General features: G+C 72.4%; 52 protein-coding genes, 2 pseudogenes and 1 riboswitch (1 of these 55 running past the window's edge). Of the genes and pseudogenes, 16 read left to right on the top strand and 38 right to left on the bottom strand.

Translation table 11 applies throughout. The features are described 5' to 3' along the window. From ACIRFH_RS19390 to ACIRFH_RS19370, 5 genes are all read right to left on the bottom strand, one after another. Nucleotides 1-420, bottom strand: the start of a protein-coding gene (locus ACIRFH_RS19390) for an ATP-binding protein (protein WP_403522117.1). Its footprint begins 2,130 nt before the window's first position; only the first 420 of its 2,550 coding nucleotides appear in the window; the start codon lies at nt 418-420; the stop codon falls past the left edge of the window. Between the two features lie 123 nt (nt 421-543). Continuing rightward, on the bottom strand, nt 544-1,266 hold the full coding sequence (locus ACIRFH_RS19385) for an ABC transporter ATP-binding protein (RefSeq protein ID WP_403522115.1): 723 nt from the start codon (nt 1,264-1,266) through the stop codon (nt 544-546). Between the two features lie 367 nt (nt 1,267-1,633). Then, the gene (locus ACIRFH_RS19380) at nt 1,634-2,386 is read right to left on the bottom strand and encodes a DUF3710 domain-containing protein (RefSeq protein WP_403522113.1); all 753 of its coding nucleotides are present in this window, start codon (nt 2,384-2,386) and stop codon (nt 1,634-1,636) included. A 1-nt stretch (nt 2,387) separates the two neighbouring features. Next, entirely contained in the window at nt 2,388-2,939 is a 552-nt protein-coding gene (gene dut, locus ACIRFH_RS19375; RefSeq protein ID WP_403522111.1) for a dUTP diphosphatase, read from the bottom strand. Next, the gene (locus ACIRFH_RS19370) at nt 2,936-3,520 is read right to left on the bottom strand and encodes a PaaI family thioesterase (RefSeq protein ID WP_403522110.1); all 585 of its coding nucleotides are present in this window, start codon (nt 3,518-3,520) and stop codon (nt 2,936-2,938) included. Before ACIRFH_RS19370 ends, dut begins: the two co-directional genes overlap by 4 nt. A gap of 57 nt (nt 3,521-3,577) precedes the next feature. Between ACIRFH_RS19370 and ACIRFH_RS19365 the strand changes: the two genes are divergently transcribed. Then, nucleotides 3,578-4,039 carry a DUF3093 domain-containing protein gene (locus ACIRFH_RS19365; RefSeq protein ID WP_403522108.1) on the top strand — a complete coding sequence of 154 codons (462 nt, stop codon included), beginning with the start codon at nt 3,578-3,580 and terminating at the stop codon, nt 4,037-4,039. A 13-nt stretch (nt 4,040-4,052) separates the two neighbouring features. Here ACIRFH_RS19365 and ACIRFH_RS19360 read toward each other — a convergent pair whose 3' ends face one another. The 4 genes from ACIRFH_RS19360 to ACIRFH_RS19345 all read right to left on the bottom strand — a co-directional run bounded on the left by ACIRFH_RS19360 (nt 4,053) and on the right by ACIRFH_RS19345 (nt 7,621). Continuing rightward, on the bottom strand, nt 4,053-4,997 hold the full coding sequence (locus tag ACIRFH_RS19360; protein WP_403522106.1) for a hypothetical protein: 945 nt from the start codon (nt 4,995-4,997) through the stop codon (nt 4,053-4,055). 13 nt (nt 4,998-5,010) lie between these two features. Beyond that, on the bottom strand, nt 5,011-5,307 hold the full coding sequence (locus ACIRFH_RS19355; protein WP_003993510.1) for a DUF4193 domain-containing protein: 297 nt from the start codon (nt 5,305-5,307) through the stop codon (nt 5,011-5,013). 406 nt (nt 5,308-5,713) lie between these two features. After that, entirely contained in the window at nt 5,714-6,961 is a 1,248-nt protein-coding gene (locus tag ACIRFH_RS19350; protein WP_403522104.1) for a sensor histidine kinase, read from the bottom strand. 6 nt (nt 6,962-6,967) lie between these two features. Next, entirely contained in the window at nt 6,968-7,621 is a 654-nt protein-coding gene (locus ACIRFH_RS19345; protein WP_007387794.1) for a response regulator transcription factor, read from the bottom strand. A 489-nt stretch (nt 7,622-8,110) separates the two neighbouring features. Between ACIRFH_RS19345 and ACIRFH_RS19340 the strand changes: the two genes are divergently transcribed. Further along, nucleotides 8,111-8,284, top strand: a complete 174-nt coding sequence (locus ACIRFH_RS19340; RefSeq protein ID WP_403522102.1) for a hypothetical protein — start codon at nt 8,111-8,113, stop codon at nt 8,282-8,284. Nucleotides 8,285-8,375: 91 nt separating this feature from the next. Here ACIRFH_RS19340 and ACIRFH_RS19335 read toward each other — a convergent pair whose 3' ends face one another. Continuing rightward, nucleotides 8,376-9,194, bottom strand: coding sequence for an inositol monophosphatase family protein (locus ACIRFH_RS19335; protein WP_403522100.1), 819 nt, complete (start codon nt 9,192-9,194; stop codon nt 8,376-8,378). 8 nt (nt 9,195-9,202) lie between these two features. Next, nucleotides 9,203-10,330, bottom strand: coding sequence for a ferrochelatase (locus ACIRFH_RS19330; protein ID WP_403522098.1), 1,128 nt, complete (start codon nt 10,328-10,330; stop codon nt 9,203-9,205). Between the two features lie 141 nt (nt 10,331-10,471). Here ACIRFH_RS19330 and ACIRFH_RS19325 point away from each other — a divergent pair, with 141 nt between their 5' ends. Then, on the top strand, nt 10,472-11,728 hold the full coding sequence (locus ACIRFH_RS19325; RefSeq protein ID WP_403522096.1) for an MFS transporter: 1,257 nt from the start codon (nt 10,472-10,474) through the stop codon (nt 11,726-11,728). Then, nucleotides 11,670-13,007: a D-arabinono-1,4-lactone oxidase gene (locus ACIRFH_RS19320; protein ID WP_403522094.1), complete on the top strand. Its 1,338-nt coding sequence runs from the start codon at nt 11,670-11,672 to the stop codon at nt 13,005-13,007. Before ACIRFH_RS19325 ends, ACIRFH_RS19320 begins: the two co-directional genes overlap by 59 nt. On the opposite strand, the gene ACIRFH_RS19315 is transcribed toward ACIRFH_RS19320, so the two are convergent. Next, complete coding sequence (locus ACIRFH_RS19315) at nt 12,931-13,788, bottom strand: hypothetical protein (RefSeq protein ID WP_403522092.1); 858 nt, start codon at nt 13,786-13,788, stop codon at nt 12,931-12,933. The genes ACIRFH_RS19320 and ACIRFH_RS19315 overlap by 77 nt on opposite strands. A 472-nt stretch (nt 13,789-14,260) precedes the next feature. On the opposite strand from ACIRFH_RS19315, the gene sepH reads away from it, so the two are divergent. Then, nucleotides 14,261-15,319, top strand: a complete 1,059-nt coding sequence (gene sepH, locus ACIRFH_RS19310) for a septation protein SepH (RefSeq protein WP_403522090.1) — start codon at nt 14,261-14,263, stop codon at nt 15,317-15,319. Between the two features lie 72 nt (nt 15,320-15,391). Here the strand turns inward: sepH and ACIRFH_RS19305 are convergent, their stop codons facing one another. After that, nucleotides 15,392-16,243, bottom strand: a complete 852-nt coding sequence (locus tag ACIRFH_RS19305; protein ID WP_403522088.1) for a sulfurtransferase — start codon at nt 16,241-16,243, stop codon at nt 15,392-15,394. 260 nt (nt 16,244-16,503) lie between these two features. Between ACIRFH_RS19305 and ACIRFH_RS19300 the strand changes: the two genes are divergently transcribed. Beyond that, nucleotides 16,504-17,307 carry a VOC family protein gene (locus ACIRFH_RS19300; RefSeq protein WP_403522086.1) on the top strand — a complete coding sequence of 268 codons (804 nt, stop codon included), beginning with the start codon at nt 16,504-16,506 and terminating at the stop codon, nt 17,305-17,307. 28 nt (nt 17,308-17,335) lie between these two features. Here the strand turns inward: ACIRFH_RS19300 and ACIRFH_RS19295 are convergent, their stop codons facing one another. The 6 genes from ACIRFH_RS19295 to ACIRFH_RS19270 all read right to left on the bottom strand — a co-directional run bounded on the left by ACIRFH_RS19295 (nt 17,336) and on the right by ACIRFH_RS19270 (nt 21,551). Continuing rightward, nucleotides 17,336-18,409: a hypothetical protein gene (locus tag ACIRFH_RS19295; RefSeq protein ID WP_403522084.1), complete on the bottom strand. Its 1,074-nt coding sequence runs from the start codon at nt 18,407-18,409 to the stop codon at nt 17,336-17,338. A 390-nt stretch (nt 18,410-18,799) separates the two neighbouring features. Continuing rightward, nucleotides 18,800-19,183 carry a hypothetical protein gene (locus ACIRFH_RS19290; protein ID WP_403522082.1) on the bottom strand — a complete coding sequence of 128 codons (384 nt, stop codon included), beginning with the start codon at nt 19,181-19,183 and terminating at the stop codon, nt 18,800-18,802. Next, nucleotides 19,180-19,437: a hypothetical protein gene (locus tag ACIRFH_RS19285; protein ID WP_403522080.1), complete on the bottom strand. Its 258-nt coding sequence runs from the start codon at nt 19,435-19,437 to the stop codon at nt 19,180-19,182. Before ACIRFH_RS19285 ends, ACIRFH_RS19290 begins: the two co-directional genes overlap by 4 nt. Before the next feature lie 80 nt (nt 19,438-19,517). Next, nucleotides 19,518-19,871 carry an ATP-binding protein gene (locus tag ACIRFH_RS19280; protein WP_403522078.1) on the bottom strand — a complete coding sequence of 118 codons (354 nt, stop codon included), beginning with the start codon at nt 19,869-19,871 and terminating at the stop codon, nt 19,518-19,520. 287 nt (nt 19,872-20,158) lie between these two features. After that, nucleotides 20,159-20,965 carry an SDR family oxidoreductase gene (locus ACIRFH_RS19275; RefSeq protein WP_403522077.1) on the bottom strand — a complete coding sequence of 269 codons (807 nt, stop codon included), beginning with the start codon at nt 20,963-20,965 and terminating at the stop codon, nt 20,159-20,161. A gap of 490 nt (nt 20,966-21,455) precedes the next feature. Further along, a complete protein-coding gene (locus tag ACIRFH_RS19270; RefSeq protein WP_403522075.1) occupies nt 21,456-21,551 on the bottom strand; it encodes a hypothetical protein in 96 nt (31 codons plus the stop codon). A gap of 875 nt (nt 21,552-22,426) precedes the next feature. Here ACIRFH_RS19270 and ACIRFH_RS19265 point away from each other — a divergent pair. Next, nucleotides 22,427-23,363 (top strand): annotated as a pseudogene (locus ACIRFH_RS19265) (helix-turn-helix domain-containing protein). After that, nucleotides 23,360-23,566, top strand: coding sequence for a DUF397 domain-containing protein (locus ACIRFH_RS19260; RefSeq protein WP_403522074.1), 207 nt, complete (start codon nt 23,360-23,362; stop codon nt 23,564-23,566). Before ACIRFH_RS19265 ends, ACIRFH_RS19260 begins: the two are co-directional and overlap by 4 nt. 118 nt (nt 23,567-23,684) lie before the next feature. On the opposite strand, the gene ACIRFH_RS19255 is transcribed toward ACIRFH_RS19260, so the two are convergent. From ACIRFH_RS19255 to ACIRFH_RS19205, 11 genes and pseudogenes are all read right to left on the bottom strand, one after another. After that, nucleotides 23,685-24,524 carry a hypothetical protein gene (locus tag ACIRFH_RS19255; protein WP_403522072.1) on the bottom strand — a complete coding sequence of 280 codons (840 nt, stop codon included), beginning with the start codon at nt 24,522-24,524 and terminating at the stop codon, nt 23,685-23,687. A gap of 269 nt (nt 24,525-24,793) precedes the next feature. After that, complete coding sequence (locus tag ACIRFH_RS19250; protein WP_403522070.1) at nt 24,794-25,990, bottom strand: VWA-like domain-containing protein; 1,197 nt, start codon at nt 25,988-25,990, stop codon at nt 24,794-24,796. A gap of 10 nt (nt 25,991-26,000) precedes the next feature. Further along, a complete protein-coding gene (locus ACIRFH_RS19245; RefSeq protein ID WP_403522223.1) occupies nt 26,001-27,167 on the bottom strand; it encodes an AAA family ATPase in 1,167 nt (388 codons plus the stop codon). Between the two features lie 89 nt (nt 27,168-27,256). Then, nucleotides 27,257-29,032, bottom strand: coding sequence for an ankyrin repeat domain-containing protein (locus tag ACIRFH_RS19240; RefSeq protein WP_403522068.1), 1,776 nt, complete (start codon nt 29,030-29,032; stop codon nt 27,257-27,259). Continuing rightward, a complete protein-coding gene (locus ACIRFH_RS19235; RefSeq protein WP_403522066.1) occupies nt 29,029-30,162 on the bottom strand; it encodes a gala protein in 1,134 nt (377 codons plus the stop codon). The genes ACIRFH_RS19240 and ACIRFH_RS19235 overlap by 4 nt, the downstream gene beginning before the upstream one ends. Nucleotides 30,163-30,268: 106 nt before the next feature. Next, nucleotides 30,269-30,344, bottom strand: a pseudogene (locus ACIRFH_RS19230). Nucleotides 30,345-30,449: 105 nt separating this feature from the next. Beyond that, nucleotides 30,450-31,340 carry an endonuclease/exonuclease/phosphatase family protein gene (locus tag ACIRFH_RS19225; RefSeq protein WP_403522064.1) on the bottom strand — a complete coding sequence of 297 codons (891 nt, stop codon included), beginning with the start codon at nt 31,338-31,340 and terminating at the stop codon, nt 30,450-30,452. A 93-nt stretch (nt 31,341-31,433) separates the two neighbouring features. Further along, the gene (locus tag ACIRFH_RS19220) at nt 31,434-32,084 is read right to left on the bottom strand and encodes a thymidine kinase (RefSeq protein WP_403522062.1); all 651 of its coding nucleotides are present in this window, start codon (nt 32,082-32,084) and stop codon (nt 31,434-31,436) included. A gap of 45 nt (nt 32,085-32,129) precedes the next feature. Continuing rightward, a complete protein-coding gene (locus ACIRFH_RS19215; protein WP_403522060.1) occupies nt 32,130-33,323 on the bottom strand; it encodes an alkaline phosphatase family protein in 1,194 nt (397 codons plus the stop codon). Continuing rightward, complete coding sequence (locus ACIRFH_RS19210) at nt 33,323-33,910, bottom strand: DUF5998 family protein (RefSeq protein ID WP_239763714.1); 588 nt, start codon at nt 33,908-33,910, stop codon at nt 33,323-33,325. The genes ACIRFH_RS19215 and ACIRFH_RS19210 overlap by 1 nt, the downstream gene beginning before the upstream one ends. A gap of 202 nt (nt 33,911-34,112) precedes the next feature. Further along, nucleotides 34,113-36,977: a GNAT family N-acetyltransferase gene (locus ACIRFH_RS19205; protein WP_403522058.1), complete on the bottom strand. Its 2,865-nt coding sequence runs from the start codon at nt 36,975-36,977 to the stop codon at nt 34,113-34,115. 174 nt (nt 36,978-37,151) lie between these two features. On the opposite strand from ACIRFH_RS19205, the gene ACIRFH_RS19200 reads away from it, so the two are divergent. Continuing rightward, the gene (locus ACIRFH_RS19200) at nt 37,152-37,433 is read left to right on the top strand and encodes an HPr family phosphocarrier protein (RefSeq protein WP_403522056.1); all 282 of its coding nucleotides are present in this window, start codon (nt 37,152-37,154) and stop codon (nt 37,431-37,433) included. A 115-nt stretch (nt 37,434-37,548) separates the two neighbouring features. On the opposite strand, the gene ACIRFH_RS19195 is transcribed toward ACIRFH_RS19200, so the two are convergent. The 4 genes from ACIRFH_RS19195 to ACIRFH_RS19180 form a co-directional block, all read right to left on the bottom strand. Then, on the bottom strand, nt 37,549-38,241 hold the full coding sequence (locus tag ACIRFH_RS19195) for a GntR family transcriptional regulator (RefSeq protein WP_403522054.1): 693 nt from the start codon (nt 38,239-38,241) through the stop codon (nt 37,549-37,551). 238 nt (nt 38,242-38,479) lie between these two features. Next, on the bottom strand, nt 38,480-39,244 hold the full coding sequence (locus tag ACIRFH_RS19190) for a M23 family metallopeptidase (RefSeq protein WP_403522052.1): 765 nt from the start codon (nt 39,242-39,244) through the stop codon (nt 38,480-38,482). A 12-nt stretch (nt 39,245-39,256) separates the two neighbouring features. Beyond that, nucleotides 39,257-39,420, bottom strand: a riboswitch (cyclic di-AMP (ydaO/yuaA leader). A 191-nt stretch (nt 39,421-39,611) separates the two neighbouring features. Next, nucleotides 39,612-41,000, bottom strand: a complete 1,389-nt coding sequence (locus ACIRFH_RS19185; RefSeq protein ID WP_403522050.1) for a M16 family metallopeptidase — start codon at nt 40,998-41,000, stop codon at nt 39,612-39,614. Beyond that, nucleotides 40,997-42,349 (bottom strand): M16 family metallopeptidase, encoded by a 1,353-nt coding sequence (locus ACIRFH_RS19180; protein ID WP_403522048.1) that lies wholly within the window; start codon nt 42,347-42,349, stop codon nt 40,997-40,999. The genes ACIRFH_RS19185 and ACIRFH_RS19180 overlap by 4 nt, the downstream gene beginning before the upstream one ends. A gap of 298 nt (nt 42,350-42,647) precedes the next feature. On the opposite strand from ACIRFH_RS19180, the gene ACIRFH_RS19175 reads away from it, so the two are divergent. Beyond that, a complete protein-coding gene (locus ACIRFH_RS19175) occupies nt 42,648-45,104 on the top strand; it encodes a DNA topoisomerase (ATP-hydrolyzing) subunit A (protein ID WP_403522046.1) in 2,457 nt (818 codons plus the stop codon). A 7-nt stretch (nt 45,105-45,111) separates the two neighbouring features. On the opposite strand, the gene ACIRFH_RS19170 is transcribed toward ACIRFH_RS19175, so the two are convergent. Next, complete coding sequence (locus tag ACIRFH_RS19170; protein WP_403522044.1) at nt 45,112-46,200, bottom strand: CobW family GTP-binding protein; 1,089 nt, start codon at nt 46,198-46,200, stop codon at nt 45,112-45,114. 368 nt (nt 46,201-46,568) lie between these two features. Here ACIRFH_RS19170 and ACIRFH_RS19165 point away from each other — a divergent pair, with 368 nt between their 5' ends. The 5 genes from ACIRFH_RS19165 (at nt 46,569) to ACIRFH_RS19145 (ending at nt 51,117) form a co-directional block, all read left to right on the top strand. Then, entirely contained in the window at nt 46,569-47,069 is a 501-nt protein-coding gene (locus tag ACIRFH_RS19165) for a DUF6082 family protein (protein ID WP_403522042.1), read from the top strand. 139 nt (nt 47,070-47,208) lie between these two features. Then, nucleotides 47,209-47,445, top strand: coding sequence for a hypothetical protein (locus ACIRFH_RS19160; RefSeq protein ID WP_403522040.1), 237 nt, complete (start codon nt 47,209-47,211; stop codon nt 47,443-47,445). Nucleotides 47,446-47,671: 226 nt separating this feature from the next. Next, entirely contained in the window at nt 47,672-48,613 is a 942-nt protein-coding gene (locus ACIRFH_RS19155) for a sucrase ferredoxin (protein ID WP_403522038.1), read from the top strand. 126 nt (nt 48,614-48,739) lie between these two features. Further along, a complete protein-coding gene (locus tag ACIRFH_RS19150; RefSeq protein WP_403522036.1) occupies nt 48,740-50,440 on the top strand; it encodes an ATP-binding protein in 1,701 nt (566 codons plus the stop codon). Continuing rightward, entirely contained in the window at nt 50,437-51,117 is a 681-nt protein-coding gene (locus ACIRFH_RS19145) for a response regulator (protein WP_403522034.1), read from the top strand. Before ACIRFH_RS19150 ends, ACIRFH_RS19145 begins: the two co-directional genes overlap by 4 nt. A 27-nt stretch (nt 51,118-51,144) precedes the next feature. Here the strand turns inward: ACIRFH_RS19145 and ACIRFH_RS19140 are convergent, their stop codons facing one another. From ACIRFH_RS19140 to ACIRFH_RS19130, 3 genes are all read right to left on the bottom strand, one after another. Continuing rightward, on the bottom strand, nt 51,145-52,737 hold the full coding sequence (locus ACIRFH_RS19140) for a cation acetate symporter (RefSeq protein WP_403522032.1): 1,593 nt from the start codon (nt 52,735-52,737) through the stop codon (nt 51,145-51,147). Continuing rightward, a complete protein-coding gene (locus ACIRFH_RS19135) occupies nt 52,734-53,297 on the bottom strand; it encodes a DUF485 domain-containing protein (RefSeq protein ID WP_403522030.1) in 564 nt (187 codons plus the stop codon). The genes ACIRFH_RS19140 and ACIRFH_RS19135 overlap by 4 nt, the downstream gene beginning before the upstream one ends. 228 nt (nt 53,298-53,525) lie before the next feature. Beyond that, nucleotides 53,526-55,649 carry a type IIA DNA topoisomerase subunit B gene (locus ACIRFH_RS19130; protein ID WP_403522028.1) on the bottom strand — a complete coding sequence of 708 codons (2,124 nt, stop codon included), beginning with the start codon at nt 55,647-55,649 and terminating at the stop codon, nt 53,526-53,528. 444 nt (nt 55,650-56,093) lie between these two features. On the opposite strand from ACIRFH_RS19130, the gene ACIRFH_RS19125 reads away from it, so the two are divergent. After that, nucleotides 56,094-56,324: a hypothetical protein gene (locus ACIRFH_RS19125; protein ID WP_077798384.1), complete on the top strand. Its 231-nt coding sequence runs from the start codon at nt 56,094-56,096 to the stop codon at nt 56,322-56,324. The last annotated feature ends 210 nt before the right edge of the window (nt 56,325-56,534 follow it).

Genomic DNA, 56,534 nt, shown 5'->3' with positions numbered 1-56,534 from the left:
CCCGGTGATCGACTCGACGACGTCGCCCAGCGACTCCAGGTGCTGGACGTTCACGGTCGAGATCACGTCGATCCCGGCGGCCAGCAACTGCTCCACGTCCTGCCACCGCTTGGCGTTGCGCGAGCCGGGGACGTTGGTGTGGGCGAGTTCGTCCACCAGCGCCACGTGGGGCGCGCGGGCGAGGACCGCGTCCAGGTCCAGCTCCGTGAAGAGCGCGCCCCGGTGCTCCAGTTCCCTGCGCGGCACCTGCTCCAGCCCGTGCAGCAGCACTTCGGTGCGCGCTCTGCCGTGGTGCTCCACGAAGGCCACCACGCAGTCGGTGCCCCGCTCCACGCGCCGGTGGGCCTCGGACAGCATCGCGTACGTCTTGCCGACGCCCGGCGCCGCGCCGAGGTAGATCCGAAGCTTGCCGCGTCCCATGGCCTCATCGTCTTCCGTCACTGCTGACTGCGCAGCGTCGACCCTACGGCCAACGCATCGCGCCACGTCGCGGCAGGTGTGGGATGCGGGCCCTCTTTGACGGAACTCTGACGCCCCGCGCTGTCACTGCTCGACGATCTCCCCGTCCCGCAGCTCCAGCACCCGGTCGGCGAGATCGAGCAGCGTGGCGTCGTGGGTGGCGACCAGGGCGGTGACCCTCCCCCCATGGCCTGAACGGCCTGGGGGGGATCCCCTGCGCACGACGGCCCGCAGCAGCTCCATCACGGCGTGGCCGGTCTCGGCGTCCAGCTGGCCGGTGGGCTCGTCGGCGATCAGCAGCGCGGGGTCGTTGGCGAGGGCGCGGGCGATGGCCACCCGCTGCTGCTGGCCGCCGGACAGCTCGCCGGGCCGCTGGGCGGCGTGGTCGGCGAGACCGACCAGGGAGAGCAGCAGCCCGACGCGCTCGTCGCGCTCGCGCGGCGCGGTCCGGCGCAACCTCAGCGGCACGCCCACGTTCTCGGCCGCGGTGAGGATCGGGATGAGCCCGAAGGACTGGAAGACGAAGCCGACGCGGTCGCGGCGCAGCGCCAGCAGCCCGTCCTCGTCCAGCTCCGCGAGATCGCGGCCGTCGACCGCGACGCGCCCCGCGTCCGGCGTGTCGAGACCGCCGACGATGTTGAGCAGTGTGGTCTTGCCGGAGCCGGAGCGCCCCTTGAGGGCGACCAGCTCGCCGCGCGGCACCTCGAAGGAGACGCCGCGCAGGGCGTGGACCGCGGCGCTGCCGTGGCCGTACGACTTGTGCACGTCCTCGACGCGCACCATGGTCTCGGTGACCACCTGGTTCATGTGCCCTCCCCCGCCGGAACCGGGCGCCAGTATCGCCAGCGGACGCCCCGGCGTACAAGCGGTCCGGCCGGATCGCCGCCGTGTGCCGCGAGCCGCCGGACGCGGTGGGCCGTCAGGAGGTGCTCGTCCGCGGATCCACCCGACGCCGTCAGGCATCTCCCCGGCCCCTCGAGGGGAGCGAATGTCCCGGCGGAGCAACGCGCGGGCGGCGTGTCATCGGGACATCCGCTCCGATCGCCACGGCTGCGCCGGCGGCGTCCCGAGAGCCGCCCCGGCTCCGGGTTCCGAGGCCCCGGGCACGGCGGAGGGCCGCCTCCCGTGCGGGACGCGGCCCTCTCGTGCGGGTACGGAAAACCGTACGGAGTGCTTACCGGACCTCGGTGATCTCCGGTCCGCGCTGGAGCTGGCCCATGCCGCCGGAGAAGCGGGAGCCCTCCTCCTGCTGGACGCCCTCGGGGACCATCTGCGCGTCGTTCGGCAGCTTGAGGACGATCGGGTCGCGGGGGGCCATCGGGCCGTCGCCGCGGACCACGACCGTGTCCCGGAAGATCTGCTCCAGCAGGCCGGCGGCCTGCGGCTGCACCGCGCCCTGGCCGGAGATCACTCCGCGCAGGAACCAGCGGGGGCCGTCCACGCCGACGAACCGCACGACCTGGAAGCCGCTCGTGCCGTCCGGCAGCTGCACCGGCACCTGGGCCCGCAGCTCCCAGCCCAGCGGGCCCTCGACCTCGTCGACGATGCCACCCTGCTGGGTGATGCCGGAGCCGATCTCCTCGCGCACCTCGCCCCAGATACCCTCGCGCTTGGGCGCGGCGAAGGCCTGGAGCTGGATGGCGCTGTCGCGCAGCACGACCGTGGCGGCGACGATCGCGTCACCCGCGACCTCGACGCGCAGTTCCATGCCGTCGACGCCGGGTACGAACAGGCCGCCCAGGTCGACCCGGCCCTCGCCCGGATCGCTGACCTCGGTGCTGTCCCAGGGCCCGTCGGGCCGCGGTTCGGGCTCGAGCCGCACGCGCTCGCGCCCCTCGTCCGCCTCGGTGTCGACGCTGTCGACGACCTGCTCGGCCTCGCCGGCCGCGTCCTCGGCGGCATCCCTCTTCTTGCGACGTCCGAACACGTCACTGTCCTTCCCGGTCGGATACGACCGAAGCGTATCGATTCCCACCCGTCGGGCCGCCCTCGGCGACCTGACCGCTTGTGCCGCTTGCCCGGTCCGTGCCGGCATGGCCGCCGGTGGACCCGAAGCCCCCCTCGGCCCGTGCCGAGCCGGGAAGCTCCGCCACCGGACGGAAGCGGACCCTCTCGACCTGCTGGACGACCAGTTGGGCGATCCGGTCGAAGCGCTCGAACCGCACGCTCTCGCGCGGGTCGAGGTTCACCACGATCACCTTGATCTCCCCACGGTACCCGGCATCGATCGTCCCCGGGGCATTCACGAGGGCGACACCGAAGCGGGCGGCCAGACCGGAACGCGGGTGCACGAAGGCCGCGTACCCCTCGGGGAGCGCCACAGACACGCCGGTGGGCAGGACGGCCCGTTCTCCCGGGGCCAGTTCGCAGTCCACGGTGGTGCGCAGATCGGCCCCGGCGTCGCCGGGCTGCGCGTACGCGGGAAGCGGCACGTCCGGGTCGACGCGGCGGATCAGGACGTCCAGGGGTTCGCGGTTCACGGGTTCACCTCGAAGGCACGGGCGCGGCGGAGCTGGTCCGGGTCGTCCAGGGCGGCGCGGATCTCCTCCTCGCGGCCGTTGTCCACGAAGTGGTCGATCTTGACCTCGATGAACACCGCGTCGGCGCGGACTGCGACGGGGCCGTCCGGACCGCCGATCCGGCCGGTGGCGGTGGAGTAGATCTTCCGGCCGGCCACCGCGGTCACCTCGGCCTCCAGGTGCAGCGTCGTGCCCACGGGCACCGGCCGCAGGAAGTCGGTCTCCAGCCGGCCTGTCACCGCGATGGTCCGCAGCAGCCAGTTCAGCGAGCCGAGGGCCTCGTCCAGGGCCGTGGCCAGCACGCCGCCGTGCGCCAGGCCGGGGGCGCCCTGGTGGGCGGGCCGCACGGTGAACTCGGCGGTGATCGCCACGCCTTCGCCGGCCCGCGCCTCGAGGTGCAGTCCGTGCGGCTGGTCGCCGCCGCAGCCGAAGCACTGGCCGTAGTGCGCGCCGAGCGGTTCGCCGGGAGCGGGCGCGTCGGGGTGCCGTACGGGTTTCACGGCGTCGGCGGGGGGCTGAAGAGCCGGGGAAGTACCACTCACAGGCGCAGACCTTACCCGCGCGCCCGCCGATCACCGATACCGTGCCAAGCTTGCTTCATGCAGCTCTCCGCCACCCCGTACGAAGAACGTCTCACCGCGCCCCGCTCCTGGTGGCTGATCTCCTTCCTGGTGGGCCTCTCGTTCGCCCTGATCCTGCTGCCTCTCGGGACGCTGCCGATGCTGGGCGGTCTGGCGGGCGGCACCGCGGTGGCGGCGGTCGCCGCCAGTTCGTACGGCGCGGTCCGCATCCGGATCGTGGGTGACTCGCTGGTCGCGGGCGAGGCGAAGGTGCCGCTGGCGGCCCTGGGCGAGGCGGAGATCCTCGACCCGGAGGAGGCCCGAGCCTGGCGCACCCACAAGGCCGACACCCGCGCGTTCATGCTGTTGCGCGCCTACGTCCCGAGGGCCGTGCGCATCGAGGTCACGGACCCCGAGGACCCGACTCCGTACCTGTACCTGTCGACCCGTGAGCCGGAGCGGCTGGTCGAGGCGCTGCGGACGGCGAAGGCGGCCGCGTAGCGCACGCGCGGGGTCAGTGCCCGTCCCTGCCGGGCCCGTGCCCGAGGTCTCTTCCGAGGTCTCTTCCCAGGGCGTCCATGTCGAGGACGTCCTGGGGACTCTCCAGGGCGGGGAGCCCCTCGAGGGCGTCCCAGGGCACCTGTCGCCCGCGCAGGTCCGCGCGGATGCGGTCGGCCAGCTTTCTGGTGTCGCGCCGGTTCATGACGGCGCCCACGGCCGCGCCCACCATGAACGGCATCAGGTTGGGCAGGTTGCGCACCATGCGCTTCATGATCTGCTGGCGCAGCTGTCGCTTCATGTGGCTGTTCATCGCCGTGCCGAGGGTGGCCGGCTTGGTCACCTCGACGCCGCGCTCGTCCGACCACGAGTTCAGGTACGCGGTGCTGCGCTGGGTCAGGGTGCCGGGCGGGCGTACGCCGTAGACCTCGTGGAGTTCGGCGATCAGCTTGAGCTCGATCGCCGCCACGCCGGTGATCTCGGCGGCCAGTTCGGTGGGCATCGCGGGCGGTACGGGGAGCATCGCCGCCGCACCGATCCCGGCGCCGACGGTCGCGGTGCCCCTGGTGGCGCCGGTCACGAGGCGGTCGGCGATCTCCTCGGGGCCGAGCCCGGGGAACTGTCTGCGCAGCGTCGCCAGGTCCCGTACGGGGACGCGCGGGGCCAGTTCGATGACGCGGTCGGCGAGGTGCGCGAGGACAGCCCTGGCACGGTCGCCGCCCTTACGGACGCCCTGTCCCGCCCTGTCCCGGAACGCCGCTGCCCGGCGCCGGGCAGCGGGTGCCGGGGTCCGGACGGTCGCCGGGAGGTCACCCCGGTCGTTCCCCGGTTCGAGCGGGGCCGTCCCCGAATCGGTCGGGCCCCGCTCGTCGTCACGCGCGCGCTGTGGGCCGTCGGACGGCCCTTGGTCCGCTCCTCGCTCGAAGAAGCGGCGCTTCCAGGGAGGGGTCGAGCCGGTCACGGCCGACCCCGCCTCAGTCGCAGTCGCGGCAGATCGGCTGGCCGTTCTTCTCCCGGGCCAGCTGGCTGCGGTGGTGCACCAGGAAGCAGCTCATGCAGGTGAACTCGTCCTGCTGCTTCGGCAGTACGCGGACGGCCAGTTCCTCGTTGGAAAGGTCGGCGCCGGGAAGCTCGAGGCCCTCTGCGGCTTCGAATTCGTCGACGTCGACGGCCGAGGCGGACTTGTCGTTCCGCCGGGCCTTCAGTTCTTCAAGGCTGTCCGAGTCGACGTCGTCGTCGGTCTTGCGTGGAGTGTCGTAATCGGTGGCCATGGTCGCTCTCCCCCTCTGGGTGTCTGCGGGTGTCTCCAGCGCACGTAACGCGTGAGAGGCCGGACTTGTGCCCGACCCGAGGCGGAGATTTTGCCTCACATCAAGGTCTGTTACTCAATCGACACCCAACCGGACTCCTCAAGAGTGATCGGCGTGGATGGCGATGGGGACCGTACACGGTCCGAATGCCGCACTTCAAAGGCGTCTCACCGTGTACTTCCCGTGATCAGGACCCTTGAAAACCAGGATTTTCCCGGCCTTTCGACAGGGTGCACGATCACGGAGAGTAGAGGGCGGGAAAGCCGTCGCTGTGATCGATCACACACGCGAACCTCTGGACGATGACCTGGAAATTCCGCCCAAAGCGAACATCCCCGGGTCTCGGAGAGATGTCCCGGTCATGATCTCAGACCGGAAGCGTGACACGCATCACGAGCCCCCCGCCCTCGCGCGGCTGCGCGTAGATGTGCCCGCCGTGCGCCCGGGCCACCGACCGCACGATGGACAGGCCGAGACCGACCCCCTTGTCGCTGCCCGTGCGTTCGGTGCGCAGCCGCCGGAACGGCTCGAAGAGGTTGTCGACCTCGTACGCCGGCACGACCGGGCCCGTGTTGGCGACGACCAGGACCGCCTGGCCGTTCTCCACCGCCGTGGTGACCTCCACCCAGCCCTGTTCGGCCACGTTGTAGCGCACGGCGTTCTGCACCAGGTTCAGCGCGATCCGCTCCAGCAGCACGCCGTTGCCCTGGACCACCGCGGGCTCGCGGTCGCCCGTGATCCGTACGCCCTTGGCCTCCGCCTCGGCGTGTACCTGGTCGATGGCCTGGCCGGCGACCTCGGCGAGGTCCACGGGGCCCCGCTCGACGATCTGGTTGTCACTGCGGGCCAGCAGCAGCAGGCCCTCGACGAGCTGCTCGCTGCGCTCGTTGGTGGCCAGCAGCGTCTTGCCGAGCTGCTGGAGCTCCACCGGGGCGCCCGGGTCGGACAGGTGCACCTCCAGGAGGGTGCGGTTGATCGCGAGCGGTGTACGCAACTCGTGCGAGGCGTTGCCGACGAAACGCTGCTGGGCCGTGAAGGCCCGCTGCAATCGCTCCAGCATGTCGTCGAAGGTGTCCGCCAGCTCCTTGAGCTCGTCGTCCGGACCGTCCAGCTCGATGCGCCGGGACAGGTCGGAACCGGCCACGGCGCGTGCGGTGCGGGTGATCCGGCCCAGCGGCGACAGGACACGGCCGGCCATCGCGTAGCCGAAGGCGAAGGCGATCACGGCGAGGCCGAGCAGGGCCAGCAGCGAGCGGCTGAGCAGGTTGTCCAGGGCGACCTGGCGCTGGTGGTCGGTGCACTCGCTGATCGCCGCGTTGAAGGTGGACAGCGAAAGGTTGCTCGCGTCGTTCACCACCGGGCACTTGTCGCTGGAGACCCTGATGTCCGCACCGCCGACGATCTTGAACAGGGGTTCGTTGCCCGAGTTCAGCGCCTGCGCGGCCAGCAGGTAGATGATCGACAGCAGCAGGATGCCCGCGATCAGGAACATGCCGCCGTAGAGCAGCGTGAGCCTTATCCGGATGGTCGGGCGCAGCCACGGCAGGGGAGTCACCGACCGCGGGTCCCAGGTGGGTTTCGGGGGTGCCCCGGGGGGTGCGGGTGTCGTCGCCACGGTCGATCAGATCCGGTAGCCGGAGCCGGGGACGGTGACGATGACGGGCGGTTCGCCCAGCTTGCGGCGCAGGGTCATCACGGTCACGCGCACGACGTTGGTGAACGGGTCGGTGTTCTCGTCCCACGCCTTCTCCAACAGCTGCTCCGCGGAGACGACCGCGCCCTCGCTGCGCATGAGCACCTCCAGCACGGCGAACTCCTTGGGGGCGAGCTGGACCTCCTTGCCGTCCCGGAAGACCTCGCGGCGGTTGGGGTCGAGCTTGATCCCGGCGCGCTCCAGGACGGGCGGCAGGGGCACGCTGGTACGCCGGCCCAGCGCACGCACGCGCGCGATGAGCTCGCTGAAGGCGAAGGGCTTGGGCAGGTAGTCGTCGGCGCCGATCTCCAGGCCCTCGACCCGGTCGCTGACGTCGCCGGAGGCCGTGAGCATCAGCACGCGGGTGGGCATGCCGAGTTCGACGATCCTGCGGCACACGTCGTCGCCGTGCACGAGGGGGAGGTCGCGGTCGAGGACGACCACGTCGTAGTCGTTGACGCCGATGCGCTCCAGGGCGGCCGCACCGTCGTACACGACGTCGACGGCCATGGCCTCCCGGCGCAGTCCGGTGGCCACCGCATCGGCGAGCAGCTGCTCGTCCTCGACGACGAGTACGCGCACGTCGCTTGTCCTTCCTGTGTCCACCCGCGTAGCGCCGCTCGGACGCACGAGGGCAGGGGGGCTCGTGGGTGTGTTGGCCTCCATCCTGCCCTTTTCGGCCATAAGTCGGCTGTAAGGCGGGTGAGGGCCCCGTGACGGACGGGGCGGGGTCCCGTGACGGACGGACGGAAACGGCCCGCGGGACGCGGCCGGGCGGAAAACGGTCGACCGGAAAGGATCGCCCGTCCGGGAACGCGGGATTTTTTCGTGCCGCCGAGGTTTCCGCGGGAGGGAGCGGGGGGAGGACGGCTTTACACCCCGCGATCACGCTCTGCCTGTACCGCGCGCCACGCGGTGCTCCGTGGTCCGCTTCCGCAGAGCGGGCGTGGGTGTCCGGCACCGTCGCCGCCCAGCAGGGCAGCGCTGGGCACCCCACCGGAGACGTGATCGCCCCTTCCGACGGCACACCCCCGTGCCACAGACCCACGACCCAGGACGAGGGGGCGCAGCATGGACGCTTTCACCGCAGGACTTCTGCAGCGCATAAAGACGACCGAGTCCGACCTGTCCCGGGCCCGCGACGAGGGCGACGACTTCCTCGTCGAGGTGGAGCTGGGCGAGCTCGACGAACTGCGCCGTCTCGCTGCCGAGCACGGTGTGGAGGTCGAGGCGACCGGCGTCTGACCGGCCCGTGAGCGACGGGGCCCCGGCGGGATCCAGCGCCGGGGCCCCGTCGTGTCGGGACACGGGAAGACGCCGCGCGACGTCGGTCCGGTCAGGCGCCGAAGTCCACCAGGAGCCGCTGGAGGGGCTGGAAGACCTCGGGGGTGGCCGCGATCGTCAGATCGCGTGACGGGCGCTCCCCGGGGCGTCCACCGGTCACCGCGCCCGCCTCCCGGGCGATCAGGTCGCCCGCGGCGAGGTCCCAGGGGTGCAGTCCGCGTTCGTAGTAGCCGTCGAGGCGGCCCGCGGCCACGTCGCACAGGTCGATCGCGGCCGAACCGCCGCGCCGGATGTCCCGCACGAGGGGGATCAGCCGCCGTGCGATCTCGGCCTGCTCGGCGCGGACCTCGGCGACGTAGTTGAAGCCGGTGGAGACGAGCGCCCGGTCCAGCGGCGCCGCCGGCCGGCAGGCGAGCCGGCGCTCGCCGCCCCAGGCACCGGTCGCCCAGGCTCCGCCGCCGCGGACGGCCCAGTACGTCTCGCCCCGCATCGGGGCCACGACCACCCCGGCGACCCGCTCGCCGTCCTGTTCGGCGGCGATGGAGACCGCCCAGGTGGGCAGGCCGTACAGGTAGTTGACGGTGCCGTCGAGCGGGTCGATCACCCAGCGGACGCCGCTGGTGCCCTCGACGGCGGCGCCCTCCTCGCCGAGGAAGCCGTCGGCGGGCCGGCGGTCGGAGATCAGGCTGGTGATCAGCTTCTCGGCGGCGATGTCCATCTCGGTCACCACGTCGATCGGGCTGGACTTGGTGGCCGCGACCTCGAGGTCGGCCGGGCGGCCGTCGCGCAGCAGCTCGCCCGCCCGGTGGGCGGCCTCCTGGGCGATCTTCAGCAGCTCGGTGTGGAGGGGGTCGGTCGTCACGTCGGTCACGGGGCTCCTCAGGCGTAGGGGCTGTCGGCGCCGGCGGCGGCGGGACGGGGGGCGCGGGCGGGGCAGCAGCCGACGGGGCACAGGTTGTGACTGGCGCCCAGCGCGCCCAGTGCGCACGGTGTGACCTCCTGACCGCGCTCGACGGCGGCCCGCTCCAGGACGAGGTCGCGGACGGCGGCGGCGAACCGCGGGTCGGCGCCGACGGTGGCCGAGCGGCGCACCGGCAGTCCCAGCTCCCCGGCCTTGGCCGTGGCCTCCGTGTCGAGGTCGTAGAGGACCTCCATGTGGTCGGAGACGAAGCCGATGGGAGCCATGACCACGGCGGGGACGCCGGCCGCGTGGCGCTCTTCCAGGTGGTCGCAGATGTCGGGCTCCAGCCACGGGATGTGCGGGGCGCCGGAGCGCGACTGGTACACGAGCTGCCAGGGGTGGTCGACGCCGGTGCGCTCCCGGACGGCGTCGGCGATCAGCCGCGCCACGTCCAGGTGCTGGCGGACGTAGGCGCCGCCGTCGCCGTGCTCCTCGGCCGGGCCGGAGGTGTCGGACGCCGAGGTGGGGATGGAGTGGGTCGAGAACGCGATGTGCGCGCCGTCCCTGACCTCCTCGGGGAGGTCGGCGAGGGACCGGACGACACCGTCGACCATGGGCTCCACGAAGCCGGGGTGGTTGAAGTAGTGCCGCAGCTTGTCGATCTTCGGCGGTTCCAGGCCCTCGGCCTCCAGGGCGGCGAGCGCGTCCGCGAGGTTCTCGCGGTACTGGCGGCAGCCCGAGTAGGAGGCGTAGGCGCTGGTGGCGAGGACGAGGATGCGGCGGCGGCCGTCGCGGACCATCTCGCGCAGGGTGTCCGTCAGGTACGGCGCCCAGTTGCGGTTGCCCCAGTAGACCGGCAGGTCCAGGCCGTGCTCGGCGAAGTCCTCGCGCAGCGCGTCCAGCAGGGCGCGGTTCTGGTCGTTGATGGGGCTGACCCCGCCGAAGAGGAAGTAGTGCTGTCCGACTTCCTTCAGGCGTTCCTTGGGGATGCCGCGCCCGCGCGTCACGTTCTCCAGGAACGGGACCACGTCGTCCGGGCCCTCCGGGCCGCCGAACGAGAGCAGGAGCAGGGCGTCGTAGGGGCTGGCATCGAGCACGTCAGGCATGTCTCGATCCTGCCACCCGGCAGTGACACGGGACATCGGCGGGTGTCGGCGGTGCGTCCGCGGGGGTGCTTTCGGGGCACCCCGACGCGTAAGCTGTATCGACTGCGATCGCACCTTACCGAGCCGTTACCGGAGACCTCGTTGCCCAGCCCTTACCGCGCCCTGTTCGCCGCCCCCGGCAGCAAGAGCTTCTCCTTCGCGGGTTTCCTCGGCCGGATGCCGCTGTCGATGATGGGCATCGGCGTGGTGACGATGATCTCGCAGCTCACCGGCCGGTACGGACTGGCCGGCGGGCTGTCGGCCACCATCGCGCTCGCCGCCGCCGTGCTCGGACCGCAGGTCTCGCGGCTGGTGGACCGGTACGGCCAGCGGCGCGTGCTGCGCCCGGCCACGCTGGTGTCGCTCACCGCGGCGGCCGTGCTGCTGCCGGCCGCGCACTACGGGTGGCCGGACTGGGTGCTGTTCGCGGCCTGCGTGGGCATCGGCTGCGTGCCGAGCCTCGGCGCGATGGTCCGGGCCCGCTGGGCGGCCATATACCGGGGCACCCCGCAGCTGCACACCGCGTACTCCTTCGAGTCCGTGGTGGACGAGATCTGCTTCATCTTCGGGCCGATCATCTCCATCGGCCTGTCCACGGCGTGGTTCCCGGAGGCCGGGCCGCTGCTGGCCGCCTGCTTCCTGGCGGCCGGCGTCTTCTGGCTGACCGCCCAGCACGCCACCGAGCCCGCGCCGCACCCGCGCGACCGCAAGGGCGGCGGCACCGCCCTGAGCTCCCGGGGACTGCGGGTCCTGGTCGCCACGTTCGCGGCCACGGGGACGATCTTCGGGGCCGTCGACGTGGTCACCGTGGCCTTCGCCGAGGAGGAGGGGCACAAGGCCGCCGCCAGTCTCGTGCTGGCCCTGTACGCGGCGGGTTCCTGCACGGCGGCCATGGTCTTCGGTCTGCTGCGCTTCGCCGGACCGCCCGAGCGCCGCTGGCTGCTGGGCGTCTGTGCGATGGCCGTGAGTATGATCCCCCTCCTACTGGTCGGGAACCTGCCGTTTCTGGCCGCGGCGCTGTTCGTTGCGGGTCTGTCCATCGCTCCGACGATGATCACGACGATGTCCCTCATCGAAGAGCACGTACCACGCGCGCAGCTCACCGAGGGCATGACCTGGGTGAGCACCGGGCTCGCGGTCGGGGTGGCGCTCGGTTCGTCCGTGGGCGGCTGGGTGATCGACGCGGCCGGAGCGCGCGCGGGGTACGGGGTTCCGGCGGTGGCCGGGGCCGTCGCGGTCGCGGTCGGTTTCCTCGGGTACCGCCGGCTCAAGCGGCCGGCTCCGCGTCGGGGAGGGACCGTTGAGCAGCACACGCACGGCGAACGGGAAGACGAGCGGGAAGAACCGCACCTGGCGTAACTGGGGCGGCAACGTCTCCGCGCGGCCGGCACGGGAGGCCGTTCCCGCGTCCGTCGACGAACTGGCCCGGGTCGTCCGCCGGGCCGCCGAGGACGGGCTGCGGATCAAGCCCGTCGGCACCGGGCACTCCTTCACGTCCATAGCCGCGACGGACGGGGTGCTGATCCGCCCCGACCTGCTGACCGGCATCCGGCGCGTCGACCGCGACGCCATGACGGTCACGGTGGAGGCCGGCACCCCGCTCAAGAGGCTCAACACGGCCCTCGCGCGGGAGGGCCTGTCGCTCACGAACATGGGCGACATCATGGAGCAGACGGTCTCCGGGGCCACCAGCACCGGCACCCACGGCACGGGCCGCGACTCGGCCTCGATCGCCGCCCAGATCAAGGGCCTGGAACTGGTCACGGCCGACGGCTCGGTGCTCACCTGCTCCGAGAAGGAGAACCCCGAGGTCTTCGCCGCCGCCCGGATCGGTCTCGGCGCCCTCGGCGTCATCACCGCGATCACCTTCGCCGTGGAGCCGGTCTTCCTGCTCACGGCCCGCGAGGAACCGATGCCGCTCGGCCGGGTCCTCGCCGACTTCGACGCGCTGTGGGCCGAGAACGAGCACTTCGAGTTCTACTGGTTCCCGCACACCGGCAGCACCACCACCAAGCGCAACAACCGCAGCGCGGGCCCGGCCCGGCCGGTGGGCCGGATCCAGGGCTGGTTCGACGACGAGTTCCTCTCCAACGGCGTCTTCCAGGCGGCCAACTGGGTCGGCCGCGCGGTGCCCGCCACCGTTCCGGCGATCGCCCGGATCTCCAGCAGGGCGCTGTCGGCGCGGACGTACACCGACATCCCCTACCGGGTCTTCACCTCCCCGCGCCGGGTGCGGTTCGTGGAGATGGAGTACGCCGTTCCGCGCGAGGCCGTCGTGGAGACGCTGCGCGAGCTGAAGGCGATGGTCGACCGGTCGGGGCTGAGGGTCAGTTTCCCGGTGGAGGTGCGGACGGCCCCGGCCGACGACATCACGCTGTCCACCGCCTCGGGCCGGGACAGCGCGTACATCGCCGTCCACATGTTCCGGGGCACGCCCTACCGGGCGTACTTCACCGCCGCCGAGCGCATCTTCACCGCGCACGGGGGGCGGCCGCACTGGGGCAAGGTGCACACGCGGGACGCCGAGTACCTCGCGGGGGTGTATCCGCGCTTCGGCGAGTTCACGGCGCTGCGGGACCGTCTTGATCCTGATCGCCGGTTCCAGAACGACTACTTGCGCCGGGTTCTGGGGCCGTAGCCGAGGCGTCGGGGGCCGGACTCGTGGCCTCGCCGGACCCGTCGCTCCCGGGGGTGCTCGAGGTGGGCGCCGGGCTGGTTCCGGCACCGCCGTCCTCCGGGTAGGTGGCCTCCGAGGACGCGGTTCCCCCGAATCCGCTCGGGGCCCCGGACGGAGTCGCCGCCGGAGCGTCGTGACCGGTGCCGGAGTCCCCCGGGTCCTCCGAGTCCCCCGAGCCCGTCGGGGCGGGGGACTCCTCGGAGTCGCCGGAACGGCCCGGCTTCCCCGGGTCCGGCGCGGACTTGCCGTGACCGGCCAGGGCGCTGCCGACGGTCGTGCTGTGCCCGCCGCTCAGGTTGTGGCCGGAGAGGGCTTCGTAGACGGTGATCCCGCCCATGGTGACGCCGAAGACGAGGGCCGCCGCGATCAGCGGCCGCTTCCAGCTCTTCACCCGCGCGCGATAGACGGTGCCCTCGGTGAACTCGCCGGGAGCGGGCGCCGCTTGGCCGCCGGGGTGTCCGGCGTCCGCCGCGACGCCCGCCACGGCGGCGCGCCTGGTCCGCACCTGCTCCGCGGTGCGCTTGAAGAAGTGCTGGAACACCGGGCCGCCGCAGGTGGCGATGACGCTGATCAGACCGGCGCCGAGGATCGTGCCGTAGACGCCGAAGGAGGAGGCGAGCTTGGCGGCGACCACCGCCGCCAGGGCGCTGCCCGCGACCTGGGGCACGCTCAAGTCGATCCGCTTGGATTCCGCCTCCGTACGCATGTCCGCCTCACCGGCGACATCGGGCTTTTCACGCATCCCCGGACCTTGCCTGCCTTTCCCGTACGCGATCGATCAACTGCACGAGAAGGGGACGTAGGGGCGAAACCATTAGTTCCGTTTCTGGTGATTCCGTGAAGTACGCCACGCACGGGATCGCGGAAATCGTGCCGGGGACGGCCGAGCGCCCCCTCTTGCCCGAAGTCGGTCGGCGTGCCAATCCACGCAGGTGGTCCGAATGGAGTACTGTTGCGACCCCTGGGTCCGGTCCCCCGACAGGGGGTTCAGGACCTTGAAGGACCGCCGGGAGGGGGCTAGTTGCACTGGGTGACGCAGTTGGTCACTTAGCGTTGCGAACAGGTAACCGTGCCATAACGGCGATCCAGGGCCCGCGCCCGACACGCCGGGCAACTCGGCAAGGTTGTGGCAGGCTGCACCCGGGCAGGCCACACTCGACAGAGCGGAAGCAGCGACGCACGTGACGTCGGCAGGCACCACCCGGGAGGTCCCCATGCCCGAACTGCGTGTCGTGGCCGTCTCGAATGACGGCACACGGCTGGTGCTGAAGGCTGCGGACAGCACGGAGTACACGCTTCCGATCGACGAGCGGCTCCGGGCCGCCGTACGCGGTGACCGTCCCCGCCTCGGCCAGATCGAGATCGAGGTGGAGAGCCATCTCCGCCCCCGCGACATCCAGGCGCGTATACGTGCCGGCGCGACCGCGGAGGAAGTCGCCCAGATGGCCGGCATCCCCGTCGATCGCGTACGCCGCTTCGAGGGCCCCGTCCTCGCCGAGCGCGCCTTCATGGCGGAGCGGGCCCGCAAGACCCCCGTCCGCCGCCCCGGCGAGAACTCCGGGCCGCCCCTCGGTGAGGCCGTCCAGGAACGGCTGCTGCTGCGCGGCGCCGAGAAGGACTCCGTGCAGTGGGACTCCTGGCGCCGCGACGACGGCACCTGGGAGGTCCTGCTGGTCTACCTGGTCGCGGGCGAGCCGCACTCGGCGAGCTGGACGTACGACCCGCCCCGGCGGCTCGTCCAGGCCGTCGACGACGAGGCGCGCGCGCTGATCGGCGAGACCGACGACCTCGCGGCGAACGAGCCCAGCTTCCCGTTCGTCCCGCGCATCGCACGGCTGCCGCGCGACCGGCCGCTGGACCGCACGCTCGACCGGGAGCTCCGGGAACGGCCGAGCCTGCCGGCGCAGCCGTCCGAGCCGGCCGAGGAGACCACGGCCACCGCCTCGGGCGAACGCGAGCGGGACTCGCTGACCAGTCTGCTGGAGGCGGTACCGAGCTTCCGGGGCGATCTGGTGGTCCCCGAGCGCGTGCCGGAGACGGTGGTGGATCCCGCCGAGGAGTCCGAGGTGGAGGAGCCCTCCGCCCCGGCGGCGTCGGCCGGGTCCGCCTACGCCGACGTGCTCATGCCGCGCTCCGTGGGCAGTCACCGCGACCGCCTCACCGGCTCCACCGACCGCCAGGCCGAGGCCGACGGCGTCCGTCCGGGGCGCCGTGCGGCGGTGCCGAGCTGGGACGAGATCGTGTTCGGGACACGGCGCAAGAAGCAGGAGTAGACGGGCCCTTCCCGTCCGGGGTCCAGGCCGCACCTCTCGGGGTGACGGCCCGGACCTCGTCCCTGAGCGGGCCTACTGGGGATCCGGTCCCACGGCCACCGGCCGCTCCGGGTCCGACGACCACTCCGACCACGACCCCACGTACAGCGCCGCCGGGATGCCGGCTACCGCCAGCGCCAGCACCTCGTGGGCCGCGGAGACGCCCGAACCGCAGTACACGCCGACCTCGCCGCCGCCGGTCGCGCCCAGGTCCTCGAAGCGGGCGCGGAGTTCCCCGGCCGGCCGGAACCGGCCGTCCGCCAGCACGTTGTCCGTCGTCGGCGCCGACACCGCGCCCGGGATGTGACCGCCGACCGGGTCGATCGGCTCGACCTCACCCCGGTACCGCTCCCCCGCCCGGGCGTCGAACAGCACCCCGGAGCGGGCCAGCGCGGCGGCCCCGTCCGCGTCCAGCAGCCCCACCGCGCCCGGCGCCGGCGTGAAGTCGCCCTCGTCGGGCACCGGGACGTCCCCGGACAGCGGCCCCTGCCAGGCGCGCAGTCCGCCGTCGAGGACCCGCACGTCCGGGTGGCCCGTCCAGCGCAGCAGCCACCAGGCGCGGGCCGCCGCCCAGCCCTGCCCGCCGTCGTACACGACGACCGGCCGCCTCGACGACACGCCCGCCCGGCGCATCGCGGCGCCGAACTCCGCCACGTCCGGCAGCGGATGACGGCCGTGCTCGCCGGGCGCGGAGGCGAGCTCCCGGTCCAGGTCGACGAAGACGGCGCCGGGAAGGTGCCCGGCCGCGTACTCGGCCCGTCCGTCGAAGGGTGGTGCACCGGCCGCCCTGGCCGTGCTCAGCTGCCACCGGACGTCGAGCAGGACGGGCGGGTTCGCGCCCGCCAGCTCGTTCGTGAGTTCGGATGCGGAGATGATGGCGTTCATGGCCCCATCCTGGCGTACCGAGTGGCCGACGCGCCGATGTCGGGCTAGTCTGCCCGCCGGACAGTACCGGTCACGAGGCGTACGGGATCGGGCACGTGCTGTACCGACCGGGCGGCGGGCCGATCACACGGCGGGCCCGGACGCGCGACGGCCGACCCCGCGCGGGAATCGGCACGCAGGACCGCACGGAGGGCTCCCACGAGGGGCCGGCACAGCGAGAGCGGACGCACGGCCCGCGTGGGGCCGAGAAGAGAGTGACGATGACCGACGCACGGGGCCCGGCAGGCAGCGGCGACGGAACGCACGTACGGCACACGCCCGGCACACCCTGCTGGGTGAGTCTGATGGTCCACGGGCCGGACGCGACCCAGGAGTTCTACGGAGCGTTGTTCGGCTGGGAGTTCCGGCCCGGCCCCGAGCAACTCGGCCCCTACGTACGGGCCCTGCTCGGCGGGCAGGAGGTGGCGGGCATCGGCCGGCTCCCCGTGGACCGGCACCTGCCCCTCGCCTGGACGCCGTACCTCGCCTCCGACGACGTGAACGAGACGGCCGACGCGGTGCGTTCCTGCGGTGGCACGATCGGCGTGGGCCCGCTGGACGCGGCCGAGGCCGGGCGCCTGGTCATCGGCTCCGACCCGTCGGGCGCCGTCTTCGGCGTCTGGCAGGCGGCGGCACATCTCGGCACGGCCGTCACCGGCGAGCCCGGCACGCCCGCGTGGAACGAGCTGACGACCTACGACGCGGTGAGCGCCGCCAAGTTCTACGAGACGGTGTTCGGCTTCGAGCTGGAGCCGACGGCCACCGCGGGCCGCGACCACGTGACCCTCCGCCTCGACGGCCGCCCCGTCGCCGGCATCCACGGCGTCGGCGACGCCCTGCCCCGCGAACGGGGACCGCACTGGACGACGTACTTCGAGGTGGCCGACCTCGGGGAGTCCCTGGAACGGCTGACCGGCCTGGGCGGACACGTCCTGGAGCCGCCCCGGGACACCGACCGCGGGCGCGTGGCGCTGGTGGCGGATCCGGAGGGGGCGCGGTTCGCGGTGCTGGAGAGCGCGGGGTGAGGGGCTGGAGGAACGGACCGCCGGACGGCTAGAAGAGGTCGCCCGGTCCGACCTGCGCGAGCTTCGCGAGGATCGTGCGCATCCACGGGCTGCGAACGGCCGGCAGCCGGACCAAGGTGTGCCGGAACGTTCCCCGGTCGGCCCGGAACAGGTGGTTGGGGCGCGGCGGGGGCGGGTCGTCGCGCAGGACCTCCCGGGGCAGGCCGCCCGACGCGGGAACCGGCACGTTCGGCTGGGGAGAGACCAACCAGAGCCACACTCCCAGCGGCAGAGGCACCGGGTATGCGGACACAGCCGGACCGACGGGAGCCCAGGTCCGACCCGTCCGGGGATGGACCGGTACGAGAAGGATGTCGGCGCCCGCGTCGGTGGGAGGCCGTCCCGGTCCGGCCAGGACGGCCCGCCGCGTCGGTGGCCCCGCGGGCAGCAGGGTGTCGAGCGCGCGTTGGAACATGTCCGCGGTCAGCCCCTTGGGGACCTGCACCGGCCGGCCTTCGGAGGCCGCCAACAGGTGGGCGAGTGCCTGGCCGGCCGCAGCCTCCCACCGTGGACTCCACGACCAGTAGTGGCCGGGTCCGAGCGGTCCTCCCCACGTGGATATCGGCTCGAACGAGGGCGTCTTCTCCCCCTCCTCCGTCAGCTCCGCCCAGGAGAGCGGCGTGGCATCGACACCATCGACGGGGACGCGGCGTACGGCGTCCGAGCTGAGCCGTACTGCCTGCCAGAGCGAGCAGTCGTCGACCCTGGTGGCCACGGACAGGTCGCACGCCTCACAGGCCACGTTGGGTCCGTCGGCGCCGTCGAGGCCACAGCAGGCACCACCGCGTTTGTCGGGGATCAGCCGGGTTCCGCGCACGTCGCCGGGCGCGATGACGATCTCCTCCGACGCGCTGTCGGACGGTTCCTCCGCCGGATCGACCTCGTCCCACCTCCGCCGGGGTCCGCCCCAGGGGGCCGGGTCCACGGCGAACGTCCCCGACTCCATGAGTACCGGAAGCTGGACCCCGTTCCCGTATTTCTGACGGGCGTGGGCCGGAAGGGCGACCTGGGACAGCGGGACGGTCAGCTCGGCATCGCATCGCGCGCAGACGAAAACGAACAAAGACCCCTCCACATGGGAAACAGCAGCATCATCGCAGCTCGGCGGCAGGCGGCCCATGTGTTTCCCGGCCCTCGCGGGGAGGGCGCCTGCCACCTTCGTGGAGCATCCACGGGACGCGAGTTCGGGCAGGGGCAGCGCGTGGGTGCGGTCCGGTTCCTTCGCGTCCATGTGGTCTCTCCCGTGGGTTCCGTGCTGGTGCGGGAAGGGCGAGCACCGACAGGCACCGAGGGGCGGCGGGGCCGCCGGGGGCCTGTCGACAGGACGGAACCGTAGGAGTGGACTGGATGCTTTCGTGGACGAGGGGCCGATAACCCGTATTGTCGGCCCCTCGCTTGCGCCTGAGTTCGAGCGATCGAGCAGGACCATGGCTTCGGCGCCGCCCCGCACCGCTTACGAGCTGCCGAGGTCGATGACTCGTACGGCCTGCGCCTCCCACACGTCGGGCGTCGTGGTGGCGACCGCAGCCCCGTTCGGCCGTTCCGCCGTCGGCTCGGCGGCGTATCGGGTGTGGGCGGGAGCCCAGGACGTCCCACGGGCCACGGCGAGCGCGGCCGGCAGATCCAGGCCGAGCACCGTGATGCCGGGGAGCGCGGCGAGATGCTCCGCCGTACCGGGCCGTACGCGATCGGCCTCCACCAGCGCGCACGCCGGGGCGTAGAGGAAGCATCCCTCCTCTGAATGCGCACGGTGGATCAGGCGTGGGGCGAGCACGTCGCTCCGGCCCGCCGCTACCATCCCCGTCTCGTCCAGGACGATGTGCAGAGCCTCGGTCACCTGGCTCCCGCCTCATTGAGCCGCCGGTCCAACTCGGCGTCGGATTCAGCCAGTTCGTTTGCACTCGGGTCGTAGCCGTTCCATGCCCGCAGAGCAGCGCGCGTTTGGTCGGCGCGGGCCGCGCGCTCCTCGGGAGTGAGCAGGGTTTCGGCGAGGTGGGACAGGTAGCCCCGCAGGGACATGCCTTCAAAGGACGCTATCCGGGCGAGCCGGTCGCGGGCTTCGACGGGGATGCGGATGTGGGCGTCGGACATACAGGCATCCTCAGTCAGCCTCCGAGGATACGGGTACGGGTACGTACCCGTCCGGGCCGAGTCGAGCGATCCGGTTCGGCTCACCACTGGGGCCGTGCCGGAAACGCGTACTCCGCCCAGATGGTCGTCCCCGGCCCGTCCGGGCGCGGGTGCCAGTCCCAGCGGGCCGCGAGGTGCGCCACGAGGAGCAGTCCGCGGCCGGTCTCCTCGGCGCCGGTGGTGTCTTCCGGAGCGGCGGGCCGGCAGGGGTGGCGTTCGGCGCGGGTGTCGGTGACCTCGATGTCGATGCGGACGGTGCGGCCGTCGGGGGCGACGTGGAGACGGAAGCGGAAGTCCCGGCCGGGGACGTGGCCGTGTCGGACGGCGTTCGCGGTGAGCTCCGCGACGACCCGCACGATCGCGTCGTGCGGGTCGGTGCCGTACGGGATGCCCACGCGTCCAGGCGGACTGCCGCCAGACGGCGGGCGAGACGGGCTCCTCCGGGTGTGGAGGTGAAGCGCATCTCGAAGGTGCGGCCGCCCGGTGACGGGGCTGCCTCCAGGGGGACGGAGGGGCGGGTGGTGGCGGTGAGCTGGACAGGTTTCGTCGTCACGCCCACCACGGTCCCGCCGGTTGCACACCGCGACCAGCGATTACGCGGTGACAGAGGCGGTTGTACGCGTGCGTCGGAGCTGCGCGCCGTGTCCGCGTCCGCCCGGGGGCCGGGGGGCCGGGCCCACGGCTATGCGAGGCCGCCGTTGCTCTGGAGAAGCTGGGCGTTGATCCAACCGCCCTCCGGGGAGCAGAGGAACGAGACGAGATTCGCGCAGTCCTGCGGCACACCGAGGCGCCCCAGGGGCGTGAAACGGACCATGTCCGCCTTCTGTTCCTCGGTCATCCACCCGGTGTCGATCGGTCCGGGGTTGATCGCGTTGCAGGTCACCCCCAGGTGGGCGAGCTCACGGGCGGCTGCCAGCGTGATCCGGTCCATCGCCCCCTTGCTCGCCCCGTACGGCAGGTTGCCCGCGGTGTGGTCACTGGTCAGGCTGATGACGCGTCCGCTGCCGTGCTGCCCGCGGAACCGCAGCCCGTACTCCCGGATCAGCAGCCAGGTCGCCCGCGCGTTGACCGCGAAGTGCCGGTCGAAGCTCTCCACCGTGGTGTCCAGCAGGCCGGAGTCGACCGACTCGCAGTGGCAGAGGACCAGCGCGGTGACGTTCCCCAGTTCGCGTTCGACGCCGTCGAAGAGCTGGGCCGGCACGGCCGGTTCGCTCAGATCCGCCTCGACCGCGAACGTTCTCGCACCGAGGGACGCCGCCTGCTTCCGCAACTCCTCGGGCGCGCCCCGGTCCACGCCCCACGGCATCCGTGCGTCGTACGGTGCCCAGTACGTGAAGGCCACGTCCCAGCCGGCCCGGGCCAGGGTCAGCACCACGGACGCCGCGATGCCCGCCGAGCGCCCCGCCCCCGTGACCAGGGCGAGCGGACGCCCCGCCTCGTCCCCGCCCCGCCGGTTCTCCTCGCGTGTCTCACCAGTCATGATCTCCATCCTGGCGGATCCTCCTCCACGCGGCACCCGTATTTCCGGGGGCTGCGCGGGCGGGCGCGGGCGGTCCCACGGACGTCCGCAGCTCCGGATGCCCGCAGACGCAGGGCCACATGCTGGAGTCGGGAACCGGTGGTGAAGATGTCATCGACCAGGTGAACCGTGGTGTCCCTGATATCGGTACGGCCCGCTGTCCACGCCAGAGCAGCGGCATGGGCAGCGGCAGCACCCCCCGATGGCCTGCTTCGCCGACCGTGGCGTCTCTTTCTCCTTCACCAGGAGGCGCCTGCCCGGCGGGTTGAGCGGAAAAGCGTGAGTGACGTCCTCCGGCGGCGTCCATGATCGCTTCGATGTGCTGCAGGGGAGTCCGCGCGCCTAGTGGGTGGGATTGCCGATCGAGAGAGGCTGTGCTCACCCATTGCGCGCGCGGTATTGTCATTCGGCTTCGTCGACACCACGTTGCCGTCGGAGAAGATGCGCCCGGCACGCCCGGTCACCGCTGCCCCTGACTCCGTTCCCAGGCATCGATGACCGTCCTGGGGATGCGTCCACGGTCCGGCACGTCATAACCACGGGCACACGCCCACACTCGGATCTCTTGACCACTCCCCCTCCAGGGGGATTCGAAGCGGTCGGCAGCGGAACCGGGCCCGGCAGAAGCGGCCCTGGCTCCGAAGGAGTGAAGCCCGTGTCCGGCCCCAGGAAGTCCGCCGGGAAGCCGGGAGCGGTGACCACCCCGCTGAGCAGCGCGACCAGGAACTCCGTCAGTGTGCCCTCGTGCACGTACCAGTCCGTGGCATCCCGATTCGTCACGGCCACGCGCCAGGCATCGGGGGTCTCCGCCGGATCCATAAGCCAGAACAGGTACCCCCCGTTGTCAGTCACACCCACCGCGAACATATGCGCCGGGTCACTGGGACCGGGCAGTCCCCGCTCGTCGCGGAACATGAGTAGGTGACTGCGCTTCACCTCAGGCATGGAACCGGTCAGGTTCACCCACGGTGTGGACGCCAACGGGTGGTAAACGGACAGAAAACCGGCGAACGTTCCGGGGCCGTACGACGCCGCCATGTCCTTGTAGTCCTGCGGCAGGCGGAACCCGAGGACACCCTCCACCGCGGACCACTCCACGAGGGGTGGGGCAGAAGGCGGAGGGGCCATGCGAACGAGGTCGTCGAAACTGGTCACGGCCGAAGTCCTTGGCGTGGGCGTCGCTGCTGATCGTACGCAGGGTTGTCCAGCCCCCCGGCTGCTGTGCCGCGGCATCTGCGAGCGCCGCATGGAATCCCACCGGGTCCACCAGTACCCCGGCTACCGCTGCCGCCGCGGACACACCAGTGCCGCGTGACCAGTGGTTGCGCGGTGACAGGGGTGGGTTGTACGCGCGTTGTCCGCAGGTGTCGGAGGTGTGCGCCGTGACCGCGTCCGTCGTGGGGGCGTTGGGGCGGGGAGGCGGTGATGCACATGGCGGAGTACGGGAGTGCGGAGGCGGGGGCCGAGGTGGCGTCCGGGGAGCGCGGGAGCGGTGGCGCGGGGGCGGTCGTGAGTCTCGGGGACGGGTGGGACAGCGACGACGGGGCCGGGCGCCGGCCGGAGGATGAAGCGGGGCGCGGTGTCGTCGTCGCGTTCGGGCAGACGATGAAGACGCTGCGGCTGCGAAAGGGACTGGAGCGCGAGGAGTTCGGGAGGCGGCTCGGGCTACTCGGCGTCCACGATCGCGTCGTTCGGGCAGGGGCGGCGCATTCCGCCGCCCAGGGCGATCGAGCGCGCCGATGAGGTGCTGGGAGCGGGCGGGCTGCTGTGCCTGTGGAAGGAGCAGGTGGAACGGGCGCAGCACCCGGTGTTCTTCCAGGGGATGGCCCAACTGGAGAAGGAAGCCGTCGAGTTGCTGGCGTACGACACTCTGGTGGTCAAGGGGCTTCTGCAGACGGAGGAGTACACGCGGGCGCTGCTGGCCGTGCGGCGTCCCCCACTGGACGAGGAGACGATCGAGCAGCGGGTGACGGCACGGCTGGCCCGCCATGAGATCTTCGACCGGCGGCCTGCTCCGTTTCTGAGCTTCGTGATGGACGAGTCGATCCTGCGACGTCCGTACGGAGGCAGGTCCGTACTGCGCGGACAGTTGGAGCACCTGCTGTTGATCGGCCAGAAGCGCAACGTCGAGATCCAGGTCATGCCGGTCGACCGCGAGGACAACGCCGGTGTGAACGGGCCGTTCACCGTGGTCACTCGCAAGGATGGCAAGAAGTCCCTGTATGCCGAGGCACAAGGTGTCGGCTCTCTGCAAACCGACGCGGAACAGGGGGTTCTGGCCGCGGCCCGTTATGGGACCATCCGATCGCAGGCTCTCGCTCCAGGAGAGTCACTGGAGCTCGTCGAAGGGGTGCTGGGATCGCTATGAGCAACGCTGAGTCCTCGACCGGCCTCACCTGGTTCAAGAGCAGCTACAGCGGAACCGAGGGGGGCGATTGCGTGGAGGTCGCGCCCGGAACGGCGGCTGTGCACGTCCGGGACTCCAAGGACGTCCCCGGCCCCGTGCTCACGGTCTCGCGTGAGGCATGGGCGGGGTTCGTCGGGCTAGCCTCGTCGGAGCGATGCGTCTGACGCTCGTACGGTCGTGAAAACCCTGCCAGTTCCCGTCTGGGACGCCGCCTGACGCATCCGGGCTCACGAGGGCTCGAATACGTCAGCGAGCGGCAGCAGGCCGGCGGCCGTGGTTCATCTACCTGGAGGCGGTGTCGTCCCCGTCGGACTGTTCGTCGTAGTCCGCGGTGGAGGGCTTGTGGTCCTGCACGACCTCGACATCCTCGACTCGGAGGGTGGGTTTCGTCATGGCCAGTTCGGAAAGGTGGTTCTTCAGCTTCTTCGCCATGGGGCGGAAGGTCGCGAACGTGAGACCGCCGGAGACGACGGCACCGACGACGGGGACGGCCTTGGAGACGGCCCTTGCGAAGGTCTGCTTCGTGATCTCCTTACCGAGGTGACCGGCGATCTTCTTCACGAGGGGATAGATGACGCCCTTCGTGAGTGCCTTCTCGGGAAGCTTCTTGGCGACATGCTTCGACATCTCCTCCGAGACTTTTCCGATCGCCGTGGTCGCCGAATGGGTGCCGAACATCACGCCGACGAAGAGGGTGAGCACTCCCGCGGTCGCGTCGTCGATGTCGTCGCCGTCTCCGGAGAACAGGTCGGGCCAGCTGTAGAGGTAGGCGAGCTTCTGCGCGATGCGCAGCATGTGACCCATGTATTGCGCCAAGTCGGCGGGGACCGTGGCGGGAAGGAAGAGCAGGCCGGGCAGTCCGGCAGCCGCGGAAGCGGCGCTGACCTTGGCGGTCTCGTACTTGATGGAGTCGTTGGCCGCCTTTTCCAGAATGTCGAGGGAGATGCCCGCCGCTGCCGGGGTCTCTTCGATCGCTTGCTTGATCTGCTCTTCGGAGCAGTGGTGAGACAGCGCCTTCCGAAGGTACGCCTCCCTGTGGATGCGCACACCCGGAAGTTTCGCCGCAGCGACCAGCACCGAGGAGAAATACGACCCCGGGTCCTCTATCTCTTTACCCGCCATGAAATAAACCTGACCTTCCAGGAGGAACCACCTCCCTGTATGTCTTCAGAGTTCCGGTGAGTCGGTGAGCGGCCCTCGCTCAGGCGCGAGGGGTTGTGGGGGGGGAGGCTCAGGTGCCGGTCTCTCCGTTGATGGACCACTCGTTGGCGAAGTGTTTCATCTGGCGGAGGACCAGGTCGACGGCTTCCTTCTGCCGGCTTGCGGCGTCCCGTGCTGATCGAGGTGTCCGGCAAGCCCCGTACCGGCTGACCGGCCCGCCGCGGTCGCCGCTACCCGGGGGAGCCGGCGGGAACGCGGACCGTCTCCACCCAGGCCGGCGGCTCGGGTGCGCCGGCGCCGATCAGGGCCGCGACCAGGCGGCAGGACGGGGTCTCGGCGGGCCAGGGCGTGTAGCCGTCGGTGAGGACGACCACGATGGACGGGCGGTCGCGGGACGCGAGTGCGGCGTCGATGCCGACGCGCATGTCGGTGCCGCCACCGCCGCCGAGGGTGACCTGCTCGACGGACGTCACCCGCGAGACGGCGTGCACGTCGGCGTCGCAGGCGAGGACGGTGACGCGGTTGCCGCGGACGCCGACCTCGCGCAGCACACCCGTGATCTCCCCGAGGGCCGCCGCGAGTTCCGCGTCGCCCATCGAGCCGGACGTGTCGACGACGACGGCCACCCGGGGCAGCGGGCGGCGCAGGCTCGGCAGGACGACGCCGCGCAGCGCCGGGGTGCGGCGTGACGGGCGACGGTAGGTGTAGTCGACGGCGCCGCCGGCCCACGCGGCGGCCTCCCGGACGGCGCCGGTCAGGGCCTGCCGCCAGTCCACCGTGGGTTCCAGGACCTCCTCGGCCCAGCGCTGCCAGCCGGCGGGCAGGGTGCCGCGGGCGCGCTGGTGGGCGCGCATCGCCTCGGCGGTGTGCCGGCGCAGGGCGCGGGCCTCGGCGTCGCCGAGCGGGGCGGGGCCGGTGGATCCCGGGAGCTCCCAGGGGGCCGGGTGGCCGTGGGCTCCCGAGCCGCAGTCGTGTTCCCGTACGTGCGGGGACAGTTGGTCCAGGTACGCCTCGAACAGCTGCCCGTCGGGCAGGCCGTACAGGCGCGGCTCGACGCGTCCGGCGGGCAGGCGCAGTCCGTCGGCGAGGAGGTCGTCGTTGATCTCGCAGTCCTGGGCGACGTTGACGCGGTACCGGTCGCTCCGGCCGGCGGCGGGGAGCCGGTCGGCGCGGCCGTGGTGGTCGCGCAGCAGGTGCGCCGCCTCGTGCACCCAGACACCCGCGAGTTCCTCCACGGGCGTGGCGGCGACGAAGGCGGGTGAGACGTAGCAGCGCCAGTGGCGGTCCACGCCCATCGTCGGCACGTCAGGGCTGGGGACGACGGTCAGGGCGTACAGGGCCGACGCCAGATAGGGCCGGTCGTGCGCCGCGCGGTAGCGAGCGGCGAGCAGTTTCGCCGTGTCCGGTTTCCCGGGGGTTGCCGTCATGGCGGCCGCCTCACCGGCCGCCGGGCAGGGCCCCGGACATCTGCAGCAGCTCCAGGAACGCGTCGATGCCGGGCGGCACAGGCCAGTCCAGTCGGCGCATCGCGGCCAGGTCGGTGGCGGCCCGGGCGGCCACGTCGGGCACGCCCGCGTCCACGGCCTTGGCCAGGACCGTCCAGCCGGCCTCCCAGCGGGGCCGGGTCAGGTCGCTCTGGATGGCGGCGACGACCGCGATGAGGAAGGCGAGTTGACGGTCGCCGCGCTCGGGCAGGGCGAACGCGTCGGGGTCGGCGAGGACCCGCTCGGGGTCGGGCAGGTCGAGGTGTTCCAGGTACGAGAGCAGTTCGATGCCGGCGCCGTCCCCGACTGCGCCGGTGAGCGCGGCGGCCACCGCCTCGCGGCCGGCGCCGGTCGCGTAGCCCGTCGCGAGCAGCCGCAGCGCCATCTCCCAGGTCCGCGGGGACGGCCACGACCGGCCCCGGCTCTCGGCGTCGGCTGGCATGTGGTGGACCAGGCCCGGGCGTGCGGTGAGGAACCCGGAGACGGCGCCGCGGGCCCGCGCGACGGCGCCGGGCGCCTTGGCCGGGTCGACCGTGGGGACGGCCGCCTCAGGCCAGGTGCCGGCCATGCCGCGGGCGACCGTGGCGGGGTCGTGGGTCCAGTGGAGGTGGACGAAGCGGTTGGCGAGCGGCGGGCTGAGGTGCCAGCCGTCGGCGGCGCTGGAGGGTGGGTTGGCGGCGGCGACGATGCGCACCGCGTCGGGCAGGACGAGGCTGCCGACCCGGCGTTCGAGGACGACCCGCAGCAGCGCCGCCTGCACGGCCGGTGGCGCGGAGGACAGTTCGTCGAAGAAGAGCAGGCCGTGGCCGGCGTGCTTGAGCCGGACCGCCCAGTCGGGCGGGGCCATCGGTACGCCGGTCGCGGCCGGGTCGTCCCCGACGACCGGGAGTCCCGCGAAGTCCGACGGCTCGTGCACGCTGGCGATGACCGTCTCCAGCGGAAGGCCGAGTCCGGCGGCGAGCTGCTCCAGGGCGGCCGACTTGCCGATGCCCGGTTCACCCCACAGCAGCACGGGCTGATTGGCCGTCACCGTCAGGGCCAGGGCCTCCAGTTGGGGGTTGGCGGCGGGTTCGGTGCGGTGGGTGCGCAGCCGGGCGACGAGGTCGTCCGCGGCGGCCAGCGGGTCCGGGGCGGTGCGGCCGTTCGCTCCCGGCCCGGAGGCGGGTGCGGTGCGGGAGGCGGGTGCGGTGCGGGAGGCGGGTGCGGTGCTCAACGGTCCTCGTCCTCGTCGTGGTCCTCGTTGTCGTCCATCATCTCGTCCCACCAGTCGGCGCCGAGTCCCGGATGCTCCTTCCGTACCCGCTCCCGCAGGAAGGCCAGGTCGGCGCGCTTGAACCGGCGGATGACCTGGGCCAGCGAGTACTCGGCGTCGTCGACCACGTCGATGCGGGCGCCGGCGGCCAGCAAGGCCTCGACCAGGGCCCGGGAGCCGCCGTCGTTGACCGCCACGAACAGCGGGGTGCGGTCCCGGTGGTCCCGGGCCTCCAGGTCGAGGCCCTCCTCGATCAGCCGGGGCAGGAGGCGTTCGTGGTCGAGCAGGTGCAGGACGTGGAGCAGCGTGCGCCGGCCGGCGCCGCGTACCCGGGGGTCCACGCCCGCGTCCAGGAGCTGGAGCACCCCGTCGGTGTCGCCGTGCTGGGCGCGCAGGAACAGGTCCCGCATCTGGGCGCGCAGGGCCTTGGGCAGCCGGCCCTCCCCCGACGTCCAGGTCTGCTGGACGGCGAAGCATCCGGCGACGGCGCCGCCGAAGGCGCGCAGGGCCCGTTCGCGCTGCTGCTCCTCGTCGCTGTGCGGCATGTGCAGGAGGCCGCCCGGGCGGAAGCCCACCTCGTGCCATTCGCCCCGGCACCGGACCCGGACGGGTGCGGGCGCTGCGGGTCCCGGCGGGCCGACGGCCCCCTCCGGTACCCGCAGTGCCGGGAACAGTGCCTCGCGGACCAGGGGGTGCAGGTGTGCCGGCTCGACTCCGCCGGCGTACAGCAGGTCGAGGTCGGGAAGCCTGCGCCAGAGCGCCTCGGGCAGGAAGGGCGTGCCGTCGGTCTCCTTCCGGTCGACGGCACGGATCCGCAACCCGGCGCCGCCGGAGGACGCCGGCTCCAGCAGGATGTTCATCCGCCAGTCGAGGGCGATGAGGAAGCGGTCCCCCACCCCCTCGTCCGTCAGCCGGCGGACCTCGGGCTCCAGACGGGTGTGCCCGAGCGCGAGCCTGCGGAGGAACCATGCCGGGTCGGCCGGGTACCGCGTCCGGGTGTCCGGTGGAGTCAGGTCGGCCTCGATGCCGACCGCGTCGAGGACCGCCCGGACGCCGTCCCTGTGGTGCAGCAGGGTGGCCCATTCGGCCCGGGCCGCCGCGTCGCCGGGACCGGGGTCCGCCGTGGGCAGTTCCTCCGTCGCGCGCGGTCTGCCGTCGGGGTGGAAGAACGGCGGTCGGTCGGTGCCACCGCACCGCTCACGCAGTTCGGCGGTGCGACGTGCGTCCCACAGGTGCCGGGCGTACCGCCAGTCGTCGGTCCGCGGGCCGAAGACGCCGACGGCCTTCTCGTCCCGGACCGTGCCGAAGCGCAGGGTGACGCGCTGCGGGCCCTCCCGCATCGGCGGCGTGGTGACGTGGAGGTACGGCGTGGTCCGGGGGCCTTCGCCCGCCCGCACCGGCCGGTAGCGGGCGAGGACCACGGTGCGGTCGGTGTCGAGGGTGGTCCATCCGCCCAGGATGCGGGGCAGGTGCCAGCGCAGCAGGTCCGGGACCAGGTGACGCAGGTCGTCCGCCAGGGCCTCGGCCACCTCGTGGCCGCAGTGCCCGGCGATCTCCGGCAGGTCTACGGCGACGTCCACACCGGCCGCCGCACAGGCGCCCCGCCAGTCGCCGGCCGAGCGGCGTTCGGCCGCGCGCTCGATCATCGTCCGGGGCACCGCGTAGCGGCGGATCCGCCGCCAACTCGACGCCTCCTCCGGTGGGAAGCACGGGAGGAGGGGGCGTGCGCTCACCGGTAGACACTTCCTATCGCACCGAGGTCCGGATGGGCCCCGCGGGCGGGTCGCAGGCGCTGGTTCAGGGACCGCTTCACCTTGCGGGGCAGTCCCGGGCCGAGGCCGACGTACTCCAGCGTCGTGCCGTCCGGCACGGCCGCCAGCAGGGTCTTCGCGCCCCGCCCGGTGAGCCCGGTGTGGCGCAGTTCGAGCCGGCGCAGCGGGCTGCCGCACAGGGCGGCGGCCAGGGCGCGGGCGCCTTCGTCACCGGTGTCGTTGGCGGGGGCGCCGAGGCTCCGCTCCGACGGTGGCCGGCCCAGGTCGAGCGCCTCGATGCCGTCCAGGGCGCCGGCGAGGGCGCGGGCACCGGCGGGGCCGATCCCGTTGCCGCCCAGTCCGAGCCGTACCGGCCGTCCGGGGTCGGCCGCGGCCGCGAGGACGGCGGCGCCCTCGTCGCCGAGGTGGTTGGCGGGCAGGTACAGCTCGCGCACGCCCGCGTCCCGGACCAGCGCGGCCAGCAACCCGGCGGCGTCGGCGGTCAGGCCGTTCCCGCCGAGGAAGAGGCGTTCCACCGGGCGCGGGCGGCCGGTGAGGGCGTCGAGCAGCGCCCGCAACCCCGTGGTGGTGAGGCCGGTGTTGACCAGGTCGAGGGTGCGCAGCGTGGTGTTGCGGCGGAGCATCGCGGCGAGGGCGAGGACCCCGTCGTCGCCCACCGGATTGCGCTTGAGCCACAGGGCGCGCACGGTCGCGTCCGTCGACAGCGCGTCGGCGAGCACGGCGGCGCCCCGGGGGCCGATGCGGTTGCAGCCGAGGTAGAGCGTGTGCAGGCCGTGGTCGCCGTCGAGAGCCCGGACGACCGTCGAGGCCCCTTCGTCGCCGATGGCGTTGGTGCCGAGCAGGAGGTGCCGGGCGTGCGGCGAGGTGGCGGCGACGGGCATCAGACGGGCGGCACCCACCGCTCCGAGCCCCTGTTTGCACAGGTCGACGCGGCCGTCCGCCCGCAGGGTGCCGAGCGGGAAGGTCTCGTCGCTCTCCACCGCTCGCGCCGACCTCAGCCGGGCCAGCAGCGGGGCCAGGACGGCGGGATCGCCGATCGGGATGTCCGGGTGCTCGATCGCCGGGCAGCGCACGGGTGTCGGCTGCGTCATCACCACTCCACCGGTCCGTCGCCGGTGCCCGGCTCGCCGAGGGCGGCATCGCCCTCCGCCCGCCCGGGACGGACCGACGCCAATCGACTTTCCTCCACGACAAGGGTGGCAAGGCCGGTCGGATTCGAACCGACGTCCTCCAGCTTGATGCGTGGGCGCGACGACCTCTGCGCTACGGCCTTGCCGGGGTGATCATAACCTCGTCCGCTTTGATGCCGATCGCTTGTTCGGTGTCCTCGCCGCCGGAACTCGCAGCTCGCGTGGATTCCCCGGCGACGGCCGGTGGTTCAGCGGCCGCGCCGGTGCAGCTCCAGGTCCGTGACCACGGGGCGATGGTCCGACGCCTCGGTGGCGACCGTCCCGGCGCCGGTCACGGTGATGTCGGGCGAGACGGTGACCAGGTCGATGCGCTTGACCGGGGCGGTCGCCGGGTACGTCCGGCCGCCGTCGGGGGCGGCGTCCCGCAGGTGCCGCCACAGCGGCGCCAACTCCGGTGCCGTGGGCTCGGCGTTGAAGTCGCCGACGAGGATCTTCGGTCCGCGGTCGGCGGCCAGCACCGCGAGCATGTCCGCCACCTGGGCCGCGCGGATCGAAGGGTCGGCCCGGTAGTCCAGGTGCGTGACGTAGACGTGCGCGTGCGCGCCCCGCACGTTGACCGTCACCTCGGCGAAGCCGGGCGCCGGGGCCGGGGCCGGGTCGGAGGTCTGGGTGGAGAGCCGGGTGATCTCGTGGTTCTCGGCCGCGACGACCGGGTGGCGGCTGAGCACGGCGACGCCGTACTGCCGGCGTTCACCGCCCTCGCCGGCCGGGTCCAAATCGTAGATCGGCGCGAAGTACACCCGCATGTCCAGCTTCTCGGCCAGCGCCCGGGCCTCGTCGACGAAGTCGCTGCGCGCTCCCCAGTGCACGTCGACCTCCTGGAGGCCGATCACGTCGGCCCGCAGGGCACGTACGGCCTCGGCGGTGCGGTCGAGGTCGAAGACCTGGTCGGCGCCGGCTCCGGCGTGGATGTTGTAGGTCGCCACCCGCAGCGGCACCGCCGGGGCCCCGGCCCCGGAGGCGTCCCCGCCCAGGGCGGATGCCGGTGCCGCCATGGCGAGCAGGGCTGCGGCGAGGACGGCGACGGAGGCGCGGTGGGCACGGTGGGCGCGGACGGGACGTCGGAAACGGGGCTTCACGCCTTCTCCGATCATGTGGAAGCGGGACGGGAACAGTGACACCCATCACCTGACGCCACGTCAACCCCGCCCGTACGGCGTGGATCCCGGCGGTCAGACCGGGGTGACCGGCAGCACGTCCGGCGACAGGGCCGCCGCGCGGGCCGTCGCCGCCGTCATGCGGCGACGGTGGTGGCGTCGGCACAGGACCTCGTAACCGATCTCGTCGGAGGACTGGGTGACGTCGCCGACGACCACCTGGGCGCCCTCGACGACCATGACGCCGCCCACGGTCCGGGCGTTGTGCGTGGCGCGAGCGCCGCACCAGCACAGGGCCTCGACCTGGAGCACCTCGACGCGGTCGGCGAGTTCCACCAGCCGCTGCGAGCCGGGGAACAGCTTGGAGCGGAAGTCGGTGGTGATGCCGAAGGCGTACACGTCGAGTTCGAGGTCGTCCACCACGCGCGCGAGCTGGTCGATCTGCTCCGGCGCCAGGAACTGCGCCTCGTCCGCGATCACGTAGTCCGCGCGACCGCCCTGCGAGAGGTGGTCGACGACGTGCGCGTACAGGTCGTGCCCGTCCTCGACCTCCACCGCGTCCGTGACCAGGCCGAGCCGGGAGGAGAGCTTGCCCTCGCCCGCGCGGTCGTCGCGCGTGAAGATGATGCCCGCGAGGCCGCGCGCCGAGCGGTTGTGCTCGATCTGGAGAGCCAGTGTCGACTTCCCGCAGTCCATCGTTCCGGAGAAGAACACCAGCTCGGGCATGAGGGGTTGAGCACCTTTCGGCGAAGAGGGTCGGCGGTGGGGGGGTCAGGAGCGTACTTCGAGCAGGGGGACCAGCTGCTCGGCGGGGGTCATCGAGCCGTGGTTGCCGACCATCGACGACTCCCTCGGCTCCCGCTCGGAGGCGATGAGCAGAACGTCGTCGCGCGCGGCGGCGACCACGTCGCCGATGCGGCCGTACACCCGGTCGTCGACGCACGGGCCGAACCAGCCGGCCTCGACCGCCTCGTCGCGCGAGGCCACCCAGAACTGCTCGCCGAGCACCTCGCGCCAGCAGGTCAGCACGTCGTCGTGGGCGCCCGGGACGGCGTACACGTGCCGGGCGCGGCCCTCGCCGCCGAGCAGGGCGACGCCCGCCTTCAGCTCCCAGTCCTCGTCGAAGTCGATGCGGTGGTCCTCGTCGAAGGGCACGTCGATCATGCCGTGGTCGGCGGTGACGTAGAGGGCGCTGCGCGGCGGCAGCTGCTCGGCCAGGCGCTGGGCCAGCCGGTCGACGTGCATCAGCTGGCCGCGCCAGGTGTCGGAGTCCACGCCGTAGCGGTGGCCGGCGCCGTCGACCTCGGCGTAGTACGTGTAGACGAGGGCGCGGTCGGCGGCGGCCAGCTGCTCGGCCGCGAGGTCCATGCGGTCCTCGCCGGTGAGCCGGCCGTGGAAGGTGCCGCCGCTGAGGGCGATCTTGGTCAGCGGGGTGTTCGCGAAGGTCGGCGAGGAGACCTGGGCGGCGTGCACCCCGGCCTGCTGGGCGAGGCCGAAGACCGTGGGGTACGGCTGCCAGGCGTCCGGCGGGGTCCAGGGCTGCCAGCGCAGCTGGTTCATCAGCTCGCCGGTGTCCGGGTTGCGCACGGTGTAGCCGGGCAGGCCGTGGGCGCCCGGCGGCAGGCCGGTGCCGACGGAGGCGAGGGAGGTGGCGGTGGTCGCCGGGTAGCCGGCGGTGATCGGGCGTCCGGTGCCGCCGCGCGAGCTGCCGAGCAGGGAGTTCAGGAAGGGGGCTTCGTCCGGGTGGGCCCGCAGCTGCTCCCAGCCGAGGCCGTCGATCAGGAACACGCAGTTCCGGTCGGCGGGGGTCAGTTCCGTGATGGCCGCGGTCATGCCGGGGACGCCGAGGCCGGCGGCCAGCGTGGGCAGCAGGTCGGCGAGGGAGCCCGTGCCGTACTCGGGCACGGGGGCGGAGTCGACGGGGAGCGGTTCCGGGTAGGTGTCCCAGGTGGCGTGCTGCGCCATCAGCGGGGGGAGTCCGCGGTCGCCTCGGAGAGGGCCTGCGCGAAGGCGAGCGCCTGGCGCACCGTCTCCGGGCCGTCCCCGGCCTCGCTGACGCGCAGGCTCAGGTCGTCGGCGGTCGAGCTGCCGGTGTAGCCGTGGTCGGCCTCGCAGTTCGGGTCGCCGCAGGCGGCCGGCTCCAGGTCGAGGCGGGAGACGGCGCCCCAGCCGATGGTCAGCACGATCTCGCGGGGCAGGGTGCCCGGCTTGTACTTCTCCGGGTTGGCGACCACACGGCTGACGACGATGGACGAGATCCGGCCGAGCTTGACGGACTCGGTGGACGTCGTGGCGTAGGGCGTCGGGGAGGTGTCGTCGGCGGCCTGCTCGTCGGTGTGGCTGACGATGAAGCGGTTGCCGGTGAGGACCAGCACGGTCACGTGCCGGCGCACCTCGTTCTGGTCGAACGTGGTCTCCTGGTGGACCAGGTACGACCGGATGGGCTCGCCGCCCACGGCGGCCTCCACCGCCTCGGCCACGAGGGCCGGGTAGTAGCCGCTGCGCTCGATCGCCGCTCGCAGCCCCTGGGTCGTCGTACTGGTCTTGGCCATGCCGTCCATCCTACGGGGGCCCACTGACTGCGCGGGACGCCCGTGCGGTCCCCGGTCCGTCCCCGGGCGCCGCCCGCCGGGTCCCTGTCCGGTCCTCGCGCGCTCTTCGCGCCCTGTCCGCGGGGCCCTCCGTCGGGCCCGGCGGGGTGAGTTCGCCGGGAACCTCCGCGGGCTGGGCCCGCCTCCCCGCGCGGCCGCGCGGTCAGTACGCCGGGAGCGTACGCGGGCCGAGGTCGTCCCGGGCGGGCGGGGGCGCGAGGCGGACGGAGGCGCCGAGGACGCTCAGTCCGCGCGGGGCGACGACGACCGGCTCCAGGGTGACCGCGACGACCTCCGGGTGGTCGTCGACCAGCCGGGAGACGCGCAGCAGCAGCTCCTCCAGGGCGGCGGCGTCGACCGGGGCCGAGCCTCGCCAGCCGAAGAGGAGGGGCGCGGTGCGGATCGAGCGGATCAGGGAGGCGGCCTCCCGGTCGGTGACCGGGATCAGCCGGTGCGCCGTGTCGCCGAGGAGCTGGGTGGCCGCCCCGGCGAGTCCGAAGGAGAGCACCGCGCCGGCCGCCGGGTCGATGACCGCCCGGACGACCGTGTCGACACCGCGCGGCGCCATGCCCTGGACCACCGGCCGCAGCTCCTCGGGCCTTCCGAAGAGCTCGGTCAACTCGGCGTAGGACCGCCGCAGTTGTTCCTCGTCCGCAAGATCGAGGCGTACGCCGCCCAGGTCGGCGCGGTGGCGCAGGTGCGGGGCGGTGGCCTTGAGGGCGACGGGGTAGCCGATCGCGCCGGCGGCGGCCACGGCGTCGTCGGGGGTGGGTGCGGGCAGGGCGCGGTGGACGTGGACGCCGTACCTGCCGAGCAGCTCGCAGGTCTCCCGGTCGCCGAGGGTGAGGCCCTGTCCGCGCGCGAGGTGCGCGCCGATCAGTTCGGCTGCGCCCTTCTCGTCGATGTCGTCGTACTCCGGGACCTTGCCGGGGTCGGCGGCGTCGCGTCGCCACTGCGCGTAGGCGACGGCCTGGGCGAGGGCGCGGACGGCGCGTTCGGCGGCGGGGTAGGCGGGGATGAGGCGGGCTCCTTCCGGCGCCTGGACGGCCTCGGCGGGCGGCTCCGGCGCGCGGACGCTGTCCGGGGCGCCCGGCGGGAGGGCGCCGTCCGGGGCGCCCGGCGTGCCCGGGGGCGGGGTGTCCGAGGCGGCCTGCGGTGCGGTGCTCGCCGCGGCGGACAGGGCCTGGGCGAGGCCGCCCAGCTCCACGTGCACCACGAGGACGGGCTTGTCGGGCACCGCGGCCGCCGCCGAGCGCAGCGCCTCGGCCAGTGCCGTGTCCCCGGCCGCCCCCTCCCCCACCGTCGGGATGGCGGTCACCACCACCGCGTCGCAGGCGTCGTCGGCCAGCGCCCGGGACAGGGCCGTGTGGAAGTCCTGCGCGGAGGCCGCCGTCGTCAGGTCCAGCGGAGGGTGCGGCCGCAGTCCCTCCGACAGGCACGCGTCGTAGGTGAGCAGGCCCAGTGACTCGGAGTTCCCGAGGATCGCCACGCGTGGGCCGGCGGGCAGGGGCTGGCGGGCGAGCAGCAGTCCCGCGTCGACGAGGTCGGTGATCGTGTCGACGCGGATCACCCCGGCCTGCCGCAGCAGCGCGGAGACCGTCGCGTGCGGCAGCCGCGTCGCCCGTACGGCGTGGCCCTGCGGCGCGACGCCGCCGTGCCGGGCGCCCTGCACCACGACCAGCGGCTTGGACGCCGCCGTGCGCCGGGCCAGGCGGGTGAACTTGCGGGGGTTGCCGATGGACTCCAGGTACATCAGCGCGACGTCGGTCTCCGGGTCGTCGTACCAGTACTGGAGGACGTCGTTGCCGGAGACGTCGGCCCGGTTGCCGGAGGAGACGAAGGTGGACACGCCGGTCACACCGGTGACCCCGCCGCCGCGCCGGTGCAGCCGCGAGAGCAGGGCGATGCCGATGGCGCCGGACTGGGCGAACAGGCCGATCCGTCCGGGGCGCGGCATCTCGGGGGCGAGGGAGGCGTTGAGGCGGATCCCCGGGGAGGTGTTGATGATCCCGAAGGCGTTGGGGCCGATGATCCGCATGCCGTACGTGCGCGCCTGGCGCACGAGGGCCCGCTGGCGTTCGCGTCCCTCGGGGCCGCTGTCGGCGTACCCGGCGGAGATCACGACGAGGCCCTGCACGCCGTGTTCGCCGCACTCGGCGACGACCTCGGGCACGTGCTCGGCGGGCACGGTGACGACGGCGAGGTCGACGGGGCCGTCGATGTCGCGCACCGAGCGGCGGGCGGGCACCCCGTCGATCTCCTTCAGATCCTCGGGGAAGGCCTTGTTCACGGCGTGGAGGCGGCCGGTGTAGCCCGCGTCCCGGATGTTGCCGAGGATGCTGCGGCCGACGCCTCCGGGGGTGCGGCCGGTGCCGATGACGGCGACGGAGCCGGGCTGGAGCAGGCGCTGCACCGAGCGGGCTTCCGCGCGCTGTTCGCGCGCGTACTGCACGGCGAGCGAGCGGTCGGTGGGCTCCAGGTCGAACTCCAGGCGGACCACGCCGTCCTCGAAGCTGCGCTTCTGGGTGTACCCGGCGTCCATGAACACCTTGATCATCTTGGTGTTCGCGGGCAGCACCTCGGCGGCGAAGCGGCGGATGCCGCGCTCCCGGGCGACGGCGGCGATGTGTTCCAGGAGCGCGGAGGCGACACCCCGGCCCTGATGGGCGTCCTGGACGAGGAAGGCGACCTCGGCCTCGTCGGCCGGGAACGGCGCGGGCGTTCCGCCGGCGCCGATCCGGTCGTAGCGTACGGTGGCGATGAACTCGCCGCCGATGGTGGCCGCGAGTCCCACCCGGTCCACGAAGTCGTGGTGCGTGAAACGGTGGACGTCCTTGGCGGACAGGCGAGGGTACGGCGCGAAGAAGCGGTAGTACTTCGACTCGTCGGAGACCTGCTCGTAGAAGCTGACCAGGCGCTCGGCGTCATCGACGGTGATGGGGCGGACGCGCGCGGTGCCGCCGTCGCGCAGCACCACGTCGGCTTCCCAGTGGGCGGGGTACTCGTGCCGGTCCGACGAGGTCTGCATGGGCCCCAGAGTACGGCTCGCGTACGACAACGGCGCGGGGCAGGCTGTGGAGGACGGGAGGTCGGGCCGAGGCCGCGGTCCGACGGCCGCCCGGGCGGCGCACAGCCGTCCGGCCATGCTTCATGATGTGGGAAACTGGTCTAGACAACCTGAACACCTGAAGGGCAGCAACACATGGCTGAGCGCCGCGTCAACGTCGGCTGGGCCGAGGGTCTCCACGCCCGCCCCGCCTCCATCTTCGTCCGAGCCGCCACGGCCACAGGCGTCCCGGTGACGATCGCCAAGGCCGACGGCGACCCCGTCAACGCGGCCTCCATGCTGGCCGTTCTGGCCCTGGGCGCCCAGGGCGGCGAGGAGATCGTCCTGGCCTCCGACGCCGAGGGCGCGGACGCCGCCCTGGACCGGCTGGCGAAGCTGGTCGCCGAGGGTCTCGAGGAGCTTCCCGAGACCGTCTGACGTGACGGCCGCCGAAAGGCCCGCCCGGACTGCCGGGCGGGCCTTTTCCTGCCTCTTTTCCGGGCAGCAGAAAACAGCCCTCCGAATTACCCCTCTTTTGTATACGGCACCCGTGTTAATGCCGCGGGCTCGGCATGTTTGCGGGACGTTGCGCATTCCTCACACCGTCCGGGCCGTCGCCGGAGGAGAAGCGCAGCCGGTGCGCCGCGGCCGACCGTTCGGCGTGCAGCGCCATGAGCGCCCGCGCGCGGTCGCCGTCGCCCCGCGCCACCGCGTCGACGACCGCGCCGTACTCGGCCCAGCGCTCCACCGCACCGGGTGGCGCGTCCACGAGGTACATCCAGGCGATCTTGCGGCGCAGCTGGGTCAGCATCGCCGTGAGGGAGGGGCTGCCGGCGGCCTGCGCGAGGGTCTCGTGGAACCAGCCGTCCAGTGCGCGCAGATCCTCGCCGTGGCCCTGCCGGGAGCGTTCCCGGCCCAGCCTGACCAGGCCGCGCAACACCTTGAGGTGGGCCTCGGTGCGGCGCCGGGCCGCGCGGGAGGCGCCGAGGGGCTCCAGGAGCGTGCGGGTCTCCAGCAGGTCGGCGGCCTCCTGTTCGGTGGGCTCCGCGACGCACGCGCCCGCGTGCCGCCGGGTCACGACGAAGCCCTCGGCCTCCAGGGTGCGCAGCGCCTCGCGGACGGGGACGCGGGAGACGCCGTAGCGGCGGGCGAGCAGTTCCTCCGTGAGGCGGCTGCCGCGCCCGTGGACACCGGCGACGATGTCGTCCCGGATCGCCGTGCACACCGAGTGCGCCGGAATACGCATGTCCGACCTCCGCCCTGATCCCCGTGAAACGTCGACGATGGACGCGTGTTCCGTGACTCTAGGCCAATGCGCCGCGCTTTCGGACGGGGTGCGGGAATCCAGGGATATTTTTTGGACATTCGCGGGCCGGAAAAGGAGCCGGAAACACCGGCCGGCGACGGAGCCGGAAATGGGTGGGAAAACCGGAAGGCCCAGGCTTCGGGAGCCTGGGCCTTCGGGGGTGCCGTGCCGTCCGTCGTCAGACGTCCACGCCGTGGGAGCGGAGGTAGGCGACGGGGTCCATGTCCGAGCCGTACTCCGGGCTCGTGCGGGCTTCGAAGTGCAGGTGCGGTCCGGTGACGTTGCCGGTGGCGCCGGAGAGGCCGATCCGCTGGCCGGCGCCGACCGACTGGCCGACCGAGACGCCGATGGACGACAGGTGCCCGTACTGGGTGTACGTGCCGTCGTGCATCCTGATCACGACCTGGTTGCCGTACGCGCCGCCCCAGCCGGCCTCGACGACGGTGCCGACGCCGACCGCGTGCACCGGGGTGCCGGTGGAGGCGTGGAAGTCGATGCCGGTGTGGCTGCCGGAGGACCACAGGGAGCTGCCGGCCCGGTAGGCCGTGGACACGTAGGAGCCGGTGATCGGCGCGACGAAGGTGTTGAGGCGCTCGCGCTCCGCCTCGCGCGCGGCGCGCTCCTTGGCCTCGCGCGCTTCCTTCGCGGCCTCGGCGGCCCGCTCGCGCGCGGCCTCCATCGCCGCCTCGCGGGCGGCGGCGTCCAGGGCGGCCTGCTTCTGCGCGGCGGCCTGGGCGTCGATCTCGTCGGCGACGGAGTCGCCGATGGTGACGACCGGGGTGAGTCCGCTCTGCTCGACCTCGGGCTCGGCGGCGAGGGCCGGGGCCGCGAGGGTGCCGACGACGCCGGTGGTGGCGAGGGCCGCGACGCCCGCCGCGCGGGCGGTGGTGCGGTGCATGCGGCCGGGGCGGCGGTGCTTCCCGGTGGCGCGCGTGAACGCCATGTAGAGGCTGGTCCTTTCCTTCCCTCTCGCCTACCGGGTTAGCTGACGGGTTCGGAGCAGGAAGGTCTCCTACGGACCCCCTCGCCGAAGCGCGGGCGTCCGATTCACCCCAGGGACTGCGATGGGTCCCCGGCTCCCCTGGCTCGCGCCGTACGGGGACTCGGCGATGACTGTCCGGTGCCGCGGGTGCGGCGCACTGCCTGACGAACAGCCCGGACGACGCTAAACGCGGTTGTCTTCGATCCTCAAACGCAACAGGGTTTTTGTAGCGCACGCCACAGGGCAGACGGGCAGCCTCTCCCCCAATCCGGACAAAAGGCGGCCCCGGTGACACTCGGGTCGCCGGGGCCGTCGGGCGCGCGTGCCGCTACTCGGCGGCCACCACGGTGACTTCGCCGATGCCGAGGGCCTCGACCGGCTCCTTGATCTGCGCCGCGTCACCGACGAGGACCGTCACCAGACGGTCCACCGGGAAGGCGCTCACGACCGCCGCGGTGGCCTCCACGGTTCCGGTGGCGGCGAGTTGGCGGTACAGCGTGGCCTGGTAGTCGTCGGGCAGGTACTGCTCGACCTGGTCGGCGAGCGTGCTCGCGACGGCCGCCGCCGTCTCGTACTTCAGCGGCGCCACGCCCACCAGGTTCTGCACGGCGACGTCGCGTTCGGCGTCGGTGAGCCCGCCCTCGGCGAGCGTGCGCAGCACCGTCCACAGGTCCTGCAGCGCCGGGCCGGTGTTGGGCGTGTCGACGGAGCCGCTGATGGCGAGCATCGAGGCACCCGTGCCGTCGGGCGCGGAGCGCAGGACCTGCCCGAAGGCCCGGACGCCGTAGGTATAGCCCTTCTCCTCGCGCAGGACGCGGTCCAGGCGCGAGGTGAGGGTGCCACCGAGGCAGTACGTGCCGAGGACCTGCGCGGGCCACACGCGGTCGTGCCGGTCGGGCCCGGTGCGGCCGATCAGCAGCTGCGTCTGGACGGCACCGGGGCGGTCCACGATGACGACCCGGCCCGTGTCGTCGGCGGTCACCGGCGGCACGGGGCGCGGTTCGGCGGCGGAGCCGGTCCACGCGCCGAGGGTGTCGCCGAGCAGCGCGTCGAGGTCGACGCCGGTGAGGTCGCCGACGATGACCGCGGTGGCCGTGGCGGGGCGGACGTGCTTCTCGTAGAAGGCGCGGACGGCCGCCGCGTCGATGTTCGCGACCGTCTCCTCGGTGCCCTGACGCGGGCGCGACATGCGCGAGTCGGCCGGGAACAGCTCCTTGGACAGCTCCTTGGCGGCGCGCCGGGAGGGGTTGGCCAGCTCGTGCGGGATCTCGTCGAGCCGGTTGCGCACCAGCCGCTCGACCTCGCTGTCGGCGAACGCGGGCGCCCTGAGGGCGTCGGCGACCAGGCCCAGGGCCTTGGCGAGGCGCGAGACGGGCACCTCCAGGCTCAGCCGGACGCCGGGGTGGTCCGCGTGCGCGTCGAGGGTGGCGCCGCAGCGCTCCAGTTCGGCGGCGAACTCCTCGGCGGAGTGCTTGTCGGTGCCCTCGGAGAACGCGCGCGCCATGATCGTGGCGACGCCGTCCAGACCGGCGGGCTCGGCGTCCAGGGGCGCGTTCAGCGAGACCTCGACGGCGACGACCTGCTGGCCGGGGCGGTGGCAGCGCAGCACGGTGAGGCCGTTGTCGAGGCTGCCGCGCTCGGGGGCCGGGAACGCCCACGGCTTGGGCTCGCCGGCCTGTGGCTGGGAGTGGAATTCCATGGTGGCGAGCTCGGTCACTTGGCCGCCTCCTCGTTCTCGTCGGTGGCGTCGTTCTCGTCGGCGGGGGCGGTCGGCTCGTAGACGAGCACCGCGCGGTTGTCGGGGCGCAGGCGGGCCTTGGCGACCTCCTGGACCTCCTCGGCCGTCACCTCCAGCACCCGCTGCACGGCGGTGAGGGCGAGCTGCGGGTCGCCGAACAGGACGGCGTAGCGGCACAGTTCGTCGGCGCGGCCGGCGACCGTGCCGAGCCGGTCGAGCCACTCGCGCTCCAGCTGGGCCTGGGCGCGCTCCATCTCCTCGGCCGTGGGGCCCTCCTCGGCGAACCGGGCGAGCTCCTCGTCGATGGCCGTCTCGATGACGGGCACCTCCACGTCGCCGGACGTCTTCACGTCCAGCCAGCCCAGGGAGGGCGCCCCGGCGAGCCGCAGCAGACCGAAGCCGGCGGCCACGGCCGTGCGGTCGCGCCGCACCAGCCGGTTGTACAGGCGGGACGACTCGCCGCCGCCCAGGACGGTCAGGGCCAGGTCGGCCGCGTCGCACGCGCGCGTGCCGTCCTCCGGCAGGCGGTAGGCCGCCATCAGGGCGCGCGCCGGGACCTCCTCCTCGACGACCTCGCGCAACTGCTCGCCCATGACGTCGGGCAGCGAGCCGTCCCGGGGGGCGGGCTTGCCGTCGTGCGACGGGATGGAGCCGAAGTACTTCTCGATCCAGGCGAGCGTCTGCTCGGGGTCGATGTCGCCGACCACGGACAGCACCGCGTTGTTCGGCGCGTAGTAGGTGCGGAAGAACGCGCGCGCGTCCTCCAGCGTCGCCGCGTCCAGGTCCGCCATCGAGCCGATCGGCGTGTGGTGGTACGGGTGACCCTCCGGGTACGCCAGGGCGGTCAGCTTCTCGAACGCCGTGCCGTAGGGCACGTTGTCGTAGCGCTGGCGGCGCTCGTTCTTGACGACGTCCCGCTGGTTCTCCATGGACTCCTCGTCCAGGGCGGCGAGCAGGGAGCCCATGCGGTCGGCCTCCAGCCAGAGGGCGAGCTCCAGCTGGTGGGCGGGCATGGTCTCGAAGTAGTTGGTGCGCTCGAAACTGGTGGTGCCGTTGAGCGAGCCGCCGGCCCCCTGCACCAGCTCGAAGTGCCCGTTGCCCTTGACCTGGGCGGAGCCCTGGAACATCAGGTGCTCGAAAAGGTGAGCCAGACCGGTACGCCCCTTGACTTCGTGGCGCGAGCCGACGTCGTACCAGAGGCACACCGCCGCGACCGGGGTCAGATGGTCCTCGGAGAGCACCACGCGCAGGCCGTTGGCCAGGCGGTGCTCGGTCGCTGTCAGGCCGCCGGAGCCTGCCTGGGCTGTGGCCGTGTGACCCATGGGCATGTACGTCCCTTCGATCGCGGAAATCCTGGTGGAATCATCGGGCGGAACCGCGGAATTCCGCCGATCCTGCCACTGTATGCAAGCGTGCGGGCCGCCGGTGGAGTTCCCGGACCCCGTACGCCGAGAGCGAGAACGGGTCGGCGGCCGCCGGGGACGGGGAGGCGTGGCGAGGGCGTACCCTGCGGGCAGCGCCGGGCCGGGCAGCCCGTGACGGGTCCTGGTCGGTCGCTGTCAGTGCCGCGGTCCACAATGGACCACGTCAGATCACCGTTCACGCTTCAGCAAGGAGCCGGCAGCGATGGCCCGCCGTAGTACGAAGACCCCGCCGCCCGACGAGTCGTACGAGGAGAAGATCCTCGACATCGACGTCGTCGACGAGATGCAGGGCTCCTTCCTCGAGTACGCGTACTCGGTCATCTACTCCCGTGCGCTGCCGGACGCCCGCGACGGCCTCAAGCCGGTGCACCGCCGCATCGTGTACCAGATGAACGAGATGGGCCTGCGGCCCGAGCGCGGCTACGTGAAGTGCGCCCGTGTCGTCGGCGAGGTCATGGGCAAGCTGCACCCGCACGGCGACGCGTCGATCTACGACGCCCTGGTGCGCATGGCCCAGCCCTTCTCCATGCGCGTGCCCCTGGTGGACGGCCACGGCAACTTCGGCTCGCTGGGCAACGACGACCCGCCGGCCGCCATGCGGTACACCGAGTGCCGGATGGCCGAGGCCGCCGGCCTGATGACGGAGTCGATCGACGAGGACACCGTCGACTTCGGCCCCAACTACGACGGCCAGGAGCAGGAGCCGGTGGCCCTGCCCGCCGCCTTCCCGAACCTGCTGGTCAACGGCGCCTCCGGCATCGCGGTCGGCATGGCCACGAACATGCCGCCGCACAACCTGCGCGAGGTGATCGCGGCCGCCCGGCACCTGATCCGGTACCCGAACGCCGACCTCGACGCCCTGATGAAGCACGTGCCGGGCCCCGACCTGCCCACCGGCGGCCGGATCGTCGGTCTGCCCGGCATCCGGGACGCCTACGCGACGGGCCGCGGCACGTTCAAGATCCGCGCGACGGTGTCCGTGGAGACCGTGACGGCCCGCCGCAAGGGCCTCGTCGTCACCGAGCTGCCCTTCGCGGTCGGCCCCGAGAAGGTCATCGCGAAGATCAAGGACCTGGTCGGCTCGAAGAAGCTCCAGGGCATCGCGGACGTCAAGGACCTCACCGACCGCGAGCACGGGCTGCGCCTGGTCATCGAGATCAAGAACGGCTTCGTGCCCGAGGCCGTCCTGGAGCAGCTCTACAAGCTGACGCCGATGGAGGAGTCCTTCGGCATCAACAACGTCGCCCTGGTCGACGGCCAGCCCCTCACCCTGGGCCTCAAGGAGCTGCTGGAGGTCTACCTCGACCACCGCTTCGACGTCGTGCGGCGGCGCAGCGAGTTCCGGCGCACCAAGCGCCGCGACCGCCTCCACCTGGTCGAGGGCCTGCTCACCGCGCTGATCGACATCGACGAGGTCATCCGCCTCATCCGCTCCAGCGAGAACTCCGCGCAGGCCAAGCAGCGCCTGATGGACCGCTTCTCGCTGAGCGACGTCCAGACCCAGTACATCCTGGACACGCCGCTGCGCCGGCTGACCAAGTACGACCGCGTCGAGCTCGAGGCGGAGAAGGACCGGCTCGTCGCGGAGATCGAGGAGCTGACGCGGATCCTCGAGTCGGACGCCGAGCTGCGCAAGCTGGTCTCCGCCGAACTGGCGGCCGTGGCCAAGAAGTTCGGCACCGACCGGCGCACGCTCCTGCTGGAGTCGGCCGCCACTCCGGTGGCCGCCGTCCCGCTCCAGGTGGCGGACGACCCGTGCCGGGTGCTGCTGTCCTCGACGGGCCTGCTGGCCCGCACCGCGAACGACGAGCCCCTCGTCACGGACGCCCGCGCCAAGCGCGTCAAGCACGACCTGATCGTGTCCTCGGTGCCCGCCACGGCCCGCGGCGAGATCGGCGTGGTGACGTCCGGCGGGCGGCTGCTGCGGGTGAACGTGGTCGACCTGCCCCAGCTTCCGGAAGCGCAGTCGGCGCCGAACCTGTCGGGCGGCGCGCCGCTGGCGGAGTTCGTGTCCCTGGAGGACGACGAGACGGTCGTCTGCCTGACCACGCTGGACGAGTCCTCGCCGGGCCTGGCCCTCGGCACGGAGCAGGGCGTCGTCAAGCGCGTGGTACCCGACTACCCGTCCAACAAGGACGAGTTGGAGGTCATCACGCTCAAGGACGGCGACCGGATCGTCGGCGCGGCCGAGCTGCGCACCGGCGAGGAGGACCTGGTCTTCATCACGGACGACGCTCAGCTGCTGCGCTACCAGGCCTCGCAGGTCCGTCCCCAGGGCCGGCCGGCGGGCGGTGTGGCGGGCATCAAGCTCGCCGAGGGCGCGAAGGTCATCTCCTTCACGGCGGTGGACCCGGCGGCGGACGCGGTCGTCTTCACGGTCGCGGGTTCGCGCGGCACGCTGGACGACTCCGTCCAGACCACGGCCAAGCTGACCCCGTTCGACCAGTACCCGCGCAAGGGCCGCGCCACCGGTGGCGTGCGCTGCCAGCGGTTCCTGAAGGGCGAGGACTGCCTGGCCCTGGCCTGGGCGGGCCCGGCCCCGGCACGGGCCGCGCAGAAGAACGGCACCCCGGCCCAGCTCCCGGACATCGACCCGCGCCGCGACGGCTCGGGCGTGTCGCTGCCGAAGACGGTGGCGGTGGTGGCGGGTCCCGCCTAGAGGTCCCTTAGGAGCCGGGCGGCGGTTCCTCGCCGCCCGGCTCCGCCGGGTCGCCGTCCTCCGGGTCCGGTACGTAGCGCAGGACGCCCCACATGGCGTGCTCGTCGGCGTGCGAGGCGTCGCTGCGGCACGCGTCGAGTTCCTTGCCGAGCACGGACGCGTCGATGCCGGAGCCGATCAGAACGAGCTGGGTGAGGCGGGCGTCGGCGGGCGCCCAGGGCTCCGGGCGGAAGCGCAGGAAACGTCCGACGGCGTGGACGGCGTACCGGTTGCGCGTGTCGTGCGGCCCGAAGTCGACGTAGCCCTTGATCCGGTACAGGCCCTCGGGCCGGCTGTCCAGGAAGCACATCAGGCGACGCGGGTCGAGGGGCACGTCGGAGACGAAGGACACGCTGTCGTAGGCGGTGTGCAGGTGACCGGGGTGCGCGTCGTCCGGGGAGTGGTCGTGCAGGTCGTCGAAGGAGAGCTGCCCGACGCGCTCCTCACTGGGCCGGCAGTCGAAGAGGAACTCGGGGTCGACGCGTCCGTAGGCCGCGGGGAGCACGGCCGCGCGGCCGGCGAGGGAGCGGACGAGGGTGAGGACGCGCTCGGCGTCCGGGGCCCGGTCGGTCTTGTTGACCACCACGAGGTCGGCCAGCGCCAGGTGCCGGTCGATCTCGGGGTGCCTGGCCCGGGTGGCGTCGAACTCGGCGGCGTCGACGACCTCGACGAGGCCGCCGTACACGGTCTCCCGCTGTTCGCTGGCGAGCAGCATGCGCACGAGCTCCTGCGGCTCGGCGAGACCGCTGGCCTCGATGACGATGACGTCGATGCCGGCGTCGGGCCGGGCCAGCCGCTCCAGGTACTCGTCGAGTTCGCTCGCGTCGACGGCACAGCACAGGCACCCGTTGCCGAGCGAGACGGTGGAGTCGCCGAGGGCGCCGGCCACGGCCATCGCGTCGATCTCGATGGAACCGAAGTCGTTGACGATGGCACCGATCCGGCTGCCTCCGCTGCGGTGCAGGAGGTGGTTGAGCAGGGTCGTCTTTCCGGAACCGAGAAATCCGGCGAGTACGACGACCGGGATCTGCCGGGAAGTCGGGCGCTGCCCCACCATGCGTCCTCTCTCTCACCTACGCGTACGCCGGCCCGCGGCAGGGTGCACTCGCGGGAACGGAACTGCCTGCTCAGGATACGAGCAGGTGAGGTCGGTCCGGTGTGAACGATTGTTAGCAGCGCTTGCGGGGCAGACGTTGGACATGGCGCCGGAGCGTGCGACCCTCGCTTCCCTCCGTGCGCCTTCCTCTCCGCCTCCCCGCCGATCAGCGCCGCTCGGCACCCTGGAGGCGGCAAGCGCCGCCCATCGCTCGCCGGTCCCCGTCAGCCGACCCGCACTCGACGACCGGCGGGCGGTCGCCTGATTCGGGGGTTGACATGGCCACACGGAAGAACGTCTTGGGGAGGTTCGGCCCCACGGCAGCGGGCATGCTGCTCGCCACGGCCGGGGGGACACTGGCTGCGCGCCGGCGAGGGCTCGAGGCACGGCGCCTCGAGGTGAAGCGGTTGGAACTGGAAGAACTGGCGTCGCGGCGCCGGGCGCTGGCCCATCAGCAGCGTATGCACTGGGAATTGCTCGTGCGGGCGATCGACGACCCGTCGCTGGCCGCGGTGATCGACACCTACGACAAGGACATCCCGGCGGAGAAGCGGCGACAGTTCTTCTACGCCAACGCGTGGTACGTCAACCTCTACCACCTCTACGAAGCGGGCCTGCTGGATCAGGAGGCACTTTTCGGTCGCCTGCGCGAGATCTTTCAGACGCCGCTGATGCGGGAGTACTGGGAAGCCTCCAAAGCACAGCGCGCGACGCTGGAGGAGTCCTCCGGCGAGACCCGGATGGGCGCAATGGTGGACGGTCTCATCAAGGAGCTGGACGAGGCCGACACAGACGAGTGGTGGGTCGTGGGAACCCCTCCATCAGCCTGAACTTCAAGAGGAAGCAGGTCAACTAGAGCGGGCGAGTGATGCTCTTGGGTGATTTCACGCCACGCGCCATATGGGCATCACTGATCACAGTAACGTTCTGCCGACCAGTGTGCCCAACCTGTGTAAGGACCGGTACCCCTTGAAGATCGTGCGCCGCATCGGTGTGCCTCCAAGCTCGCGTGGTAGTACTTCGGGAGCCAATTGCCCTGATCTCTTCGAGCTGAGCGACGGCAATTTCGCTGTCATCGGCTCCGAGGCCACGGACGTCCTGGAGCGAGAACTACCTGCCGATGCCTCTCGTGCGGACTATGAACGCATCGTGGTCATCAGCAGGGAAACCTTGATCCGCGCCAAGGCGGACATCCCCGACGCCTGACATCGGCCCGTCCCCCTCCGGCCGGGTCCACCGCCACCCGCGCCGGACACCCCGCCACCGTTCGGCAACCGGGTACCCCGTTCTTGCCCGACACTCCCCGACCAGGCCTGGCGCCCGAACGGCCCGGGCCTTTCGTGTTCCCCCGGGCCACTGCGGTCACCCTCCAGAGCAGCCCCCGAGCGCGGCTGGAAGCCATCGCGGCGCAACTCAGGTTAGGCTCACCTCTGTGAGTACGTGCTCAACCGTCTCCCGAGACCTCGACGAGCCCGTTTCCGGGACGGCCCCCGTCGCGAGGACCTGGCTGCTGCTCGAACAGCCCGGCCCCTGGGGCGCCAAGGCGCTCACTTCGAGCCACCTGGACCCCGCGCTGGGCCGCGCCCTGGAGGCGGCCGTGAAGGGGACGGGCGTACGCATCGCGCTCATCCGTCGCCCCGGCCGCCACGCGGACCGCCACACCCCCACGGAACGCCGGGTGTACGTCGCGCACACCACACCGGGGAACGCGTGGCTGCACGGCGCCGTCCTCACGGACCCCCGCCGGCTGCTCGACCTCGACTTCGCCGCGCTGGGCAGGGGCGAGAGCCACTCCCTCGGCGCGGTGCTCCCGGGTGGCCCCCACACCGGCGATCCGCTCGTCCTCGTCTGCACCAACGGAAAGCGCGACCGCTGCTGCGCGCTCCTCGGCCGCCCTCTGGCGGCCGAGCTCGCCGCCTCCGGGCTCGACGGCGTCTGGGAGGTCACCCATCTCGGGGGGCACCGTTTCTCCCCGACGATGCTCGTCCTGCCGTACGGGTACGCGTACGGCAGGGTCCGGGCCGACGACGTCCACGGCATCCTGCGCGGTGTCCGGGACGGCCGGGTCGTGGTGGACAACTGCCGCGGGAACTCCGCGTGGGACCGGCCCGGCCAGGCCGCCGAACTGGCCGTGCGCGCGGCGCTGGGCGAGGACGCCGCGCAGGTGCTCGGCGTCGTCCGCACCGACGGCCGCGCCCCGCACTGGGAGGTGACCGTGGCCCACGCCGACGGACGGCACTGGCGGGTCACCGTCGCCCAGGGCGCGTCGCTGCCGGCCCGCCCGGAGAGCTGTGGGACGTCGGTGCTCGGCTCGCCGGCCCGGATGGAGGTCAGGGCGGTCCGTGAACTGACGGCGACGGCGCTGGCGAGCTGAGGCCGGGGCCGGCAGCGCCGGAACCGTCCGGCCGCGCGCTCGCCCACGAGCCTCGCGAGGCCCCCGCGCGAGATCCGCGCCACACCCCGCCGCGGCACCCCGCGGCCCCCACGTACCGTCATGGGTATGAGCTCCACTCCCCCCGTTCGCCGCCTGCGCCTCGGCCTGCCGCGGCGCGTGTTCTCCCAGGTGCTGCTGATGCAGCTGGCGATCGCCGCGGGAGTCGCGGTGCTCGCGACCGGGCTGTTCCTGGCACCGCTCGGTGACCAGCTGGACGACCAGGCGATGCGCCGGGCCCTCGCGATCGCGCAGACCACCGCGCAGCAGCCGCAGATCGTCCGGGATCTGCGCGACACCCCGCCGACGCCGGGCGGCCCGGTGCAGCGGGAGACGGAACGGATCCGCGAGGCGACCAGCGCGGAGTACGTCGTCGTGATGGACCGGCAGGGAGTGCGCTGGTCGCACACCGACCCGACGCGAATCGGCTCGGTCGTGTCCACCGACCCCGGGCAGGCCCTGGCCGGCCGTGAGGTCATGGAGATCGACGACGGCACCCTGGGCCGCTCCGCACGCGGCAAGGTCCCCCTGCGCGACAGTGACGGCCACATCGTCGGGGCGGTCTCGGTGGGCATCGCGTACGACAGTGTCCGGGCCCGGCTGATCCACGCGATTCCCGGGCTGTTCGCCTACGCCGGAGGCGCCCTGGCCGTCGGCGCGCTGGCCGCCTGGCTCATCGCGCGCCGGGTCCAGCGGCAGACCCGGGACCTGGCCTTCTCGGACATCGCGGGGCTGCTCGCGGAGCGCGAGGCCATGCTGCACGGCATCCGGGAGGGCGTCGTCGCCCTGGACCGCGACGGCCGGGTCCGGCTGCTCAACGACGAGGCGCAGCGGTTGCTGGGCATCGGCCCGGAGGCCGTCGGCCGCTCCCCCGACGAGGCGCTCGGCGCGGGCCGCAGCGCCGACGTCCTGGCCGGGCGGGTGACCGGCACCGACCTGCTGACCGTGCGCGGCCAGCGGGTGCTGGTCGCCAACCGGATGCCCACCGACGACGGCGGCGCCGTCGCCACCCTGCGCGACCGCACCGAGCTGGAGCAGCTCGGCCGGGAGCTGGACTCGACGCGCGGCCTGATCGACGCCCTGCGCGCCCAGGACCACGAGCACGCCAACCGCATGCACACGCTGCTGGGGCTGCTCGAGCTGGAGATGTACGACGACGCCGTGGAGTTCGTCGGCGAGGTGGTCGGTGACCACCGGGCCACCTCGGAGCAGATCACCGAGCGGATCCGGGACCCGTTGCTCGCCGCCCTGCTGGTCGGCAAGGCGACCGTCGCCGCCGAGCGCCAGGTCGCCCTGTGGGTGTCGGACCGGACGCGGCTGCCGGACCGCCTGGTCGACCCGAGGGGACTCGTCACGGTCGTCGGCAACCTGGTCGACAACGCGCTGGACGCCGTCGCGGGCACCCCGCACGCGCGCGTGGAGGTCGAGCTGCTGGCAAAGGGCCGCACCGTGACGCTCACGGTGCGCGACACGGGGCCGGGAGTCCCCCCGGAACACCGCGAGCTGGTGTTCACGGAGGGATGGTCCACCAAGGAACCGCCCGCTCACCGTCGGCGCGGCATCGGGCTGTCCCTGGTGCGCAGGCTCGCGCAGCGGCAGGGAGGCAGCGCCGTCGTCCGCGCGGCGCACGGTGGCGGCGCGGAGTTCGTCGTCGTCCTGCCCGAGGCACTGACCGAGGCGGATCCGGGGCCCGCGCTCACCGCCGCCGCGCACCCCGGTCCCGACAGCACCGCTCCTGTGAACACCGTCGCCGAGGAGGAGTCCCGATGATCGAGGTCCTGGTCGTGGACGACGACATACGGGTCGCGCGGGTCAATGCCGCCTACGTGGAGAAGGTGCCGGGCTTCCATGTGGCCGGCGAGGCGCACAGCGCGGCGGAGGCGCTGCGCCGCGTGGAGACCCTGCCCCGCCTGGACCTGGTCCTGCTGGACCACTACCTGCCCGACCGGACCGGTCTGGAGGTCGTCCGGGAGATGCGGCGACGTGGTCACCAGACCGACGTGATCATGGTGACGGCGGCGCGGGACGTGTCGACCGTCCAGGCGGCGATGCGCCAGGGCGCCCTGCAGTACCTCGTCAAGCCGTTCGCCTTCGCGGGCCTGCGCGCCAAGCTGGAGGCCTACGCGGAGCTGCGCCGCACCCTCGACGGCGGCGGCGAGGCGGAGCAGGCGGAGGTGGACCGCATCTTCGGCGCCCTGTCCGCACCGTCGGAGCCGGAGCTGCCCAAGGGGCACTCCCCCACCACCGCCGAGCTGGTGCGCCAGTGTCTGATGAACGCCGACGGGCCCCTGTCCGCCCAGGAGATCGCCGAGCGGACCGGGGTGAGCCGCCAGACCGCCCAGCGCTATCTGAAACTCCTGGAGCGCACGGGACGGGCCAGACTGACCCTCAAGTACGGCGACGCGGGCCGTCCGGAGCACCGTTACCAGTGGGCCACCCGCGCCTGAAGGGGCCGGACACCGGCCGTCTTCGCCTCACACGGCCCCCGCCCCCGTCAGCGACCGCACTTCCGTCTCGGCGTGCCTGGCCTCGTCGGGGATCTCCGCCGAGGTGACCGTGCCGAGCCAGCCCGCGACGAAGCCCAGCGGAATCGAGACGAGGCCGGGGTTCTGCAGCGGGAAGCACTGGAAGTCGATGCCCGGGAACAGTGACTGCGCGCCGCCCGACACCACCGGTGACAGCAGCACGAGCACCACGGCCGGGACCAGCCCGCCGTAGACCGCCCACACGGCGCCGCGTGTGGTGAAGCGGCGCCAGAACAGGGAGTAGAGCAGCACCGGCAGATTGGCGGACGCGGCGACGGCGAAGGCCAGTCCCACCAGGAAGGCGACGTTGAGGTCGCGGGCGAGCAGGCCGAGCGCGATCGCGACGGCACCGATACCGACGGCGGCGACGCGCGCCACGGCGACCTCGCTGCGCGGCTCGGCCTCACGGCGCCGCAGGGACGCGTACAGGTCGTGCGCCACGGACGCCGAGGAGGCCAGGGTGATTCCGGCGACCACCGCGAGGATGGTGGCGAAGGCGACGGCGGCGACGACCGCGAACAGGACCGTGCCACCGGTGGAGTCCGCTCCGCCGCCGAGGTCGAGCGCCAGCAGGGGCACCGCGGTGTTGCCCGCCGCGTTCGACGCACGTACGGCGTCCGGCCCGACGACGGCGGCCGCGCCGAAGCCGAGCACGATCGTCATCAGGTAGAAGCCGCCGATGAGGCCGATCGACCAGACCACCGACCGCCGCGCCGCGCGGGCGGTGGGCACGGTGTAGAAGCGGGACAGGATGTGCGGCAGCCCGGCCGTGCCCAGGACCAGGGCGAGCCCGAGACTGATGAAGTCGAGGCGGGAGGTCCAGTCCCCGCCGTACGCCAGTCCGGGCGCCAGGAACGCCTCGCCGTGACCGCTGCGCTCGGCCGCCGTGCGCAGCAGCCGGTCGACGTCACCGTGAAAACGCACCAGGACGAGAGCGGTCAGTGCCACGGTGCCGCCGAGCAGCAGGACCGCCTTCACGATCTGGATCCAGGTGGTGGCTCGCATCCCGCCCAACGACACGTAGATCACCATCAGCGCGCCGACGCCGATGACGGTCCAGGTCCGCACCGCGTCGCCCGTGCCCCCCAGCAGCAGCGCGACCAGGCTGCCCGCGCCCACCATCTGCGCCACCAGGTACAGAACGGACACGGTGACCGACGAGGTCCCCGCCGCGATCCGCACCGGCCGTTCCCTCATGCGCGCGGCCACGACGTCCGCGAGGGTGAACCTGCCACAGTTGCGGACGAGTTCGGCGACCAGGAACAGCACGACGAGCCAAGCGACCAGAAAGCCCACCGAGTAGAGCATGCCGTCGTAGCCGTAGAGCGCGATGAGGCCGGAGATGCCCAGGAAGGAAGCGGCGGACATGTAGTCGCCCGCGATGGCAAAACCGTTCTCCATCGGGGAGAAGAGGCGGCCCCCCGCGTAGAACTCCTCCGCCGATCCCTGCCGGTGCCGGCTCACCCACGTCGTGATCCCCAGGGTGACGGCGACGAAGGTGCTGAACAGCACCAGTGCCAGTGTCTGGTGGTCGACCGTCATGAGGCACCGCCCCGGACACCACGCGTCAGCTCCTGGGTGTCCCAGCGCAGTTGCAGCGCGGCGCGGTCCCTGCGCAGCCGGGCGTGCCGGGCGTACGCCCAGGTGAGCAGGAAGGTCGTGAGGAACTGTCCGAGCCCCGCCAGCATCGCCACGTTCACGGCCCCGGCCACCGGTCGGGCCATCAGGCCGGGCGCCGCCGTGGCGGTCACCACATAGGCGACGTACCACGCGAAGAAGGCGGCGACCGCCGGCACCACGAACCTCCGGTACCGGCTGCGGACCTCTTGGAAGGCCTCGCTGCGCTGCACCTCCAGGTACACGTCGGCCGCGCCCCGAGGAGTCGCCCCCGCCGCTCCCGGACGCATCGGGGGCACCGCCGCCGCGGGAACTCCCGCGCCCGCCGACTCGCCCCAGCCGGAGGCGAGGGCGTCGTACCAAGGATCGTCGTACCTCGGGTTCGCGGGCGCCTCGGCAAAGGCCCGGTCCCGGTCCTCGCGGTGGTCGACCGCGACGTCGGGGCCGTCCCCGGCATCACGGGGGCGATCGTTGCTTGACTGCATGCCCAAGGATGGACAGAACGGGAAGATCCCCGACTCTTCTTCCCCATCCGTTTCACCCCATCAGGTGACTCACCCCGGTGGTGGGCGCACGATCCCTTTCCCGTACGCGTAACGCATCGGCACGGGAGTCCACCCACGGGTGGAGAGCCTCCCGGGCCGCTTCCTCCGACCGCGTCCGCACCCACCGAACCGGACAGCCCCCGGCCCGGCTCCGGGCCGGGGTCGTGGCTAGGCGTCGATGCGCGACCGGTCCAGCGTCGCCGCCGAGTTGGAGATGAACTCCTTGCGGGGAGCGACGTCGTTGCCCATCAGCAGATCGAAGACCTGCTCGGCGGATTCCAGATCGGTCAGGTTGATGCGGCGCAGGGTACGGCGGCGCGGATCCATGGTGGTCTCGGCCAGCTGGTCGGCGTCCATCTCACCGAGGCCCTTGTACCGCTGGATGGAGTCCTTGTACCGGATGCCCTTGGTCTGGAACTCCATGAGCTTGTCGCGCAGCTCGCGGTCCGAGTACGTGTAGACGTACTTGTCCTGGCCCTTCTTCGGCTGGCTGAGCTCGATCCGGTGCAGGGGCGGCACCGCGGCGAAGACCCGGCCGGCCTCGACCATGGGCCGCATGTAGCGGTGGAACAGCGTCAGGAGCAGCGTCCGGATGTGGGAGCCGTCCACATCGGCGTCGGTCATCATGATGATCTTGCCGTAACGGGCCGCGTCGATGTCGAAGGTGCGGCCCGACCCCGCTCCTATGACCTGGATGATCGCACCGCACTCGGCGTTCTTCAGCATGTCCGACACGGACGACTTCTGGACGTTGAGGATCTTGCCGCGGATCGGCAGCAGGGCCTGGAACTCGGAGTTCCGGGCGAGCTTCGCCGTGCCCAGCGCGGAGTCGCCCTCGACGATGAACAGCTCGCTGCGGTCGACGTCGTCGCTGCGGCAGTCGGCGAGCTTCGCGGGCAGCGAGGAGGACTCCAGCGCCGTCTTGCGACGCTGGGCGTCCTTGTGCTGGCGGGCGGCGATGCGGGTGCGGGCCGCGGCGACGGCCTTCTCCATGACCACGCGGGCCTGCTGGGCGGCGTCGCGCTTGGTCGAGGTCAGGAAGGCCTTGAGTTCCTTGCTGATCACGTTGTTCACGATGCGGCGGGCCGCCGAGGTGCCGAGGACCTCCTTGGTCTGCCCCTCGAACTGCGGCTCGGCGAGGCGGACCGTCACGACCGCCGTGAGGCCTTCCAGGGCGTCGTCCTTGACGATGTCGTCCTCGGCGACGCGCAGCAGCTTCTTGGCCCGCAGCACCTCGTTCATCGTCTTGGCGACCGCCTGCTCGAAGCCGGCGACGTGGGTGCCGCCCTTGGGCGTGGCGATGATGTTGACGAACGACTTGACCGTGGTGTCGTACCCGGTGCCCCAGCGCATCGCGACGTCGACCCCGAGCTCGCGGGTGACCTCGGTGGGCGTCATCTGCCCGTACTCGTCGAGGACCGGGACGGTCTCCTTGAAGCTGCCCTGGCCGCTGAAGCGGAGGACGTCGCAGATCGGCCGGTCACCGGCCAGGAACTCGCAGAACTCGCTGATGCCGCCGTCGAAGCGGAAGGACTCCTCGCCCTTGCTGCCGCCGTCGCCGAGACCGAACTCGTCGCGGACGACGATGGTCAGCCCGGGCACCAGGAACGCCGTCTGGCGGGCGCGCTGGTGCAGGTTCTCCAGGGAGAGCTTGGCGTCCTTGAGGAAGATCTGCCGGTCGGCCCAGTACCGCACGCGCGTGCCGGTGCGGGTCTTGGGGATCTTCTTGGCCTTGCGCAGACCGCTTCTGGACTCGAACTTGGCGTCCGGGCCCGCGCCCGAGAACGCGCCCGGGACTCCGCGCCGGAAGCTGATGGCGTGGGTGCTCCCGCCGCGGTCCACCTCGATGTCGAGGCGGGCGGACAGGGCGTTCACCACGGACGCGCCGACGCCGTGCAGGCCGCCCGAGGCGGCGTACGAGCCGCCGCCGAACTTGCCACCGGCGTGCAGCTTGGTCATGACGACCTCGACGCCGGACAGGCCGGTCTTGGGCTCGACGTCGACCGGGATGCCCCGGCCGTTGTCCCGGACCTCCACCGACGCGTCGTCGTGGAGGATCACTTCGATGCGGTCGCAGTAACCCCCGAGAGCCTCGTCGACGGAGTTGTCGATGATCTCCCACAGGCAGTGCATCAGGCCACGGCTGTCGGTCGATCCGATGTACATGCCCGGACGCTTGCGCACGGCCTCGAGCCCCTCGAGGACGAGCAGGTGCCGCGCGGTGTAGTTGGATCCGTCCCGGTCTGCTCCTGCCAGCAGCGCAGTGGACGGCACGGACGTCTCGGCGGTCACGCGGTTCGCTCCTCGCTGAATTTCAGATGGGGCCCCGCTGGGTAAGGGCGCGGCTCGGTTCACCGGTCAGAGGGTACCGAGGCCTGGTAGAGCCGATGTAACGCCACCCTCGCGGAAGACTCACCCTAGTCCACGGTCGTATACTTGTTCGATACCTCGATGGAGTGAAGTACACATCACGTTCCCTTCGAGGCATGAACCATTTAGGCTCCGGGCACGTCCTCATGAACAAACCGGCAACCCAGCCGGCGGGACCGACCCACCGACCGACCGCGCGAACCCGTACGACACAGAGACACGCAATACGGCACATTCGCCGCCAACCGGCAACAGCCGGCCACTCGGAAGAAATTTTTTCGAGAAAAAGCCACGAGCGGGAACGTTTTGGGGCTGGTTGGATGTTGACCCTGGTACGACAGCTCGTCGAGCTAGAGAAGAGGCGACGTGACTACTGTTCTGACTTCCGCGAGCCCGCTGACGGCCGCTGATCGCTGCGACCGCTGCGGCGCCCAGGCATACCTGCGCGTCGTCCTGCTGAGCGGCGGAGAACTGCTCTTCTGCGCCCACCACGGTCGCAAGTTCGAGCCGGAACTCAAGAAGATCGCCGCTGAGATACAGGACGAGACGGAGCGGCTGACGGCCGTTCCCGAGTCTTCCTCCGAGGAAGACCGCTAGACACAGCGCGCCCAACGACGAGCGACTCGGCACAGGCCGAAGGTACGGGCGGGGGGCGCCCCCCCCCCGGGGGGGGCCCCCCCGCGGGGGGGGGGGGGCCCCCCCCGCGGCGGGGGGGGCCCCCCCCCCCCGCCCGGCCCCCCGCCCCCCCCCCCCCCCCCCCCCCCCCCCCCCGCACCACCCCCCCCCCCCCCCCCCGCCGGCCCCCGG

Origin of the sequence: Streptomyces sp. NPDC093586 (assembly GCF_044764905.1) — a bacterium.
Classification (GTDB): Bacteria; Actinomycetota; Actinomycetes; order Streptomycetales; family Streptomycetaceae; genus Streptomyces.
The sequence above is the reverse complement of the archived record's forward strand: the minus strand, read 5'-3'. Positions and strand labels throughout refer to the sequence as shown.

Excerpts from the sequence above, each read along its gene's own strand:
- ACIRFH_RS19135 (WP_403522030.1), bottom strand. The coding sequence starts at position 53,297 with ATGCAGTCAAGCAACGATCGCCCCCGTGATGCCGGGGACGGCCCCGAC.
- ACIRFH_RS19315 (WP_403522092.1), bottom strand. The coding sequence starts at position 13,788 with ATGCGTGAAAAGCCCGATGTCGCCGGTGAGGCGGACATGCGTACGGAG.
- ACIRFH_RS19140 (WP_403522032.1), bottom strand. The coding sequence starts at position 52,737 with ATGACGGTCGACCACCAGACACTGGCACTGGTGCTGTTCAGCACCTTC.
- ACIRFH_RS19210 (WP_239763714.1), bottom strand. The coding sequence starts at position 33,910 with ATGGCCAAGACCAGTACGACGACCCAGGGGCTGCGAGCGGCGATCGAG.
- ACIRFH_RS19220 (WP_403522062.1), bottom strand. The coding sequence starts at position 32,084 with ATGCCCGAGCTGGTGTTCTTCTCCGGAACGATGGACTGCGGGAAGTCG.
- ACIRFH_RS19175 (WP_403522046.1), top strand. The coding sequence starts at position 42,648 with ATGGCCCGCCGTAGTACGAAGACCCCGCCGCCCGACGAGTCGTACGAG.
- ACIRFH_RS19190 (WP_403522052.1), bottom strand. The coding sequence starts at position 39,244 with ATGGCGTTCACGCGCGCCACCGGGAAGCACCGCCGCCCCGGCCGCATG.
- ACIRFH_RS19340 (WP_403522102.1), top strand. The coding sequence starts at position 8,111 with ATGGACGCTTTCACCGCAGGACTTCTGCAGCGCATAAAGACGACCGAG.
- ACIRFH_RS19275 (WP_403522077.1), bottom strand. The coding sequence starts at position 20,965 with ATGGAGATCATGACTGGTGAGACACGCGAGGAGAACCGGCGGGGCGGG.
- ACIRFH_RS19330 (WP_403522098.1), bottom strand. The coding sequence starts at position 10,330 with ATGCCTGACGTGCTCGATGCCAGCCCCTACGACGCCCTGCTCCTGCTC.
- ACIRFH_RS19285 (WP_403522080.1), bottom strand. The coding sequence starts at position 19,437 with ATGTCCGACGCCCACATCCGCATCCCCGTCGAAGCCCGCGACCGGCTC.
- ACIRFH_RS19200 (WP_403522056.1), top strand. The coding sequence starts at position 37,152 with ATGGCTGAGCGCCGCGTCAACGTCGGCTGGGCCGAGGGTCTCCACGCC.
- ACIRFH_RS19145 (WP_403522034.1), top strand. The coding sequence starts at position 50,437 with ATGATCGAGGTCCTGGTCGTGGACGACGACATACGGGTCGCGCGGGTC.
- ACIRFH_RS19165 (WP_403522042.1), top strand. The coding sequence starts at position 46,569 with ATGCTGCTCGCCACGGCCGGGGGGACACTGGCTGCGCGCCGGCGAGGG.
- ACIRFH_RS19305 (WP_403522088.1), bottom strand. The coding sequence starts at position 16,243 with ATGAACGCCATCATCTCCGCATCCGAACTCACGAACGAGCTGGCGGGC.
- ACIRFH_RS19180 (WP_403522048.1), bottom strand. The coding sequence starts at position 42,349 with ATGCCCATGGGTCACACGGCCACAGCCCAGGCAGGCTCCGGCGGCCTG.
- ACIRFH_RS19195 (WP_403522054.1), bottom strand. The coding sequence starts at position 38,241 with ATGCGTATTCCGGCGCACTCGGTGTGCACGGCGATCCGGGACGACATC.
- ACIRFH_RS19215 (WP_403522060.1), bottom strand. The coding sequence starts at position 33,323 with ATGGCGCAGCACGCCACCTGGGACACCTACCCGGAACCGCTCCCCGTC.
- ACIRFH_RS19250 (WP_403522070.1), bottom strand. The coding sequence starts at position 25,990 with ATGACGGCAACCCCCGGGAAACCGGACACGGCGAAACTGCTCGCCGCT.
- ACIRFH_RS19385 (WP_403522115.1), bottom strand. The coding sequence starts at position 1,266 with ATGAACCAGGTGGTCACCGAGACCATGGTGCGCGTCGAGGACGTGCAC.
- ACIRFH_RS19170 (WP_403522044.1), bottom strand. The coding sequence starts at position 46,200 with ATGGTGGGGCAGCGCCCGACTTCCCGGCAGATCCCGGTCGTCGTACTC.
- ACIRFH_RS19235 (WP_403522066.1), bottom strand. The coding sequence starts at position 30,162 with ATGACGCAGCCGACACCCGTGCGCTGCCCGGCGATCGAGCACCCGGAC.
- sepH (WP_403522090.1), top strand. The coding sequence starts at position 14,261 with ATGCCCGAACTGCGTGTCGTGGCCGTCTCGAATGACGGCACACGGCTG.
- ACIRFH_RS19300 (WP_403522086.1), top strand. The coding sequence starts at position 16,504 with ATGACCGACGCACGGGGCCCGGCAGGCAGCGGCGACGGAACGCACGTA.
- ACIRFH_RS19355 (WP_003993510.1), bottom strand. The coding sequence starts at position 5,307 with ATGGCCACCGATTACGACACTCCACGCAAGACCGACGACGACGTCGAC.
- ACIRFH_RS19260 (WP_403522074.1), top strand. The coding sequence starts at position 23,360 with ATGAGCAACGCTGAGTCCTCGACCGGCCTCACCTGGTTCAAGAGCAGC.
- ACIRFH_RS19255 (WP_403522072.1), bottom strand. The coding sequence starts at position 24,524 with ATGGCGGGTAAAGAGATAGAGGACCCGGGGTCGTATTTCTCCTCGGTG.
- ACIRFH_RS19205 (WP_403522058.1), bottom strand. The coding sequence starts at position 36,977 with ATGCAGACCTCGTCGGACCGGCACGAGTACCCCGCCCACTGGGAAGCC.
- ACIRFH_RS19150 (WP_403522036.1), top strand. The coding sequence starts at position 48,740 with ATGAGCTCCACTCCCCCCGTTCGCCGCCTGCGCCTCGGCCTGCCGCGG.
- ACIRFH_RS19365 (WP_403522108.1), top strand. The coding sequence starts at position 3,578 with ATGCAGCTCTCCGCCACCCCGTACGAAGAACGTCTCACCGCGCCCCGC.